The organism is SAR202 cluster bacterium (assembly GCA_009392515.1).
Classification (GTDB): Bacteria; Chloroflexota; Dehalococcoidia; order Lucifugimonadales; family UBA6952; genus UBA6952.
Genome location: VFGE01000049.1, coordinates 1 through 44,048 on the forward strand (window position 1 = coordinate 1; position 44,048 = coordinate 44,048).

Genomic DNA, 44,048 nt, shown 5'->3' on the forward strand with positions numbered 1-44,048 from the left:
TTTTTATTTGAAATGAACCTTATTATATCTTCATTCAGTCCTTTGGTGCAGTTTCAGATTCTATATCTGTAATAAAACCATATTGATAATTTTTTGCAATAGAATCTTTTACTTCTACATTCGTACCATCATCAAATTCGCTTTCGCTTGTAGGATTTTTTGTTGCCATTTGATTCCTTTTATTAATTTTGATTCCTTTTGTTATTCTGTTTGTTTTATTGCATACTAAATAGGTATCAATATTTACCAATTATGCATTGTATTTGTTAGATAGAGATTGACCCGTACACATTGTAGCTATTATGCTACCGTGTGTAAGTTATTATACCATAATTTATGATTAATTGAAGAGTTTTATTCTTGCTTGGAAAGGTAATAATTAATGAATTTAGATTTGCATAGTCACTCTGTATCTTCTGATGACTCGAGAGCAACTGTTGAGCAATATCTTAAATGGATTGTATCTTTAAGAAAAAAAGGATATGTCGTAGATGGCATTGTCCTTACCGAGCATAGAAAGTTTGATATAGACATAGATTACACTCAGTTGTCTGAAAAATATGATGTTTTAGTTCTTAAAGGATCTGAGCTTGATACAAGACATGGCCACTTTTTAGTTTACGGCGTTACAAAACAAATGCTAGATAAAATAGATTTTGGGAATGTTAAGATGGACTCAATTGAATTAATGAGGATTGCTCAACAATCTGGGGCTATAGCATTTCCAGCTCATCCGGGTAGATTTGGTATTGGTTTTTGTGAATATTCCGATACTGGTCTTGATTTTAATCAAGTTGGTATAGTCGAACACCTTAATGGGAGCTATCGTGCGGGTGAATTAGAAAGAACAGAGAAATTAATTTCTGAAAAGGGATATTTGGGAACAGGTGGTAGTGATGCTCATTTTGTTAGTGCAATAGCTACATGCTTGACTGAATTCCGAGAGAGTATTCATAATGAAAAAGATTTAGTAGAAGCTTTAAATGAAAAAACATTCAAAGCAATTACCCTGGAAGAAACAAAAATTCCAGGTTAAATGAATTGAGGTAAAAATGTCAGAAGATTTGAATAAAGATCAAATTGATTATGATAAAAGTCAACTTGGTAAAGAATATCCTGCTGGTTCTTTTTTAGTAACAGAAGAAGAAGTATCCATGTATTGTAATTCGATTGGAGAACAATCTGAAATATGCCATGATAAATCAAAAGCATTAGAAGCTGGATATCGTGATATTGTTGCTCCTCCCACATTTTGCGCTCTTTTTGTGAGAGGATTTGATAGGCCTAATATAAATTTAAATTTTGGGAAATCTGGGTTTCACGCTGGTGAAGCAATTGATGTTTTAGAACCAATATGTGTTGGAGATACACTTAATGCTTCGATACAATTAAGTGATGTATATGTTAAAACAGGCAGATCAGGTCAAATGGTATTTATAGTATGGGAACATATATTTAGAAATCAAAATGGAAATATCGCCGCAAAAGTAAGAGAATCTCATGTGAGGAGAGAGTGATGAAATATATTGAAGATGTAGACTTGGGAGATGAATTTGGTCCGATACAAATTGAGGTTAAGCCTGATGATGTAATCGATTTTTGCAAAACATGGATTCGCGAAGAGGAAAATAGCAAGAATATATTTAATGCTGCTCCTACAAGATTTACTGATGAAGAATTTGCCAAAAGTGAAGGTCTTCCTGGAGCTATTGTTCCAGGAATTATGAGTATGGCTTATCTCGCTAGATTATTAAACACTGCTTGGCCAAACGGGACTATAACCCAACTAGATGTTGTTTTTCGACAATTGGTTCTTCACAATCAAATAATTAATTTAGTAGGGGTGGTAACTGATACCGTTTCTGAAGACACGGAAAATTATATTGAATGTGACGTTTATATTGAAAATAACGAAGGTTCTAGACTTGTTGGTGGGAAAGCGCGTTTAAACATGCCAACAAAAAAGTAAATATTTATAGACTATTCCCAATAATCTTTTCCTCCCACATTTCATTGATTTCTTGTTGTTTGATTCCTAGTATAGACCCTAGTATTTCTTCATTATTTTCTCCATATATATTTGCACGCTTAAATAGAGGGTCTTTAATATACTGAAATTCCCAAATGTTTTTTGGGTAACTATGTTCACCAGCAATGGGGTGATCGATTTTAATGAAATAATCTCTGGTATTTAAATGCTCGTTGTCAACGATCTCGCGTTCATTCATTATCGCCGCAGAAGGGATAAAGTTTTTTTGTAGTAAATGCATTAATTGAAATTTATCATATTGTGAAGTCAATTTATTTAGGGTTTTATCAATGTCATCATGATACTTTATTCTTGCTAAAGCATTTTTATATAGCGAATTATTTAAAAGATCATTAGATTTAAATAGGCTACATAAATTTTCCCAGTCCATATCATTTCTTATTGATATCGCTATCCATTGATTATCTCCCTCACATTTATAAACACCTTGAGGTGCTCTTGTGGGGTGCCTGTTTCCTATCTGCTTTGGGTTTTGATTATTCATACTATATCCCATTAAGTATTTTGTAAGATGAGGAATAAATGTTTCAGCCTGTGAAAGATCTATACTTTGTCCAGTTCCATTTATATTTCTATGAAATAGTGCCATGCAAACAGATATTACTAAGTTTAGTGCTGCTATAGCATCAGTATGGTATATAGACATAGTTTCAGTGGGTTCAGTATCGGGTGGGGTTCGAAGTAACCAATGCCCTGTAAATGCATCGAGGCCACTACCTAATGTTACATATTTCTGATAGGGTCCATCAACTCCCCATCCGGGCATAGATACCATAATTAAGTCTGGTCGGTATTGTTTCAGTATATTATATGATATTCCTAGGTTTTCCATAGTTCCAGCAGAGTATCCCTCGATTACTACATCACTACATTTTACTAATTCAAATAAGGTTTTTTTTCCAATTTCAGTTTTTAAGTCTATAGATAATCCTTTTTTATTTCGATTTGCCATATTGTGGCTAGCGTATCCGTCCCATGGACGCTCTTGGCTTAATTTATTTTCAACTAACCCTCTGCGCGCAGAAACTACATCATGTGGTCTTGTTATTGGAGCTCTGGGGTACGATTCAATTTTAATTATTTCTGCGCCTAAATCCCCCATAAGGGAGTTTCCCATAGGGCCTGCCCAAACTTCGGTCAATTCCAATATGCGTATATTTTTTAAAGGATAATTATTTAAATGCATTAAATTGTTCCATTAGACTTCAATATGGATAAATTTTTTACAGGAACACCAAGAAATTTGATTAAAATTTCTTTAGTGTGTTGGCTTAATTTAGGAGCAGGGGTATTTATTCCCCATTCAAGTTTAGAAAAACGAAATGGGGCTCCTGTGTATGTAATTTCACCTGCTAATTCGTGTTCAGACTTAAAGAAATAAGATCTATGAACTAATTGGGGGTCTAAGAAGAGATCTCCAATTTGGTTTATTGGGGTACACATTACTCCGTATTCTTGGCATATTTCAAAGACTTCCTGTTTTCGTCTTGGAAGTAACCATTCAAGTAGATATGTTTCAAATTCTTCTTGTTTGGATTCTCTTTTTGCTGGTATTGACCAATTAGGATCCTTTAACAAATCTTCTTTTCCAATTGCACTGCATAGTCGTCTAAAAAACCTGTCCTCTCCTGAACCAAATACTATATACCCATCTTGACATGGGTAGCATCCAGTAGGGTATCTAAGGTCTATTGACCCTCTTTGTAGTAATCTTTTGGTATATTGATCAAATACTGTACGTGTATCAACATTGCCAATTTGGGCTTCCATACCAGATATCTTAATTAGATGACCCTTAGAATTGCTATTTAAAGCAAATATAGCCGCCATAGAGGCAGCTGCTGCAGTCGTCCCTATCTGATATAGAATGACATCAGACCCATACTGTAACGGAGGGCCTTCTGCTATTCCATGCGGTGACATTCTATTGGTTAAGGCAAATGAAATAAAATCGTTTGTTTCATATTCTGAATATGGTCCATAATCACCAAATGGAGTAATATGGGTAATAATTAAACTTGAATTTAATTCTTGCAGTATATTTAGCGATAATCCTAGTTTTGTTAAAAAGCTTGACGGTTTATCAATAACTAGAAGGTCGCACTTTTTAATCAATTCAATAAATATAGCTTTTCCATCCATTGTATTTAAATTTAAAGTGATACTTTTTTTGTTAGTATTTAAATTAAGATACAATCCACTTGTTTCACAATTAGGTATGTTTTTTGGAAAAGGTCCAGACTTTCTACTTGAATCACCTTGTAAAGGTTCAATTTTTATTACATTTGCCCCATAATCGGCAAATAATTTTGTGCAATAAGGTGCAGATATATAATCTCCAATTTCTAATATTATTAGATCTTCAAAATTTGTTGTGTTGTTAGATTCTCTCATTACTACTGTATTTTTATATTTTGATATCATTAGAAAATTCTAATTGTTATCGGTCAAGTACATAAATTAGCATAAAATGCCAATTATCTAGATAGTATGACTTATTATTCATAAACTAACTCCTTTTTGATAAGTGTGGTATATTTTACGTAATTTATTGGAGGTAAAATGAATATTGATTTACTGACGAAAATTTCTATAACAGAAGCTATTACTGCTTTGGTAATACTTTTTCTGGGTTTCATAATTGCACTCATAACATATTTTGTATTTAGAAGGATACGAAATAACTTAAAAGAAAATAACCAACATCAACTTGCTTCAGTAATATCCGATTTTGACACAATAGTCATACTAACTATTGTATTTGTCTTTATTTATTTAGGATTGCTTTCAATTAATGAATTGCGTGACGGCATTTCACAATTCAACCAAGTATTTACGATTCTTCTCGTCCTCCTTGTTTCCTATTCACTTATTAAAGCGAAAAACCATTTATTAGAATGGTATTCAGAGAAAATTAATTATGACAACTCTCCACAGACTAAAGTTGTTAAAACTTTAATTCCTACTGCTCATTGGCTATTTACTTTAATAATAGTTTCGTTAGCAATTCTTATAAATCTAGACATAATAGGAATTTCTATAGCACCTCTTATTGCAGGTTTGGGTATAGGAGGTTTAGCAGTAGCATTAGCTTTACAAGGAACTCTTAGTAATTTTTTTGCAGGAGTTAATGTTTTGACTGATGGGAGTATACGAGTTGGTGATTATGTGGAACTCTCAGAGGGTTTTTCAGGAATTGTTACCGGCATAGGTTGGAGAACTACTCGAATTAGAACACTGGGCAACAATACAGTAATTTTGCCTAACAATCGGTTAGCAGATACTATCGCTACAAACTATAGTTTTCCATATGATGAGATGTCTGTCTATTTAAGAATAGGTGTTGGCTATTTTGAAGATTTAGCATATGTAGAAAACGTTGTTGTAGAGGTTGCCAAAGAAGTTTTGTTAAATACTGAAGGGGCAGTTTCTAATTATAATCCCACAGTTTGGTATGAAGAATTCGGTGATGATAATATAAATTTCTGGGCAGTTTTGCGAGCAAAAGGATATTTCGAATCATGGGCTGTAAAACATGAATTTATCAAAGCAATATCCGAAAGATTTAAAAAAGAAAACATCGAGATATCTTTCCATAACACTAATATTTTTATGAGAGACAAATCATAAATTGAATTATGTTACTTCCTCAAATTTTTTATGGTTAATTAAAAATACTATTACATTAGTTTATGGTGGTTGGTTTATATACATAGGTATACAACATTTTGTAGACCCTGAATGGTTTGAGCCTATTGTGCCAGTTTTCCTAGGATACCCAAAATTCTGGGTTTTATTCAGTGGATTAATTGAGATCCTATTAGGGGCGTTTTTAATAATTCCTTTCACACGAAAAATTTCAGGAGTTTGTTTAGTAATATTTTTAATAGTTATATATATCGCTAATATTAATATGTGGATATTTGATATACCTATTGACGGGAATAAACTTACGACACAGGGACACATAATACGTGGGTTTGCACAAATTTTGTTAATTACTATTGCTTTATATATAGTTGAATTTAATCCAATAAATTATTTACGTTTAAAACTTAGAATAAGACAAATTCTTAGATAAATAGAAATAGTAGTGAAAATATACTCATATTTAATTCTCTATAGACATTTGGGGTTTTTCCTATTGACAATATACTCACTCAACTGTATCGTTTGTTGTTAATGTGATAAGAACATAGGTTAACATGCAATAGGTATGTTCAGCCTTTATTTAGCATTTATTATTTATGTGTGTTATTAATGGGAGGTTTTGTTATGACAAACAAGTTTACCAAACTTATGACCCTTGGTTGTATGGTTCTCTTGGTATCAGGCTTGTCAATCTCTTGTGGTGGAGATGATGATTCATCTTCAACTGCAAGTACATCGACAGCAAGTACCAGTACGAGTACTGCAAGCACTAGTACTGCAAGTACCGCAACAACTACTGAGGCATCGACAGCAACTAACGTTGTTACAGGTATCGCTGCTTACAGCGAAGGTCAAAAAGGTGAAGTAGCAAAAGCAACACCAGTAACTGTGGATAAAAGTTTATTTACATCAATCAAACGTGGTGGAATTTTGAACCAAGCTCACAGAAGAAGCCCTCGATACTTTAGACAGGACCTTTCTACTGCTAGTGATGAAACTGCAGCTTCTATGCCTATATTTAACGGATTATTATGGACTGCACCACCAACTCATACCCAGGTTACAGGCGACATCGCTAAAGACTGGACTATTATGAATGCTGGTAAGACATATATCTTCGATCTTCATGAAAATATTGTTAACCACAATGGTAACAAATTTGATTCTGAGGACGTTAAATTTACACTTGAATGGCTTGGTGCTGAATCAGATAACCGACCTCCACACTCAAGCGTATCAACAGGTGGGGAATCTATTTTTAAAGATATAAGAACAAACGGTCCAAATCAGGTAATTATTGATTTGGTAGAAGCAGATTCTGTTTTCTTCCCACAATTAGGTCAACGTTACATGAATATGCAGACTCAGGCTGACTTCGATGAAGAAGGCTCTAAAGATGCACCAGTTGGAACTGGTCCTTATGCTATGACTAGCCATGTACCTGGTGAAAAGATTGAATATAGGAAACACAGTGACTACTTTAAAGCTGGTCTTCCATATCTTGACGGAATAGATACATTCATTATTCGTGACCCAACCCCTCGATTTGCTGCATTCGAAGCAAAACGACTTGATATTATCTTGATGGGTAGTAGTCATGGTTTGTATTCAGATATTGCGACTGCTATGGAAAAACGACATCAAGGTGAAGTTACTTGGTATGAAGGTCTTCATACTGTAGGTAGAGGTGTCCACTTCAACCACAGAAAAGAAGGTCCTTGGTCAGATAAGAGAGTTAGACAAGCTGTTAACTTAGCTATTGATAGAGATGCAATCTGTCAGGCAATCCCAGCTTGTTTCCCTGGCTATCAATTACCATCAGCAACCTATGGTATTACAGACCGAGCTGCATTGAACGACAAACCTGGTTGGGCTCCTGCAGGTCCTGGTAAGGATGCAGAAATTGCAGCAGCTAAGAAACTTATGGCTGAAGCTGGATATCCAGATGGATTTGAAGTTGACGCTTTGTGTAGAGACTCAGTTGACTATGCAGAGAGACTTTGTCCAGTTGCTGAATTCTTATTACGAGAAACCTTAAATATCCGAGCTACTCTCGATGTTAAAGAAACTGGTGCTTGGAATGAAGCACAACAGCAAACAGGTGAATGGATGATGGAATTTGGTTCTGCTAACTCAGCAAACGTTGACCATCCATACAACTGGTTAGAGTACTGGGGATTCTGTGGAGAGGGATTGTTTGAAAACATCCGTGGTTGGTGTAATGAAGATTATGATCAACTTCTCCGAGACATGAGAAAAGCAACTGAAACAGCTGAACTTAAAGATTTAGCAACTCAGGCTATAGCAATTCTTGATGAAGAAGTTCCTTCAGCTCATTTATTCTGGCCATCCAGATTCTCTATCCGATGGAATTATGTAATGAATCCTGCTGATGAGAAAAATGCTGGTCAGTATTCTGCAGCAAGAAGATTTGAAAATCAGTGGCTCAATAAATAATTGAGTAAATAGAAACTGAATTTAATGAAGAGCGCGATTATTAATCGCGCTCTTCTCTTTTGTTAACAATCTTGGAGAATTTTATATGGTAAAATCTTGGTCCTATCTAATCGCTTTATCTACCGGACATATGGTAAAACATTTTTACCAACAAGGTATATTGTTATTAATACCTTTTGTTAAGGCATCACTCGGTTTAACAGATGTTCAGGTAGGACTATTAGGAACTTCTCGTACAATCTTCTCATCGGCTATGAATATACCTGCTGGTATAATGGCTGATGTTTGGAGAGATAAAATTTCTATCATGTTGACAGCTAGTTTACTCTCCTTGGCTATTGGTTACTTTCTGTTGGGTGTAGCTCCCAACTTTATTGTTGTGTTTTTAGGAATTGCTATTACTGGTATGGGCACATCTTTGTGGCATGCACCTGCGTTTGGTTCTCTGGCCGTCGTCTATCCAGACAGAAAGGCAACAGCTATGGCTGGTCATAGAATGGGAGGCTCAATAGGTGATACATTAGCCCCTTTTATCATAGGAGCGATTCTTGGAGGAATAAGTCTTTCATTTCTTACAACCGATTCTATTCAATGGGAATCCCTATCATTATTCATGAGTATACCTGTAGCTTTATGTGCAATTTTAGTTGCAATATTTTTTAGAAATAAATCAAGTATTGCAGGTGATTCATTAAATATTAACGAATACTTTGTTGCTGTTATTCCTTTACTAAAAAACAAAGCCGTTCTTAGTATGGTGCTATTATCTGGTATACGCGGGATGTCACACAATTCATTGTCTATATTTCTCATGATCTATATGGTCGAAGACCTAGGTTTTGGTTCGTTTACAGCAGGTTTCCACTTATCTCTTCTTACTTTATTTGGCGTTATATCAGCTCCAATCATGGGTATGATATCTGATAGAAAAGGAAGAAGATCTATAATCTTTTTTGCTATTGCCTCCACCGCTATTTTAGTATTTTTATTGATACCTTTTGGTACAGGATTAATGTTGACCATAATTTTGGCTCTTTTGGGTGCTGTCCTATATACTGTCAATCCTATTATGTTAGCTACTGCTCTTGATTCTGCAAATAAAGGTACAGAAGGATCGGCTACATCACTTATGTTTACAGGAGCTGCAATATTTTCTGCCTTTGGCCCTGTATTTGCCGGATATCTTAAACAAACTTATGGAACTATGGATGCAGTTTTTTGGTTTGTTGGAATTATGATGACAATTAGTGCAATTGCAACCCTCATAGTACCAATGAAGACAAATCAATAGTAATATAACTATATGAGCTTCATTGAAATAGATAACTATTCTTTTCATTATCATCATTATAAAGGTGATGGTCCTGATATTGTATTACTTCATGGCCTAGCTTCCAATTTGAATATATGGAATTTAGTTGCACCAATATTATCACAAAGCTTTAATGTGTACACAGTTGATCAAAGGGGGCATGGCCTTTCTTCTAAGCCAGATAATGGTTATGACTTCGAGTCTATCACTAGCGACCTTACTTCTATTTGTAAAAATCTAGATTTAAATACTCCAATAATTGTTGGGCATAGTTGGGGTGCTAATGTTGTCATTGAATCCCTTGCCAAAGATACGAGTCATTATTTCAAAGGAGGGGTGTTAGTTGATGGCGGAGTGTTAAATATATCAAAAGAGAATCGTTCTACTTGGTCTGAAATCGAAACTCGTTTGGCTCCTCCAGTTTTAACACACCTAACATTAAATCAATTACTACAAAGAGTCCGGGAAAATCGAAAAGAAGACTGGAATGTAGCTTTTGAAGATGTTTTAACGAATTCTTTTGAAGTTATTAACGGTTTAATTAAGCCTAGATTATCTAGAGAAAATCATATGAAGATACTATATGAAATCTGGAATGAAAACATATTATTTCAATTGGAGTCTATTGACTCTCCAGTACTTATATTGCCTGTATCATCTGATAATAATGAATCTGTTAGCCCTAATATGCATGGAGTAAGTAAAAAGGAAGCTGTAAATATCGCGAGTTCCAAACTACATAACTCTGAAGTTATATGGCTAAAAAAATCCATTCACGATGTACCTATTCAAAATCCAAAGCTTGTAACTGATGCTATTTTTAAATCGAAAGATACTCTTTTTGGTTGATTTGATTTTTATTAATTTCTATTGGACAATAATAATAGAGTATTTAAAAATAGGTATCTTCACATTTGAATAATTCTACTCCTAATCTAAATTATGGCTCCATTTTATTTCTCGGCTCAGGTGAAACTGCATCAGCTGGGCGTATATTACATGAGCAACTATTCAAAAAGCTTTCCAAGAAAAAAGTTAATGTTGCAATTCTCGAAACACCTGCAGGTTTTGAACCTAATTCCAGACAAGTTGCTTTAGAAGTTTCTGATTTTTTTATTGAAAAACTTCAAAATTATCACCCTGATGTAAAAATAATCCCTGCTAGAAGGCGCGATGGTGACTTTAGTACCAATTCAGAAGAAATAATTAGTGATATCAAAACTGCTGATCATATATACCTAGGTGCTGGTAGCCCTACGTATTTAGTTAAACATCTAGAAAATACACTCGCTTTAGAAAATCTTCATAACCAACATCAAAATGGTTCATCGATTTGTTTGACTAGCGCTTCTTCAATAGCTTTTGGGAAATGGTCTTTACCTGTTTATGAAATTTTCAAAGTTGGTTTGGATTTGTACTGGCAACAAGGTTTAGATTTTTTTTCTAGATTTAACCTGGATTTATCAATAATCCCTCATTGGAACAATAATGATGGTGGCAAAAAAATTGATACTAGCAGATGTTATTTAGGTAAAGAAAGAGTGGATAAACTTTTAAATATGCTTCCTATAGAATCAGTTGTGCTAGGGATTGATGAGCATACTGGTTTACTTTTAGACTTTTCTAAACAAACTGTCAATGTAGTTGGAAAAGGATCTGTTCATCTTCTACAAGCTGGAAATGAAAAAATATATAGAAATGGCGATGAATTTCAATTACAAGATTTAGGTAATTTTATTATGCCTGAAAACAAATCCTCTGTAATAAACAATCACCTAGTAAAGGAAATTCCACAAAATATTATTGAATTAGCAGAAATGCGATTACAATCAAGGAAAAATAAAGAATGGGATCAAGCCGATAGATTAAGAATAAAACTTTCTGAGCTTGGGTATCAAATAGAAGATAATAATGATGGATACAGTGTATCAAAAATATGAGATATATATATAAAATGTGGTATTTATTTAATGGATTTTCATTTTTGTGGGCATTGACGATAGCTATATTATTCTTTGGGGTAATTTTTTATAGATATATACCTCGTCCACAATTTGTCATATTATTTACTGTATTAATTGCCAGTGTTTTTATTCTTTCACAATTTTTATATGCCTCACGACAAACGGCTGGAATAAATTCATATGCAAATGCTATTGAGGAAATACAAACCAAAGATTTTAACTTGGTATTTTTATATTCAAATTACTGAATTGGTTGCAAAACTGCAAAGCCGATCGTGGATCGGCTAGAGAAAGATTTAGAGAATGAAATTAATGTAATTAGACTAGATGTGATGACTGAAGCAGGCCGAGATTTCAGAGAGGAATTCTCTGTTCGTGTCACACCTGGATTTGTCTTAGTTAATAATGAAAATAAAGAGTTATGGCAGTTTATTGGAATTCCAAATTCTAAAACATTTATAGAACGAATCAAGAAAGAAATAAAGGATACAAATGGATAGATTAACTACACTTCTTTCATCGAATAAAATAACAAGAGTGTTTCTTCTATTCACTATACTATTAATAGCCATTATTGGTTGTGGAGAAGACCAAAATTCAGATATTGCATTAGATGAATCAGAGTATGACGTTAAATATGATAACAAAGATTTATTGGTAAAATCTAACGTTGAAGAAACCGCTACTAGCAAAAATAATACAAAAGAATCGGAACCTACAAATAATCCTAAAGAATTTATTAATACTGAACTTCAAGAATCGTTAAACTCTAATAACTATTCAAAAGAAAATGAAGAAAAAGATGTAGATACTGTCTATAATTTAAGTTTAGTTTATCTATATTCAGACTACTGAATTGGTTGCAAAAATGCAAAGCCGATCGTGGATCAGCTAGAGATTGAACTAGACCCTCAGATTGATATCAAAAGGATTGATATTCTTACTGAATATGGTAATGAATTTAGTAACGAATACTCATTGAGTACACCCGGGTTTATATTACTGAATAATTCAAATAAAGAATTATTTAGATTTATAGGGGTGCCCAATAAGTCAAAATTTGCAGAGCAATTAAAGGAATATATCTAAATTCATAATTAATTTGCAGGTATTTCCATTATTTCAATCCTGCTACCGTCTGGTGTTCCTATAAACGCTATAGACATACCAGTGGCGGGATTAACATTTGGTCCCTCTAATACTGTTGCTCCAAGAGTTTCTAGTCTAGTTAATTCTTTGCTCATATTATCAACTTCAATACCAAAATGTTCGATACCAAGATGTACTCCAGAACCTAATTCTGGTAGAGATTCATCAGTTCTGGCACCTGATATATTTATTGCAACTCCATCCTTTGTTTTGCAACGTACAAATTGGTCACCCGAATCTCGCATGACACTACTTAGTATTTCAAACTCAAATGCTTGAACATACCAATTTGCGACTATTTCAGGGTTGTCAGCCTTAATGTGTACATGATTAAATTTGTATGCCATTACATTCTCCTATTCATTAACTACTTTATTTGTAAGTACTCCTATATTTTCCACTTCAACTTCAACAATATCCCCGTGACTCATATTTTCAGGATGACCAGAAGTCCCAGACCATATCATATCTCCAGGAGATAACGTTATTGCTTGGCTTATAAAGCTTATTAATTTGCCAAAATTAAAAAACATATCAGAAGTATATGCTTTTTGAACTTCTTCACCATTGACTCTTACTATCATTGCGTTTTGTTCTCTTGGATCAAAAGACGTTTCTATCCATGGCCCAATCGGAGCAAAAGTATCAGACCCTTTTGCTCTCCAAAATTCTCTGTCATCACGTTGCCATGTTCTTTCGGATATATCATTTCCACATGTGTAACCCAATATATTATCCCATGCGGTATTTTCATCAACGCGTCTTGTGGTTTTACCAATAATTGCAATACATTCTCCTTCATATTGAATACCGCTAGGTGAGTCCTTAGGGATAATTATATTTTCTCCTTCACCAATAATTGAAGTTATAGATTTAAACCATGGATCAGGTTGCTCAATAGTAGTTGCATTTGTCCCGAGTGCTTCATTTGCCATTTGTAGATGATCTAAGAAGTTTAAACCTGGACCATACATTTGTTTAGGCGTGCAGGGTGGTAATAATTTCACACTTTTAAGTTCAAATTTTTTATCAGTTTGTTGAAATTCTCCAAAAATATCTCCATCAATTTTATAGATTATATTTGACTCAAAAACGATCCCATAACTTTCTTGATTATTATTTGCTTTGAATCTGCAGATCTTCATGACAACCTCCTGGGGTGCTATTGCATTATATTGAGTTTATCGGCTAATTGTTTGTTTGATGGTTCTACTAAAACCGAATTATCAGGGAAGATTATTGTAGGGATAATTTGTTTACCATTATTAGTTTTAATTACAAAATTTTTGGCATTTTCATCTTGATCAATATTAATCTTTTGATAAGAGATGCCATACCTATCTAAAAAGCGCTCTGCTCTTATACAGTCACCACACCAATCAGCTCCATACATGATAATTTGTTTAGACATTAATTCTCCAGTTCTTATAAATTTATTATTATTCGTAATATAATAGAGAGTACAAGTTAGTTCAATCATTAAATTAATACAAGTATTGGAGAGGATATGATAATAGATAGTCATTGCCATGCAGGACTCAATTGGTTTGAACCAATTGAATTGCTTCAGTATCAAATGGAAATAAATAATGTATCTAAAGCAATACTAATACAACATGGAGGCAATTACGATAATTCCTACATTATTCAATGTGCAGAAAATCAACCAGAGAAGTTTTCAGCAGTTGTTTGTGTAGATAATAATGATATTAATTCTCCAGAGATATTAAAAAATTTAGCTAATAATCCAAATGTCGTGGGAGTAAGATTGAGACCAAACGAACGATTTAAATATGGAGATCCTCTAACTTTATGGAAAATAGCTGAGTCTGAAGGTTTGGTTGTAAGTTGCTTTGCTATTAACGCCAATTTATGCGCTACTCATGAATTCCAAGAACTTGTAAGTACTATTTCAGATACCAAAATTATACTAGAGCATTTGGGCGGAGTTTATATTTCTAGAACACCAGAAGTTACCAAATCTCCTTTCACCTCATTCAAAAAAGTTCTTGAATTAGCACAATATAACCATACATATATGAAATTTGGTGGATTAGGAGAATTTTGTGAACGACCAAATACATTAACTGCAGATATCGGGTTCAAAGATATACCTCCATTAATCGAATTGGCTGTAGATGCTTTTGGCTTTCAAAGATTAATGTGGGGAAGTGATTACACTCCAGTTAGTCAACGTGAAGGATATGCTAATGCTCTAAACTATCCTTTAAACCTAGATATCTTCAATTCGAAAGACGCTAAAAACCATGTCTTATCAAAAACGGCTATAGAATGCTGGGGTCTTTAACACAGAATGAAAGGAATATCTATGAATACACGATTATCATTGTTTGCTATAAACGGGTTGTTAGGAACAACTGTATTACTTAGTTATATTTGGGGAATCTATTCAGCTGAAGATCCTATGGCACTATGGGGGGAAATGCCTGAAATATATATATCCTATATTACGGGATCAATGTTCATAGCAGCTTTGGGGTATATTGTTTACACTCTTTATATTGCATATGGACGAGATATTATTATTACTGATGATTCATTTTATCCGTATAATCTAACGTACATTATTATCTTAGTTTCAGCTTCGATATGGATGCCTTTAACTGTTTGGTATGTGGATACCTCTTCTTTGTTTTATTGGATTCTAATTGTTGGTAGCTTGTATATTGTAGGATTTATGTCATGTTTTATGACCTATTTATTGGTAAAAAGTACTCCTAAAGTCAATCTATGGAAAAATATAGCAATTGGTGGTTCTATATGGTTTACCTTTCACACTCTTATTCTTGATGCTATTGTGTGGGTTATCTGTTTCCATTAAATTCTATATTATCTTTCAATAAATAATTGACAACAGTTTTTTTATCAATTAATATACAACGGCTCACTAATTAACCGGAGAGACTTAATAGATGAATTTTACTGCAATGCAAAATATGCGCTTTATGATGATGTACATGATGATGTGCACTATGCTTAGTGCTATGTTTTCTGGTTGCCAGAAAAGAGAGGTTTTGCGCATATAATTGATTGTAGAAAAAATTTCACAAATTGTAATAGACCTCGTAACGAGGTCTTTTTTTTTACTCTCAGTTAAATGACGGTAATAGATCAAATTAAGAATTAAAGGTATTTATATATATAAGGATTTTGGAGGAAGAGAATGAGTGATTATAGATTTGAAACATTACAACTGCACGGTGGTCAAGAACCAGATCCGGCTACGAATGCTAGAGCTGTGCCAATATATCAAACAACTTCGTTTGTATTTAATAGTCAAGAGCACGGCTCAAATTTATTTACCTTAAAAGAGTTAGGTAATATATATACCCGAATAATGAATCCAACCACTGATGTATTTGAAAAACGAGTAGCTGCTTTGGAAGGTGGATTATTAGGACTGGCAACAGCATCAGGTCAAGCAGCTCAATTTACAGCAATAGCTAATATTTTACAGGCTGGTGATAATCTTGTTTCAACTTCTTATCTCTATGGAGGTACGTATAATCAATTTAAGGCACAATTCCCACGACTTGGAATAAATGTTAAATTTGCTGATGGAGATAATGTGTCTAGTTTTGAGTCTAATATTGATGAGAATACAAAAGCTTTATACATAGAATCTTTAGGTAACCCACAAATAAATGTCCCAGATTTTGAAGCAATAGCAAATTTAGCCCATTCGTATAATATTCCTTTGATTGTAGATAATACACTTGGTGCGGCAGGAGCATTAATTCGCCCCATAGATCATGGAGCAGATGTAGTGGTTCATAGCGCTACAAAATGGATAGGTGGACATGGAACAAGTATAGGTGGGGTTATTGTGGATGCTGGTACATTTGATTGGGGTAATGGAAAATTCCCATTGTATACAGAACCAAGTGAATCATACCATGGATTAGTACATTGGAACGTATCTGGATTTGGTAGTGATTTGTGTAATGCATTAGGTGTACCTAGTAATAGGAATATAGCTTTCGGTATTAGGGCTCGTTTTGAGGTTTTAAGAGATTACGGTGCAGCACTAAGTCCATTTAATTCCTTTTTATTCTTACAAGGTTTAGAGACTTTATCACTAAGAGTCGAACGTATTTGTGATAACGCATTAGCTTTAGCTCAGTTTTTAGAAACTCATCCAAAAGTCGATTCTGTTAACTATTTAGGATTATCTTCAAACCCAAGTAAATCTGCAGCTGAAAAGTATTTACATAGAGGATATGGCCCAGTTTTGACATTTACTGTTAAAGGGGGTTTTGAAGGTGCTGCTACAACTATAGATAATTTAAAACTTGCTAGTAACTTAGCAAATGTTGGAGACTCTAAAACTTTAGTAATACACCCAGCTTCCACTACTCATGAACAATTATCTCCTGATGAACAAGTTTCTGCTGGTGTTACTCCATCTACTATACGTGTTTCGGTTGGTACTGAAAATATTGATGATATCAAAGAAGATTTTGCACAAGCATTTGACGCAATAAAGTAGATGATTATAATTAACTGTGATGAGGATATTCCTCATCACAGTTTTTAATATAGAGAGAAATATGTCATTACTACTTCCTACTAACTATCACGCTATTCCTCATATTGAACATAATGATATTGTTCAATGGACGCCACTTGGCCAAAATAACAACTCTTCTAATCATCTTAGGATAGGTATACTTAATATTATGCCACTAGGCCACGAATATGAATTAAATATATTAAATTCGCTTGGTTTTACAACTTATGAAGTAGAACCAATTTGGATTAAATTGAAATCTCATACCTACAAAACATGGCCTGAAGGATATGTTGATAGAGAATATATAACTTATGAACAGGCTAAAGACCAAGGTCGCCTTGATGGATTAATTATTACAGGTGCCCCTGTAGAGCATTTAAGATTTGAAGAAGTTACCTATTGGAGAGAAATAGTTAATATAATTAATGATTCCCGGGATTATTGTCCTAGTACTTTAGGTTTATGCTGGGCTGGCATGGCAATGGCACATTTGGTTGGTGTTAAAAAAAATGTTTTCGAAAAAAAACTATTCGGTGTATTTGAGCTTGAGAATCAAATATCTAACCATGTGATTATGGGTGCAAGTGATGACAAATTTGTATGTCCTCAAAGCCGAAATGCTGGCATGGATGATATAGACATGCAAAGAGCTGAATCTAGAGGTGACTTAAATTTGTTGGCTTATGGAGAAGAGGCTGGTTATACAATATATGAAACCCCTGATCATAAACAATTGATTCACATAGGTCATCCTGAATACAATTCAGGTAGATTGGCATATGAAGCTAGAAGAGATTCAACAGATCCAGCTGTACCTCCAATTAGTAACTTTGATTTTGAAAACCCAGCAAATGTTTGGAAAATGCATCGCCATACCTTTTATCAACAATGGTTGAATTATTGCCATAGAACTCTACAAAATACAATCTAAAGATTGGCATTCATTCCTTTAGAGCCTCAGCCACTAATGTGTATGAATTAATACGATCTTCAAAATAATAGCAATTTGACACAATATTAATCTGGTCTGTTTGATAACTTTCTGAACTAGCAAGTATTTTTTCTTTTACTTGTTCTTTCGTTCCTAATATTTGATTACTATTTACTTGTGCAAGGTGCTGTATTTCACTTGGGTTTAGAGTTATAGCACTAGCTTCTTCTGGAGAAATCATTGGCTCTCTTATTCCACGTATAGAATTGATTCTCGAAATATTTCTACTTGTCGTAATAAAGTGGGCTTTCTCTTCAGTTTCAGCACACATTACATTTAAAGCAACACTTAATTTAGGCTCATTTAAGTATCCTGAAGGTTTAAAAGATTTTCGATAAAGCTCTGCGATCTGAGGGCCATGAGCAGCAGTTGTTCCAAAAAAATCAGCAAAAGAAAAAGGTAAACCCAGCTCTGCGGCAAGCCTAGCACTGTAATCACTAGACCCTAATAACCATATATCAGGAATGTGGTTCGGAGTTAATCCTGGTTGTACTTTGATATTCACAAAAGGATGTTCTTGGTCCAAGGTTTCAGATAAGTGTCCAATTAAGTCGACAACTTGTTGAGGAAATTGTTGAATATCCATTGGGTACTTTGGATAGGATAGGGCAGCAGCTGTAAGTTGATCACTCCCAGGAGCTCTTCCAATTCCAATTTCAATTCTTTCAGGGAAAAATGTATCTAATAATCGAAAAACTTCGGCTACTTTAAAAGCCGAATAATGGGAAAGCATAACTCCACCACTACCAACTTTTATTGTATTTGTTTGTGTAGCAATTTGTCCTATAAGTATTTCAGGAGCTGTTCCTGCATAACCGCCAGAATTATGATGTTCTGCAACCCAGTATCTTTCATAACCAAGTTTTTCAGCTACTTGTGCTAAGGAAACACTTTCAGTAAGTGCTTGACGAGCTGTCCCACCCTTACGTATAGGGGATTGATCAACAACTCCTAAATGTATTTCTTTCATTTAAAGTATGAAATTACTCAGATATATATTTGTCAGGATTGGCCATAAAAAGAGATCTACATTCCATGCTGCTAAAATAATACCATTTACCATCGTGGAATCTTCTTGTACCTTCTGTTGGATCTACTTCATTAGCCCCGTGAGCTGTTTGACCCGTTACTTCTCTTTGGCCTTCTTCACTTGTAGTTTTTCCACAAACCATACACATAAAAATTTCTCCTTAGATTTACAAAATAATTATCGTGAGATCAATATTACAATACCACGTGTATCATTTCAATAAATTATGTACACATTTAATCACGAGCTTTTGTTGTATCCTAATTTTCTACTCCAGACATCTAATCTTTGGTCTTTGCCATTAAATATAATTTCACCTTCACCATCTAAAAAGCGCTCTAATCGATAATTTTCTAGATAATCAACTTTTTGTTCGTCAAGTATTTCCATTGCAGCATAAGTTCCTAGTATTGGAGATAAAGTTACACCACTATGAGTAACTGCTATATACATATTGGGTACTTGGTCGGAGAATCCTACAATTGGTAATCCATCTGCAGGCATTGGTCTATACCCAATTCCCATTGGTGCTACGTCTACATTAGGAATTGCGAGATAATGTCGAGCTCTATCCAACAGGTTCAATGCGTGTTCGTTACTATCATCATTGGATACACTTTCTTGTGAGCCTTCCCCAATCATTAAACTACCATCAGAAAATTGTCTGACATGAAGTTGCCCATTATTTTTATCAATTGCAGGTAGGTGAATAAGAGCAGCTGTATTTAGTAATGGAGGTATAGTCAAAGTCCTAGCGCCAGAGCCTGGGCTTTCCACAAGGGGGATATTGACTCCTGCTAAACTTGCTAAGGAGGGCGTCCCTATCCCAGCTGCGATAACAAACGTATCGCATTGAATAATACCCTTGGAGGTATTTAATCCTGTTACAACACCATTTTCTAAAATCAATTCATCTATCCGTGTGTTTGGCAGAAATGTTCCGCCATTATCACGAATTTTTCCCAAGCATGCATCAATAACTTTTAATGGTTCTACATGAGCATCATTAGCACCGTAATAACCAACTTCAAATTCATCAATTTGTAAATTTGGTTCAAGTGCCTGTAATTCATCTTTATCGATTAAATTACATTTATACCCGAGTGATTGCATTTTTTTTGTTTTAGTAATTAAATCTTCAGCGTCTTTTTTTGTTTTAACCCAACGTATATCTCCACCAACAACAAGACCGACATCATTACCTAGTTCTGATGCAAATCTATGCCACATATCCATAGACATCTTATTTAAATGCCAATAGTGCTCAGGCATTTTATAATACGAATTTAACCAAGCAAATGAATGTTTTGAGGCTCCTTGTCCAGGAATATCAATGTCAATTATTGTCAAGTTGATATTAGATCTTTGTGATAAATTAAATCCAATAGACGCACCAACTATACCTGCACCGGCAATAACTATATTTTTGTTTGTTTTTGTATTACTAATAGTCATGGAATATTAGTATCATAGAGAAAAATAAATAGCAATAAACTTTTCTGGTAGTCAATGGAGGGAATAATGAGAAGAAATATATTACGTGAAAAATTAAACAATAATGAGTCCACAATTAGCACTCATATTCATTCAGTATGGCCATCTGTTGTCGAAGCTATAGGACATGCTCACATTTATGACTATGTTGAATTTGTTGCCGAATATGGACCATCAGATTTACATGATTTGGACAACTTAGCTAGAGCTGCTGATATTTATGACTTAGGTATGATGTTGAAAGTTGATCAGAGTAATCAAGCATATCTGGCACAAAGAGGTATTGGATCTGGATTTGGTAGTATTTTGTTCACAGATGCTCGAAATGTAGATGATGTGAAAGAATGTATAAGAATTGCTACTCCAGACACTCCTGAAGATGGTGGATTGTACGGAGTCTCAACAAGAAGAAATAGCTATATGGGTTATGGTGGATCCGAAGATTATATTAAATCTGTTAGGGATGTTGTAATTGCTATTATGATTGAAAAACAAGGAGCTGTAGATCATTTAGAAGAAATTTTATCTTTACCGAATGTTGATATGATTCAATGGGGACCTTCTGATTATTCTATGAATACTGGAAAAGGTGGTCAAAGAAACCATCCTGATGTAATCAAAACTAGAAATTTTGTATTTAAGAAAGCTCTTGAAATGGGCGTTGCTCCTCGAGCTGAAATTAATTCTGTAGATGAAGCTAAAGAATATCTAGATATGGGAGTAAAACACTTCTCGATTGGTACTGATATAAATATTCTACATAATTGGTGGAAACAAAATGGAGAAGCATTAGCTAAAGCTATCGATGAATCATAAAAAAAGAGGCGGTAAGACCGCCTCTTTTTTGAATCTACATTTTAGCTTAATTAACTGAGGTCTACCGATCCAGTTTCACCATTAATGGAGATTTTTGTTCCATACTTGGAAGACATTTGCTGCATATTATCTAATACAGATTTTGCAACTTCACCCGTAGCTAATGTAGGTCTGCCTCTAGTTCCTCTAGATCTTCTAAATCCTAAGTCCAGCGGTAATAAAGTGATTTCACTTAATTTTTTACCTTTAAATTTAACTTGGGCCATTGTGCTTTCCCATTGTCTAAAATCGGCAGGCATTCCTTTAGTATCATTATTTACATGATCTTCACTATATTTAGTGCCTGATCGTGTGTCATAAAAATCAGCTGGAACTGCATCCCATCCAAGACCTTCCATAAGATATCGATCGTGGGGTGTTCTCAAAACTGTATCATTTTGCATAAAAAAGTCACCAAGTGAATAAAAGATTGGTTTCCCTTTATATATCTCTATTCCTCTGTCTCTGTGTGGGCCGTGGCCGGTATACACATCTGCTCCAGCATCTAAAGCGGCTTTAGCAAATGTTACAAGATGGTCACCTGGGTCAGTAATTGTTGCCCCCCCTTGATGGTTATGCATAGTTACTAATACCCAGTCAGCCATTCTTTTTGCATCACTTACACGATCTAAAATTTGCTCCATGTCATATTCATTAGGAATACGGGTTTGTCCAAATTTGCCATCTTTACTCAATACGAATTTCAATGTGGGTACTGGTGAATACATTGGCTGTCCAAAAAGATGAAATTCAGTACTACTGTCTTCAGTAAACTCACGAGCCTTTTTCTGATCTTCAAATCCAAGGCCTTGGCTTATCTTTTTTAGGGCATCAAGACTTTCTTGATCTACATAATAAATTGCCGTTGATCGTAACCAACTTACACCTGGCCTGCCTTGCATATCACGTCGTTGTTCACCAGCTCTACCTTCTGCTGGTCCAGAATCAGTAAGTGATATTAAAGCTACTCGACCAGCATCAGTGTCAATATACCCTGGTTCTCGGGCGTCAGCTAAGTTTTTACCACTTCCAGCATGTGCTAGACCATATTTATCAAGATTTTCAATATTCTTTAAAATACCACCTTCTCCAAAGTCGTATGCATGATTGTTTGAGCATGCGACAAGATTTATTCCCATCCACTGTAATTCTTTGATGTTTTGAGGCGATGATCGCATATAAGTTCCCAATTGATGTGGGTTATTAGGACTCTCATAGTCGTGAAAAATCATTTCTGCATTAGTAAAAGTGACATCACCTGCACGCATAATTTCTACCATTTTTAGGTAGTTTTCTTCAGTGAACATTGAGGTTCCTCGAGTTATGAGAGATTCCCCAGTGAGCACCATGGTTATATCACCTGATTCCGAATTATAGGTTGCCATAGACTCCTCCTTTAATTTAGACACATAATCGTTGTATGTATGATGGATTTTATGTAAAAAAATCGAAATTAGATACCAAAAAAATCCTGTTTTATTAATTCCAATACACCTTTTTTCCTTAATCAACTCTTTTTAATGTTATACTGATTTGAAAGATAGTAAAATTTGAAAGTTATTTACTATGAAATCTTCAAATAATTTAAATTTCTTAGATAGAATAAGAAAAGATCTTAAAGTTTTTGTTGAGCGGGGAATAATAACCAATATCCAAGAAGATTCTATTCTTGAATATTATGGTGTAACTAAAGATATTCTCGATAAAGGCAATAGTTACTCTAGACTTATAATAATTCTAAGTACATTGGGTGCAGTCTTAGTTGGTTTAGGGGTTGTGTTACTTATTGCAGCTAACTGGAACTCTATTCCTCCCATCGTAAAAATTACCATGAGTGTTATTAGTGTAATAACGGCAAATGTTATTGGGTACTGGCTTAGGTATAAAACTATTTATAAACGTATAGGGGCATCTATATTTTTTCTTGCAGCATTTCTATTCAGTGGTAGTGTCTTTTTAATTGGCCAAATGTATCATATAAGATCTGATAATTTCGATATATTATTGTGGATACTTTTGGGAGTTTTACCAGTTGCATATATAATTTATTCTAAAGCTTTATTTAGGTTAAGTATGGGAATAATAATATTCTGGCCTGGATGGAAACTCGCAACTTTATTTACAGAGGATGCCTCTCAATTTATTTTTTCATTCTATGTTTTATATGGTGTTTTAATATATCTTATTGGTTTCTTACATTCCAAAACTGCCAATTTTAACATATTTACAAATACTTTAATTTTCATTGGGAGTTCTGTATCATTAGCAGTTTCTTATATTTTAACAATGGATGGGATTTGGAATGAATGGGAAACGGATATTAACTACTTCCCCAATATAATTCCCATCATACTTTTAACAACTATAGTTCTACTTATTCAATTAAGTAAATATTATTTAAGAAATTTTGAATTTTCACCTAAACTTTTAATTCTCGAATCCTTTGTACTTTCGTATCTCATATTATTATCCTGGTTTTTATTCTTTACACCTAAAATTACTGATAAATATCTTCTATTTTTTATCATGGTTGTTTTCAATATTATATTTTTAGGATTAAGTTTATTGATTACTTACGTTGGTATTAGGCTTAAAAGGTATTCGTTGGTCAACTTAGGCCTTTTTGCAGCCATTTTATTTATTTTTACAAAATATTTTGACCTCTTTATAGGAATGATTGATACTGGATTGTTTTTTGCAATTACAGGTATTTTATTACTACTGGGAGGAGTGTCTTTTGAACGTATTAGACGACGTTTATTAGATAGATTTCATTTGGATGAGGGCTAACTATGTCTAGAACAAAAAAAATATATTTGTCCCTGATTGTTGCTCTTCAGGTTATATCTATCATTGTATTTGTAGTAATTCAAGAAATTAGATTTTCAGAATCTAAGATAATAACACTACAAACTCAGCCAGTAGATCCTAGAGATATATTTCGAGGCGATTATGTCATTTTAGATTATGAAATTTCACATTTGAATGAAAATCCAACAAAACGTAATAGTTCTGACAAAACCACTTGCTGTTATTATGAATTTTGGGAAGAAACTGATAAAGATGTATATGTGTTTTTGAAGCCAGCCGGTGATATATGGCACGCATTTGGAATTTCATCCTCATATGATGGAGGGGATTTAATTACAGATAATAATTCTAATATTTCTGAATTTATTCGAATCAAAGGAAAACTTTCAACAGTCGATGATATCGAACGCCTTGATACAGAAGAAAGATTCCGTGAACTTAATATCACTTATGGTATTGAAAATTATTTTGTTCAGGTTGATACAGGAAAAATAATTGAAACAGCAGATGACGTGAAAGTAAATGTAAAGGTGAATAAGCATGGTGGTTCTCAGATAGAATCGTTACTTGTTGATGGTATAAAGTGGCCTTAATTAAATTATTTACTCTGTATTCGCTAATTCAAAAACAATTTGGTTAAATGATTTTGATAACCTAGCTATTTTTTTTACATCTACCGATACAGGCCATCTGTCTTTTTGAAGATGGAACAAAGCATTAGTCCCTTGGAGAACAACAACGTTTGCACCTAAATTCGCAACAAATGCAGATTCTCTTCCGAGTATTACTCCTAAATCAATTGCAATAGCATCATTTATATTTTCTTTTATTAATGCATTACTTGTAATTTGTCTTAATTGTGTGTTTGAGGAACAGAATCTTGTACCAGGCATAACTGCAGCACCAATATTTGCGCCAAAATGAACCCAATTTGATACTTTTTTGATGAAATCAGGTCTTTTATCTAAGAAGGATTGAATACCATAAGCACCTAATTCATGCGCACTAGTAGCGACAAAAATAACATTTCTAGAAACTTTTTTTGAAATGATATATTGCATCACTTCAAGCCAGCAGGCTATACCACCACCACGTTCAGATGCACAATTCCACCATCCACTTCGAGGAGTCATAACTACTATTGGATTTAGATCATTATTGCTTCCCTTAATTTCAGTAATAATATTATATGATTCCGATTGTTCAAAATCTGCATGTACCATTATATGTACATTTTTATGTGATGAAATTGCACGTGTAATTTCTTCTTTATATTCACCTGAGATTTGTAATACTGGAACACCATAGTGTTGGCCAAACTCAGGTGTGTTAATAGCCATTAATCCAGGTGTTTCTCCAACAGTCAAAACAATTACTGCTTTATATTCTCCAGATTGTCTTGCATAGAGTAAATTTTCAGAGTAGTTAATATTTCCATGATTCATTTCAAAAACTGGTATATCAACATTATCACCATATAATCCAATAGTTCCTTTAATACCATTTTCATCTGTATATAGGCAATCAAACATTGGTAAACCTTCAATTATAGAATCATTGATTTTTATATGTGAGGTAATTGGGTTTACTCGATTTAGGGAGAATGACTCTTTCATTGCTGAAAGGCCTATCGACCTGATTTTGTCTATTAACCAATTTGCAGAGAGATGATCTGTAACCGTTCCTGTTCGGTGATATCCCTGAGAATCATACTCTTGTATGATTGTAGAAATACGTTGAGATTGCATAATTTAGCAACAATTTTTTTCAATATTATTATTTGACGTAATGTTTACTGGATCTGGGCAACATTCTAATTCTAGATTACCAGATGTGTTTGTATTTAATATGAGATTGATTGTTTTGTCATTTTTGACAACACCGGTATCTGGTGAATAGGATGCTACTGGGACAGCGTCAGGATAAAAACCTTCAGGGTATGTAGGACATACGGCTGTATATCCTTTTGTTCGTTGAAGTACTTGGCCTTCAAATGACCTAGAGATCATAAACTCCAATGCATCTTCAACACTTTCAAATGGCTTTGAACATTTTGTATAATTCCATTCACTCATAATTTACTCCTAAATTATATTTGTGATACTACCATACATTCATATTAATATAAATAAAATCACATAGATAAACACTTTTAATAATATTCTATGGGCATTTTTATGTTTAAATTAATGGACCGGGGGACGGGACTCGAACCCGCAACATTCACCTTGGAAGGGTGACGCACTACCAATTGTGCTACCCCCGGATTGGAGTTATACATTACCATATAATGCTATTTTTTTCCAAATTTCAATTTAATCTATTTATTCAAAGTAATTCTGTTATTCAATATTCAATTTAAATGCGTTATCATATACCCGATATTCAGATAGAGAGGTGATTATGGCTATTATTAATAGTGTGTTGGGGCCACTGGATACAGCAAACTTAGGCTTTACATTATCCCACGAGCATATCCTAACAACATCAGCTGGTATACAACAGGTGTTTCCAGAATTAATTCAGAGAGATCGTTTAGTTGAAAGGGCAGTTGAAACCTTTACTAAAATTAAATCTGAAGGAGTGGATACAATCGTTGATGTCAGTACTCTTGATCTAGGACGAGATATAAGGTTAATTGAAGAAGTATCTAAAAGATCTGGTGTAAATGTAATTTGCGCAACAGGAACTTGGCGTGATATACCTCGAGTTTTTTGGACAGCATCCCCAGATACAATTGCAGATTTATATATCCGTGAAATTGAAGTTGGTATTGAAGGTACTGGTATTAAACCAGGAATTATAAAAGTTGCTAATGATATGGGCGGCGTAACCCCTGAAGGCGAAATAATACTAAGAGCTGCTTCACGAGCAAGTAAGGCTACAAAGACTCCCATATCTACCCATACATGGGCTCCTGAACGTGTAGGAGAACAACAAATTTCCATATTTGAAGACGAAGGTGTAGATCCAAATACTGTTTATGTTGGACATAGCAATGATTCAACTGATATTAATTATCTTCGAGGATTACTATCCAAAGGTGTCTGGTTAGGATTAGATCGATTACCAGGTGGACATCATCCAGGAACTCCTGAATGGGAACAACGAGCTGTTATTACTAAAGAGCTTATTGATGAAGGTTTTGATAATCGAATTATGTTGGGACATGATTGGTCAGTTGATTCGTTCGTTAATTCTGAAGAAATGAGAGTAATGAGGCACGAAAGAAATCCAGATGGCTATTTATTTATTAAAAACAAATTCTTACCGAGACTAAAAGAATTAGGTGTTTCTGATCAATCAATCAACCAAATGATGATTGAAAATCCTAAAACTTTTTTTTCAATAAATCATTAGACAGGGGGAGTGATGGAGGAATTAATTAAAGGTCTCAGAGTGTTAGATTCTACTACTATGGTAGCTATGCCAACTGCAACTCACATTCTAGCTGATATGGGTGCTGAAGTTATCAAAATAGAAAACCATACTGCTCCACGTTCAGAAGGCGGTGGCATTTTCCCCGATAATAAACCTGGGAATAATTTTTGGAATAGAGATGGATTATTTCATGCCTTACAAAGAAGTAAGTTGGATATTACTCTAAATTTAAGAACTGAAGAAGGCCAAGATGCTTTTAAAGATCTAGCATCATTAAGTGATGTTATTATTGAAAATAATCGTGCAGGAAGTATGGAGAGACTTGGGTTAGATTATGAAGAAATCAAAAAAATAAAACCTGACATAATCTATATATCAAATACTGGATTTGGTTATACTGGCCCTTGGAGACAATACGCAGGTATTGGTCGAATGTTCGAACTTACCTGTGGCTTAAGCCAATTCACTGGATACACTGACGAAGGACCTAGAAGAGTTGGTGCTGCTTTTTACGATGTTCCTGTGGGCTGGACAGCAGTATTTGCTATCATGTCAGCATTACTCCATAGGCAACAAACTGGACAAGGTCAATGGATTGATTTTGCTATGTATCAAATTGGTGTATCGACAATTGGCGACAAACTTCTTGATTTTGTTGCGAATAAACGAAACGGTCAAGTTATGGGAAATGCTCATGAATACTATGCACCCCATAATGTATATCCTTCAAAAGGTGAAGATCGATGGATTGCTATAGGTACTGAAAATGATTCCCAATGGCATGCTCTTTGTGAAGTTATGGGAAACCCTGATTGGTGTTTGCTTGATGAATATTCTGATTCATTTTCAAGACTCAAAAATAGAGAATCTCTCGATTCTTTAATTTCTGACTGGACTTCATCTTATGACAATAATGAATTAACGGATACATTACAATCTAAAGGTATTCCTGCAGGTCCTGTTATGAATAGTAAAGATTTATTATTAGATCAGCACTTGAAAGATAGGGGTTTTTATGAAGTGATAACCCATAATTCTTCAGATAATATTGGGAAACAAATCTATTCTGGTCGTGGTTGGCAAATGTCAAATGCACAAGTAAAAATTCGTCGCCCAGGACCTGGCTTAGGCGAACATAATGAACAAGTATTATCGGATCTTCTGGGGTATGATTCAGATACAATCGATGACTTTTACGACTTAGGAATAATTGCTGACGAACCGATAAATCAACGATCTTCTGCAAATCCTCCATCATTAGAAAAACTAAAAGAAGATGGCACTATTACAGATTTTGATACAGATTATAAAATAAACTTGGGATTGGGATAGCAATGAGTGAGAAGGCATTAGGAAATATAAGAGTTCTTGATATGAGTGACGATATAAGTGGGGCATATTGCACAAAATATCTTGCAGATTATGGTGCAGATGTTATAAAAATAGAAAAACCCAACAAAGGTAACTTAACTCGTCATATTGGTCCATTTTTTCATGACGATCCTGATAAAGAAAAAAGTTTGCTATATTTTTATCTTAATTGCAATAAACGCAGTATAACTTTAGATATTAACCAAAGCTCTGGTAAAAAGATATTAATTGAATTATTAAGTAATGTAGACGTGTTGGTAGAAAATTTTCAACCAGGATATTTAGAAAAAATAGAGCTTAGTTATGAAGAGTTAAAACATAAATTTCCTAAATTAATTATTATGTCCCTTACACCATTTGGACAATATGGACCACGTAGTGATTTCAAAGGTAATGATTTGATCTACTATGCAATGAGTGGAATAATGCATATAAGTGGAGCATATGGGAAGCCTCCATTAAAGCATGGCCATCCACAGAGCTATTATATGGCCGGAATGACAGCTGCTTACACTATAACTTCTGCATTGTTTTCAAGGTCTATGAGTAATACAGGGCAACACATTGATGTTTCATTGCAAGAAGTTGTAGCTTCTCATCATTACAATGGACCAACGAGATATTCCTACACGGGCGGTATAGAAGCTCGTGCGACAAAGGTAGAAGGTAGTTCTTTTAAAGGAATTAAATTTGAAGGAATTGTTAAAGCTAAAGATGGCTATATAGGGGCATCTTCTCAACAAGGACGACAACGTCCACTATTTAGTACCTATGCTGAAATGCTAGATATCCCTGAATTGAGTGACAAAAAATTTTCTAGCGCTACAGATCGAATTGAAAACGCAGATGAGTTAGACGAAATACTTTTACCGAAATTAGAGGAATGGAATAAATATGATTATTTCGATAAAACTATGAGTGAAGGCTGGGTTACCGGAGTAGTTCAAACTCCTGAAGATTTACTAAAGTGTCCGCAATTAGCAGATAGAGGATATTTTATAGAGGTCGAGCACGCTAAAATTGGAAAAATCAATATTCCTGGAGAAACTTTTAGGCTTCCTAATTGCCCATGGCAGTTTACTCGACCTGCACCATTATTGGGAGAACACAATACTGAAATATATTGTGAAGAATTAGAATATTCTAAGAATGATGTGATTATGCTTAAACAAGGAGGCATAATTTAGGATGATACTTAGTAACTATTTGTTATAATAGATGAGATCAAATTCCAAATAAGTTTGATACAAAATGATGCAATGGAGGTTATGAATTATGATTGCACCTGGAGCTTTAGAAGACATTAAGGTACTTGATATTAGTCAAGGAATAGCAGGGCCATTTGCAGCCAAAATTCTTGGTGATTTTGGTGCAGATGTGATAAAAGTTGAACCGTTAACAGGAGATTATGGTAGAACTATGGCTCCTTTTCATAAAGATGACCCAGATATAGAAAAAAGCTTATTTTTTCTACTCTTAAACTTAAATAAAAGAGGTATTACCTTAAATCTGGAAACATCTACTGGGCAAAAAATATTTAAAGAACTTGTAGCTGAATGCGATGTGGTTGTTGAATCTTTTGAACCAGGATATCTTGATTCACTTGGGTTAGGATACACTGAATTAGAAAAGATAAATCCTAAGATTGTTTTAACTTCTATTACATGGTTTGGACAAACCGGGCCATATAGTAAATATAAAGGCGAAGAAATTGTTGCATATGCAATGAGTGGAATTATGAGTATTAGTGGCACTGCTGATCGTGAACCCTTGAAGCATGGTGGGTTTCAGTCTCAGTATGAATCGGGTATTAATGGCGCTTTATCAACAGCTTTTACTTTGCTCATGAGGGATTTTACAAATGAAGGACAACATGTTGATGTTTCTATACAAGAAGTAGTCAATTCGACTCTTGTTGTAAATCAACCTTTTTATAGCTGGACTGGTGCTGTACAAGGTAGAAGAAGGTCAGAAGGCGCTGGTTTTGGTAACGTTATGCCTTGTGCTGATGGATACTTTATCAGTCAGCCAGGTGGCGGTGCTACATGGGACGATATTGTTGATTTTTATGGCAATGAAGTTCTCAGAGAAGAAAAATTTGCAAATGCTGAATTGCGTGTTCAAAACGGTGTTGAATTTGACGAAGTTCTTACTGAAGCTACAAAAGATCGTAAAATGCACGAAATGTTTAAGACAGCCTCAGAAGATTACAGAATGTTATTTGGAATAGTCCAAACGCCTGAAGATTTAGCAAACTGCCCTCAATTAGAAGCTAGAAACTTTTATGAAGAAGTCGATCATCCTGTTATTGGCAAGATCAAGGTACCATTCAGATTGTTTAATATGAGTGAAACTCCAAGTCAATATAGAATTCCTTCACCAACCCTGGGACAACATAATGTTGAGGTTTACACTGAGACTTTAAATTATTCTAAAGAAGACTTAGTTAAATTACGAGAGTTAGAAATTATCTAATTTACTGGAGTATGTGATGACTAAATCACCCTTTGAAAATTTGAGAATTATTGATTCAACTTATGTCTTTGCTATGCCCTACGCAGGAGGAATATTAGGAGATATGGGGGCAGAAGTTATTAAAATAGAAGGACCAGGCCACCTTGACATTGTGAGAGGCGGACAATTTTCTGGTGGATTTCCTGATAATAATCCTGGAGAGGACTACTGGAATCGATCCGCTAGTTTTAATTTATTGAACAGGAATAAAAAATCACTCACCTTAGATTTGAGTAAAGAGGAATGCCGTGAATACCTTAAAGAGTTAATTTCTATAAGTGATGTAATGATGGAAAATTATACTCCAAGGGTAATGAAACGATGGGGGTTAGATTACGAAAATATAAAAAAAATTAAACCTGATTTAATTTTGATTTCAAATACAGGATATGGTCATGGAGAAGGCCCTTTTTCTGCTTATCCTGCCCAAGCCACCACACAAGAGGCTACACATGGCCATTGTTACATAACTGGCTACAATAATGATATACCTTCCAAGGCAGGAGCTTCTTATGTGGATTTTCTTGCATGTTGGTCAGGTTTATTTGCAGTAGCTTCAGCCTTAAGATATAGAAATAAAACTGGCAAAGGTCAGTGGATTGATATTGGGATGTACCAACTTGGAGTTATGGGTACAGCCGAATATATTATGGACTGGCAATCTAATCAAAACAAATCAGGACGATTCGGGAATAGACATCCATGGAGAACACCTCAAGGCACATACCCTTGTAATGGAATAGATCAATGGGTTGTATTATCAATAGGCGAAGATTCTCAATGGGCACAGCTTTGTGAAATTATGGGAAAGCCAGAACTTGCTTCTGATGAAAAATTTGCAACCTTATTGAATAGAAGACGATATCATGACGAAATAGATCAAATTATTTCAGAATGGACAAAGACTAAAAACAAATATGAAATTATGGAATTACTACAAAACCAAAATATTCCATGCGGTCCGGTATTCGATTCTGCTGATTGTAATTTAAATCCACATTATCAAGAACGTGGTTTTATTGAACGTGTAGAATATCCAGAATTTAGAAATATTGGAACGAGAAAAATAATGGGACGCCCATGGAAGGGTAGTAAACTAGATGCTCGCGTTAGAGCCCCAATTGAACCCTTGGGGTCAAGTAACAGCCGTATTTTGCAAGAATTAATAGGTATGAGCGATAAGGATTATAAAGATTTTATTTCAAAAGGATTTATTGCCGAAAAACCTGCTGAAATACGAGAAGTACCTACTTCGTCATTAGAAGAACAAGTACAATCAGGCAGACTCGCATATTTTGATGCAGATTATAAAAGTAAATTAGGAATATAACGGAGACTATAACTATGAAAGCGCCACTTGAAGGAATACGAGTAATTGAATCTACATATGTATTTGCATTTCCATATGCAGCAGGTATTTTATCTGATTTAGGTGCTGAAGTTATTAAAATTGAAGGACCTGGGAGGCCAGATACAACTCGTAATGGAGCATTTGCTGGAGCATATCCTGATAATATTGTGGGTGATGATTCATGGAATAGAACTGCTTCTTATAATCAAATAAACCGTGGGAAAAAATCACTGACTCTTGACTTGAGTAAAGATGAAGGTAGAGAAATATTAGTCGATATGCTTAAACAGTCAGATATATTTATGGAAAATTTTACACCACGCGTGATGAAAAGGTGGGGTCTTGATTATCCAAACCTCAAAAAGATTAAACCAGATATTATTATGGTTTCTAATACAGGATATGGTCATGGTGAAGGCCCTTGGTCATCTTATCCTGCCCAGGCCACTACTCAGGAAGCAACACACGGACATTGCCATATCACAGGCTACGATAATGATATACCTTCTAAAGCAGGCCAATCCTTTATTGATTTCTTATCGTGTTGGTCTGGCTTAATGGGTATTGCTAATGCTTTACGACATAGAAATAAAACTGGAGAAGGTCAATGGGTTGATGTAGGTATGTATCAGTTAGGAGCCTATTTAACGTCTGAATATATACTTGATTGGATGTCTAACTCCTTTAAAGGAGAAAGAATTGGTAATCGACATAGATGGCGTTCTATTCAAGGGGTTTATCGATGTGCTGGTGCTGATGAATGGATTTCAATTTCCATTGGTTCAGATACAGAATGGGAAAACCTTTGTAAAGCTTTGAATGCTAAAGAATTACAAGAGAATCCAAAATATCAAACTGAATTAGGCCGAAGAGAACATTATAAAGAAATTGATCAAATTATTAATAAATATACGCAATCTTATGATAAGCATACCCTTACAACTGATTTGCAAAATTTAGGCATTCCTGCTGGTTCAGTTTATGATGCGAGTGATTCGAATACAAATCCTCATTATTGGGAACGTGGATTTTTAGAGACAATTCAATTCCCTGAAGAGAGAAAAATGGGCAAGCGTGTATTAATGGGCCGACCTTGGAAAGCTAATAAATCTGATCTTAAAATACATCGACCTGCTCCACCTTTTGGAGACTCTAACCATGATTTTATTGTCGATTTACTCGGACATACTGAACAAAAATACAATAATCTCGTTGAAACTAATATTACAACCACAGTGCCTGTAAACTTACGTCCTACACCCACAATGAGTCTTGAAGAATTAGTTGCTGCAGGACGTTTGAAATCCTTTGACCCTGATTTCAAAAAGAAACTAGATATTTTATAAATAAAATAGCAAGGATTAACATCTATGAAGTTACCTTTGGAAGGTGTGCGAGTTTTAGATTCAACTTACGTTGTTGCAATGCCTTATACTTGTGGTATTTTGGCTGATTTAGGTGCAGATGTTATTAAAATTGAAGGACCTGCACATTTAGATGGTACTCGTGGTTTGGCACTTCCTGAAGGCCCAGATCAAGATAGCTCAGGGGATTATTGGAATAAAAAGGCAGGATTTACCACAATGAATCGCGGGAAAAGATCGCTTACATTGGATATGGGCAGACAAGAAGGTCGTGATTTATTTATTGAAATGCTTAAAGTAAGTGATGTTGTAGTTGAGAATTTTACTCCGAGGGTAATGAAAAAATGGAATCTTACCTACGATGATATAAAAAAAATCAAACCTGATATTATTATGGTTTCTAATACTGGTTATGGGCATAGTGATGGACCATATGCATCTTATCCCGGGCAAGCTACAACGATGGAAGCCACTCATGGAACAGCCTCAGTCACTGGTTACCCAGGTGAGCTACCAGACAAAGCTGGCCGGTCATATGTAGATTTTTTAGCATCCTGGCACGCTTTGTTTGCAATCGCTTCAGCATTACGATATAGAAATCGTACAGGGAAAGGCCAATGGGTTGATATAGGCATGTACCAACTGGGCGTTTCTTTTATTAGTGAGTATTTAATGGACTGGATTTCTAATACACGTTTACCATCACGTATTGGCAATCGACACCCACAATATGCCCCGCAAGGTTGTTATCCAACTAATGAAGATGATAGATGGATAACAATTTCAGCAATTAATCAAAAACAATGGGAAAATCTATGTGACTTTATGAACCGTAAAGATTTATTAGATGACCCCAGATTTCTTAATAACGAGCTACGAATAACAAATCATGATGAAATTGATAAAATCATATCTGAATTTACAAAAAACTTTGAAAGATTTGAATTAACTGAACACCTTCAAAAATTAGAAATCCCTTCTGGCCCCGTATTAGATGTTCGCGACTCTTCCATTTCAAAACATCATTGGGATAGAGGTTTTCTTGAACGAGTAGATGGTCCTAAAGAAAGGGGTATTGGCCCACGAGTTTTGATCGCTAGACCATGGCACTTAAACAAATCAAATATTAAAATCAAAGGTTATGGTCCTGCATTAGGAGACGGAAATGATGATATACTTAATAACTTACTAGCTAAAAGTAAATCCTTTATACAAACTATGCATGATATGGATATAGTTAATGAAATTCCTACCAGAATACGACAAGGTCAAATATCTACTGGTCGAGAAGGAGGTACTCAAACATTAGGAAACGGTTGGTTTGATAAAGAATACAAGAAAAATTTAGGAATTGAGTAAATAAAATGAAATTACCTTTAGAAGGAGTTAGAATCCTAGACTCTACATATGTTGTAGCTATGCCATATGGTGGTGGGGTAATGACTGATCTTGGTGCTGAAGTGATTAAAATTGAAGGCCCATCCCATGTCGATATTTCTAGGAGATTAACTGCGCCACAAGGTCCTGATGGAGAAAATGGTGGAGACTATTGGAACAAAGCTGCTGGCTTTAATAATATGAACAGGGGTAAAAGATCTTTAACATTGGATATGTCTCGACAAGAAGGTCGAGACTTGTTTATAGAATTAATAAAAATTTCAGACATCATAATGGAAAATTTCACCCCACGTGTTATGAAACGCTGGAATCTTACATATGCAGACATAAAGAAAATCAAACCAGATATTATTATGCTATCAAATACAGGATATGGCCATAGTGAAGGACCATATGCATCATATCCGGGACAAGCTACTACAATGGAAGCAACTCATGGTACAGCATCAGTTACTGGGTATCTCAATGATATTCCATCTAAAGCAGGAATGTCTTACGTTGACTTTTTAGCATCCTGGAGTGGCCTATTTTCAGTTGCATCAGCGTTAAGATATAGAAATCGAACTGGGAAAGGGCAATGGATTGATATAGGTATGTATCAATTAGGATGTTATTTTCTTGGTGAATATATATTAGACTGGGTAGATAATAAACGACTACCATCTCGTATTGGCAATCGACATCCACAATATGCCCCACAAGGTTGTTATCCTACAAACAAAGAGCAAGATCAATGGATAGTAATTTCTGCTTTAACTCAACAACATTGGGAATCTTTGTGTATAGCTATGGAAAAACCAGACTTAAAATCAAATCCCAAATTTGTCGATAATTCAGCACGTCTGAAAAATCATGATGAAATTGACGAAATAATTGCGAATTTTACAAAAAATTATGAACGATTTGAATTGATGGAATTATTACAAGAATTGGGTATACCATCAGGCCCTGTTTTTGATTCAAAAGACTATTTTACTAATACACATTATCATCAACGTGGATTCATCGAGAAAGTGACTGCTCCACCAGAAAGAAACCTAGGTACTCGAGCCCTTATTTCACGTCCATGGAATCTAAATAAATCTCATATAAAAATTAAAGGTTTCGCTCCTGCATTTGGAGAAGCTAATAAATATGTTTTAAACGAACTTATGGGGAAAGATAATAGATTAATTGAAAACTTAATTGAACAAGATATTATTAATGAAATTCCCACAGCATATCGGAATAAGGCTATAGATTATTCAGCTGCTTCTATACCAACCACAGGTGGTGTGAAATATATTGACCCAGATTATCAAAAAAATTTAGGCATAGAATAACTTAGTTCAGTTGCAAAATACTCATAAATCAGATACGATTCGTACCTAGTGAATTATTTTCAAGGGCCCGTAGCTCAGTGGTAGAGCGGTCGACTCATAATCGATTGGTCGTAGGTTCGATCCCTTCCGGGCCCATTTTATTTCCAGAATAGCTTTCGATCTACTTACCTGCTAGAATTGTCTATATACGTATAGATCAAAGAAATAAAGTAAATGATTCGATTCCATAATATACACATTAATCAATTCATAATACAAAGTCCTTTTTCTATCCACTATCCTTTATGTCAAAAAGAGTTAGTTTTCCATGAAAAAATATAACCTCTCTTTATCTGCAATAAGTTGGATATCATTTGATGCAGGGAGTACAGTATTTTATTCTGGTATTACAGGTTATTTCTTTCCCATATGGTTAGTAAGTATAAAAGGGGCAAATGATTCGGATTTTGCATTAACTATCACCATAGCAACAGCTATTACATTATTAGCAGGACCAACCTTAGGTAAAATAATGGATATTTATTTTACAAAAAGATATTTTGTGTTTGGATTCACACTCATTACTTGTCTGTTCATACTTTGCTATGGTCTTTTTTCTAATATATTCGTGATACTTTTATTATTTGCATGCTCTTTAGTGTTTTTAAATTTTGCTGAAATTGCCTATAACTCAATGTTGATTGATGTATCTACACCACAAAATAGGGGGCTTATTGGTGGGTTAGGTATAGGTGTAGGATATGCTGGATCTTTTTTTGTCGTAATTATAGGTTTATTTATCAACTCTCAATATGGAACATATGAATTGGCATTTCTTATAATCTCACTAATTTTGGCTCTTTTTGCAATTCAATTGCTATTCTTTACTTCTACAAATTCAAGTTTAATTCTATCAACTTCTAATAAACTAAAAAGTGTTATAACAAATCCGATTCAATATTTATTCGAGGCAAAATATACTCGAATCAGAAAATTCCTTCTTGTTAAATTCTGGTATATGTCGGCTATAAATGCAGGTATAACTTTTATTTCATTATTTGCAGTAGAAACTGTGGGCATCCCTCCAAATAAAATACCGTGGTTTTTATTTGTTGGAATAATTTTTTCAATACCAGGTGCACTATTTTGGGGGCTTTTTACAGATAAATATGGAGCACGTCATTGTCTTATTCTTGTAATCAGTTGCTGGATTCTTGGATTTCTAGGAATTGTTCTTATCCCATTATTTAACCTAGATCAAAACATTTGGTGGATTGTAATATCTTTTACAGGACTATTATTAGGTGGTGTTTGGGTTGCTGATCGTCCAATACTTATTCAATATTCAGATGATAATGATATCAATGAATCATTTGGTTTATATAATGTAGCTGGTAGGGCAGCCTATCTATTTGGTTCATTTCTATGGTGGGTTTTTACTGCATTTACACCATATGGGCAGATTGGGGCACTTTCTTCTTTAGTTATTTGTTTATGTATTGCCCTAATACTATTAGTCCCTTTTAGAATGCTCTCTGACGCTAATTAACTAACTTTATCGACCTCGAGCCATTTGAGCTACTGTTCCTAGTAAGGTGATAAATATACCAAAGATAGCAATCACGGTAGGGTCTAGAAGCTGGTTTACATCGTTGAGGCCCATGTTTTGAGCCCATTCAGGTACTTCATCCACATTGAATAGGAAACCTCTACTACTACCTTCTTCTTCATAATAAAAGGAAGAACTGTTATTAGAGGTAGTGTTATTAGAAGAATTATTAAAACCTGAGTTGTTTTGTGAAGATTGTTGATTCGTGCCAATGTTCCCATTATATTCAACTTCAACACCTCTATTTATCAATTCTTCTATCTTATAAGATTGGGATATTGGATTGTCATTTATGTCCAAAAATCGAAGGTTTATTAAATCATCAGTAAAATCTAGTCCAGAAATACAAGAATTTGAGATATATAACTCGACGATTCTTAATCCTCTGAGATTGTCCCAAGGGTTATAGGTACTTTGACATAATTGATTGTTAGATAAATCCAGAACCATTAGTGATCTTAAATTACCTAACGGTTCAATATTAGTAATTCTATTGTCGGCAATTTGAAGTTCTTCAAGATTCCTAAGTGTTTCTATACCATTAAGATTAATTATATTTTGGAAGTTTGCCTCTAGAAAAGTTATTTTTTCTAATGCATCTCTGTCAATTGAGAGGTCTTGAGGGTTACTACAAAAGCTTAATCCTTGAGTCTTCATTTGATTTATGATAGAAGTCCATAAAGAATTGTCTTGAAAGCGTGTAAAACCACTTACACTATCACAATAATCACCTGTGTTTTGTTGGTTTTGGCTTGATGACGGTTGAGTTCGACTAGCATTGACTAAAGATCGAGGATCTCCTCCCCATAAAATATCAGCTAATTGTTGTTGTGAAACATTTGGTAAATTTGCGATATTAATATCATATTTATCTTGTAAGACTTTATTTAAAGGAAAGGTGTTAACATCAGTTTGTACTCCATTACGTTGTAGGAGTGTTAGAGGGTTTTCTTGAGGAGGATATCTAGGATCTTGGTCTGGAACAACAAGCATATTGTCTCTCATATCCAGGGTTCTTAAATTTGTAAGACTTAATAACAAGTCGATATCGCTTATTTCGTTATTATTCAATCGCAGTGCTATTAAGTTTGTGGCGTATTCTATTCCTTCTAAGGAAGTTATTCCTTTATTTGAAAGATCAACTTTTGTTAATTCCAATACAGAAGTAAGGGTTAGTGATGTGTCATCACAATCGTTTCCAGAGGCGCTGTAAGCTATCCCTTGGTTGTTAAATTCGTCTATAAGTGCTTCCACAAGCCTCTCGTCATAAAATATTACTCTTGGCTCCCCTCTGCACTGGTATCCAGTGTCCACCATAGGAGATGAATATTGATTCGTGTTAGATGTGTTTGGCATTCCCATGCCTCCACTCATCATTCCACCCATCATGTTGCCCATCATACTGCCCATATTCATATTATTACTAATACTTACTGACTGAACGTTTCCTGAAACCCATCCACCCATCCATGGCCATTCAGCATAAGTGATGTCGTTGTATAAACGTGTTTCACCATTAATATTTGTACCAGGAGGTGAAGGCTGCAAAACCCAATCGCCATAATACACAAAAATGTAGCAACGGCCATCGCGAATTGTTTGTTCTGCTATACAGTTATTTTTGACCCAATATGGGAAACCCATGAACATGCCTTCCATAACATAGGTCCCTGTGTAATTTTTTGATACCTCTGGTCTTTCAGGATCATTATGTATGACATCTAATGCCATAGGCATAGTCATATCATTCATCATTCCACCCATCATGTTGCCCATCATACTACCCATATCGCCCATATTACCCATATTGCCCATGGATCCCATATTGCCCATGGAGCCCATATCTCCCATATTGCCCATAGAGTTGCCCATATTGTTACCAGATTGGCTTGCAGCATCGTGTTCAGCATATATAGTCGAAGCGGATAAAGAGTATAACAACATCGTTAGAGTCGTTAAAGTAATTATGAATAAAATACTTTTTAATTTAGAATTAATACCTAAGCTTATTTGTTTCAAACCTATTACCTGTCCTTTGATATTAGTGATATATTCCTAAATCAAGTTGTCAACTCCAACAATATAGCAATAATCATATCATCTAGTAAAGTAGTAAAGGCTTTTATCAGACCAAGAAAGTTATATATTGAGTATAAGGGGGTATAAGTTTTATCTGCCTCGAACCATCTGTGCTACAGTTCCAAGAAGTGTGAGAAATATACCGAAGATTGCAATTACAGTAGGGTCAAGTAATGTGTTAAAGTCATTAAGACCTATGTTCTGCGCCCATTCTGGTACTTCATCTACATTAAATAAGAAACCTCGTGTATTTTGTTCATCTTGAATAAAAAATTCATTATTGTTTCTGGTATTAATATTATTATTATTGCTGTTGTTGAACGACGATCCATCAGATTGGATAGTTATACGGACACTCTGAACATTGCCTCCCCATACTCCATTCCAAGGATCCATACCATTCAATACGTCATTAGCTAACCATGTATTACCATCAACTGCTGCGCCAGGTGGGAAAGGCTGTAAAACCCATTCACGCTCTGAAACTTTGAATATATAACAAGTTCCTTTTCCACCAGCGTTACAGTTATCTTTCATATAAACTGGCGCACTAGAATATTCATATGGTTCAATATTGTAAATTCCGCTATAAGCAGAATTATTATTATGGATTAATTCTATTTGTTGTACATCGCTTCCTTCACCAGGGTTAAGGTATCTATAATCAGATGTATCAACAATTACATTTGAACTCATATTTTGGTTACTTGAGCCACTTTGGTCAATACCTTCAAAATTTACGCCCATGTTATCTAGATGACGATATATATCATCATCTATACCATCAGGTACATTTGAATTCGTTAAATTGACAGTCGCATTAGGCTGATAATTTAAATTAAGTAACGCGGAATAATCATCTACGTACCTCATATCGCTGAGATTGAGATATGCTATTGCGCCCATTGCACTTAAAGGCCACAAATCATTTACATCACTATCAGCAATTGAAAGCCCAGCTAAATTTGGAAGATTATATAGGAAATTGATATCTGTTATACATTGATCCTTTTGCTGATAGCCAATATCTAAAAAGCGGAGATTATAATTACCTCTTAATGAGTCAAACGGATTAAATCCTTCTTGACATATAACATTATCGGCAAGAAAAAGGTCTCTTAAGTTATATAGGTTCTCAATTCCTTGTAAAGTAACTAAGTTGTTGTCATTTAATTTTAATACTTCGAGATTATTTAGTGCCATCATATTGAATATCGGTGATGCATCAAAAATTTCACTTTCTCCAAGTTCGAGTACCTTAAGATTATATAAAGCGTCCAAAGGCCAGAATTCTGCAATCTGGTTCCCACTGAGATTTAAAGTACTTAGGTTTGATGCTGCTTCTAATCCGTCGAGATACCTAATCCCTTTATAAGAAGCATCAAGTTCTGTTAATTGTTCTAGGGGTAAACGAGTTATTTTTGTGCTATTATAATCACTACAATACTCTATACCAGCTTCCTGCAAAGCTTCAATTAAAGTACCAAATAGTCCTCTGTCAGCAAATTCAACCCATTCTCCAGGATTATCGCATGTTCCATCAACATTAGAACTATACCCTGAATTAGATGTATTAGTACTAGTTGTTTGTGGACGTTGATTATCATAATTGACTTTTACCCCTCTCTCAATGAGAGATTGAATAGGGTTATCAAATTCAGATTCATCTATCATATTATTATTAAGACTTACAGATGAATCTTTCCCCAAGCCTTCAATTCCTAATAGGGGGGTAATATCAGTAATATTATTATTGTTGAGATTTAAGAATTTCAAATTAAGAAAACCGTGTTCTGCTGAGAATAAATCGTTTACATTCTCATCATTTAATCCTAGTCCTCCGATTTGCAAAGTAAGTATTCTTTCTGTTGTAAATTTTGCCCAATCAATATTTTGCGCGTTTATAGGATTATTCCCGATACCAATACAACATAATTGTTTTATTAAATTCCCCTCAGAAGGCAATAATGGACCGATGTCGGAAATATTATTCCCATCTAGAAATAGTCCCGATAGATTTGGCAAACTAGCAGGTGTTAAAGAAGATATATCAGAAATTTGGTTATTATATAACGTTAACGTTCGCAAACTCTTTAATTGGGCTAACCGTTGGATATTTACAAGATTATTCCCCGACAAATTTAGTTGTTCTAGTTTTTGTAGATTTCCAATACCTTCAAGATCGTATATTCCACCAGCACGTAATTTTAATTTAGTCAGGTTGGTAAAATGTTTTATATCCCTGATATGACCAAATTGAACATTTTCCAGATCAATATCTGTGATTTTAGATACATCTTCTCTTAATACATATCCTGTATCCTTACCAATCATTTCTCGTATTTTTGATTCAAATTCAAGATTTTCAAAAATTACGGCATTAGCAGGTGGAGTAGGAGTAGGAGTAGGTGGAACTGGCGTCGGAGTAGGAGTAGGCATACCAAAAGCTGGAGCCTCGACATTCATACCTCTTGCTCGTAAATTAGATACCATATCTACAGATTCTTGGCTTAGTGGGTTCCCATTTAAAACAATCTCGATATCAGGAATTAAATTTCCATTTTGTACAAGGGGTGTTATATCTATAATTCTATTATTATCTAAGAATATACCTTCCAGATACTGAAGTTTTCTTAATGGCTCTATATTTGTTATTCGGTTGTTGTCTAACCGGATTTCTTCTAAGAAGGTCATGGATTCTAGAAATGAAATATCAGTCAAGTTAGAATCATAAAATTGAAGATTTTTTAAATATTGTAGACTTCTTAGGGAGTCTAGGTTTGTAATGTTATTACGGGAAATGTTTAAATGTTCTAAATACTGCAAATTAGCTAAAGGAGTTATATCGGTAATTTTATTATCATTTATATATAAATATTGCAAAAAAGGAGCATTGGATAGAGGAGTTATATCTGTTAGGTTATTACCAGCTATACTAAGGTTATTTAAATTTGGCATATTAGTGACAAAAGATATATCTCTGATATTGTTGTATCCAAGGCCAATATATTCTAGTTTAGTTAAGTTTGCTAATGGAGTTGCGTCAATAATTCTATTTGAATCAAAACTCACATTACGTAAATTTGAAGACTGAACATTCTTTAATGAAGATAAATCCGATATATTATTACTAGAAAAATATGCATTCCTTAACGGGATGATTGCTGTCAGTGGGCTAATATCGGTAATCCTATTACTGTAAGCATTAATATAGCTTAAACTAGGTAATCCCACTAATGGAGAGATATCACTAACTAAGTTATTCCCTATCTCTAAATCACGTAATCGTGGCAGATTTTTTAATGGGGATAGATCTGTAATTCTATTATCACGAACATATACCCTTGTTAGATTTGTTACATTTTCTAACCCTGCCAAACTA

Annotated in this window: 41 protein-coding genes and 2 tRNA genes; 29 read left to right on the top strand and 14 right to left on the bottom strand. The window is 34.5% G+C overall.

The features are described from left to right. Nucleotides 1-382: 382 nt before the first annotated feature. From FI695_07050 to FI695_07060, 3 genes are read left to right on the top strand one after another with little or no spacing between them, the layout of a single operon-like run. Nucleotides 383-1,036, top strand: coding sequence for a hypothetical protein (locus tag FI695_07050; protein ID MQG51713.1), 654 nt, complete (start codon nucleotides 383-385; stop codon nucleotides 1,034-1,036). Between the two features lie 16 nt (nucleotides 1,037-1,052). Then, nucleotides 1,053-1,517, top strand: a complete 465-nt coding sequence (locus tag FI695_07055) for a MaoC family dehydratase (GenBank protein MQG51714.1) — start codon at nucleotides 1,053-1,055, stop codon at nucleotides 1,515-1,517. Beyond that, entirely contained in the window at nucleotides 1,517-1,969 is a 453-nt protein-coding gene (locus FI695_07060) for a hypothetical protein (GenBank protein ID MQG51715.1), read from the top strand. Before FI695_07055 ends, FI695_07060 begins: the two co-directional genes overlap by 1 nt. Before the next feature lie 4 nt (nucleotides 1,970-1,973). Here FI695_07060 and FI695_07065 read toward each other — a convergent pair whose 3' ends face one another. Further along, entirely contained in the window at nucleotides 1,974-3,236 is a 1,263-nt protein-coding gene (locus FI695_07065; GenBank protein ID MQG51716.1) for a CoA transferase, read from the bottom strand. Then, a complete protein-coding gene (locus tag FI695_07070) occupies nucleotides 3,236-4,474 on the bottom strand; it encodes a hypothetical protein (protein MQG51717.1) in 1,239 nt (412 codons plus the stop codon). The genes FI695_07065 and FI695_07070 overlap by 1 nt, the downstream gene beginning before the upstream one ends. A gap of 138 nt (nucleotides 4,475-4,612) precedes the next feature. On the opposite strand from FI695_07070, the gene FI695_07075 reads away from it, so the two are divergent. The 9 genes from FI695_07075 to FI695_07115 all read left to right on the top strand — a co-directional run bounded on the left by FI695_07075 (nucleotide 4,613) and on the right by FI695_07115 (nucleotide 12,523). After that, the gene (locus tag FI695_07075; GenBank protein MQG51718.1) at nucleotides 4,613-5,680 is read left to right on the top strand and encodes a mechanosensitive ion channel family protein; all 1,068 of its coding nucleotides are present in this window, start codon (nucleotides 4,613-4,615) and stop codon (nucleotides 5,678-5,680) included. Nucleotide 5,681: 1 nt separating this feature from the next. Continuing rightward, complete coding sequence (locus FI695_07080) at nucleotides 5,682-6,131, top strand: DoxX family membrane protein (GenBank protein ID MQG51719.1); 450 nt, start codon at nucleotides 5,682-5,684, stop codon at nucleotides 6,129-6,131. 179 nt (nucleotides 6,132-6,310) lie between these two features. Beyond that, entirely contained in the window at nucleotides 6,311-8,158 is a 1,848-nt protein-coding gene (locus tag FI695_07085; protein MQG51720.1) for an ABC transporter substrate-binding protein, read from the top strand. A gap of 85 nt (nucleotides 8,159-8,243) precedes the next feature. Next, entirely contained in the window at nucleotides 8,244-9,449 is a 1,206-nt protein-coding gene (locus FI695_07090) for an MFS transporter (protein ID MQG51721.1), read from the top strand. Between the two features lie 12 nt (nucleotides 9,450-9,461). Further along, complete coding sequence (locus FI695_07095; GenBank protein ID MQG51722.1) at nucleotides 9,462-10,319, top strand: alpha/beta hydrolase; 858 nt, start codon at nucleotides 9,462-9,464, stop codon at nucleotides 10,317-10,319. A gap of 65 nt (nucleotides 10,320-10,384) precedes the next feature. Beyond that, nucleotides 10,385-11,410: a cysteinyl-tRNA synthetase gene (locus tag FI695_07100; GenBank protein ID MQG51723.1), complete on the top strand. Its 1,026-nt coding sequence runs from the start codon at nucleotides 10,385-10,387 to the stop codon at nucleotides 11,408-11,410. 272 nt (nucleotides 11,411-11,682) lie between these two features. Next, a complete protein-coding gene (locus tag FI695_07105; GenBank protein ID MQG51724.1) occupies nucleotides 11,683-11,934 on the top strand; it encodes a thioredoxin family protein in 252 nt (83 codons plus the stop codon). Then, the gene (locus FI695_07110) at nucleotides 11,927-12,289 is read left to right on the top strand and encodes a hypothetical protein (GenBank protein MQG51725.1); all 363 of its coding nucleotides are present in this window, start codon (nucleotides 11,927-11,929) and stop codon (nucleotides 12,287-12,289) included. Before FI695_07105 ends, FI695_07110 begins: the two co-directional genes overlap by 8 nt. A 27-nt stretch (nucleotides 12,290-12,316) precedes the next feature. Then, complete coding sequence (locus FI695_07115) at nucleotides 12,317-12,523, top strand: hypothetical protein (GenBank protein ID MQG51726.1); 207 nt, start codon at nucleotides 12,317-12,319, stop codon at nucleotides 12,521-12,523. Nucleotides 12,524-12,531: 8 nt separating this feature from the next. Here the strand turns inward: FI695_07115 and FI695_07120 are convergent, their stop codons facing one another. From FI695_07120 to FI695_07130, 3 genes are read right to left on the bottom strand one after another with little or no spacing between them, the layout of a single operon-like run. Continuing rightward, complete coding sequence (locus FI695_07120) at nucleotides 12,532-12,930, bottom strand: VOC family protein (GenBank protein ID MQG51727.1); 399 nt, start codon at nucleotides 12,928-12,930, stop codon at nucleotides 12,532-12,534. Nucleotides 12,931-12,939: 9 nt separating this feature from the next. After that, complete coding sequence (locus tag FI695_07125; GenBank protein ID MQG51728.1) at nucleotides 12,940-13,728, bottom strand: DUF2437 domain-containing protein; 789 nt, start codon at nucleotides 13,726-13,728, stop codon at nucleotides 12,940-12,942. A gap of 17 nt (nucleotides 13,729-13,745) precedes the next feature. Beyond that, nucleotides 13,746-13,994 carry an NrdH-redoxin gene (locus FI695_07130; protein ID MQG51729.1) on the bottom strand — a complete coding sequence of 83 codons (249 nt, stop codon included), beginning with the start codon at nucleotides 13,992-13,994 and terminating at the stop codon, nucleotides 13,746-13,748. A 96-nt stretch (nucleotides 13,995-14,090) separates the two neighbouring features. Here FI695_07130 and FI695_07135 point away from each other — a divergent pair, with 96 nt between their 5' ends. From FI695_07135 to FI695_07150, 4 genes are all read left to right on the top strand, one after another. Then, complete coding sequence (locus FI695_07135) at nucleotides 14,091-14,891, top strand: amidohydrolase (GenBank protein MQG51730.1); 801 nt, start codon at nucleotides 14,091-14,093, stop codon at nucleotides 14,889-14,891. A 21-nt stretch (nucleotides 14,892-14,912) separates the two neighbouring features. After that, entirely contained in the window at nucleotides 14,913-15,425 is a 513-nt protein-coding gene (locus tag FI695_07140) for a hypothetical protein (GenBank protein ID MQG51731.1), read from the top strand. A gap of 342 nt (nucleotides 15,426-15,767) precedes the next feature. Then, a complete protein-coding gene (locus FI695_07145; GenBank protein ID MQG51732.1) occupies nucleotides 15,768-17,093 on the top strand; it encodes an O-acetylhomoserine aminocarboxypropyltransferase/cysteine synthase in 1,326 nt (441 codons plus the stop codon). A gap of 61 nt (nucleotides 17,094-17,154) precedes the next feature. Then, nucleotides 17,155-18,048 (top strand): homoserine O-succinyltransferase, encoded by an 894-nt coding sequence (locus FI695_07150; GenBank protein MQG51733.1) that lies wholly within the window; start codon nucleotides 17,155-17,157, stop codon nucleotides 18,046-18,048. A 10-nt stretch (nucleotides 18,049-18,058) separates the two neighbouring features. Here the strand turns inward: FI695_07150 and FI695_07155 are convergent, their stop codons facing one another. From FI695_07155 to FI695_07165, 3 genes are all read right to left on the bottom strand, one after another. Beyond that, nucleotides 18,059-19,078: an LLM class flavin-dependent oxidoreductase gene (locus FI695_07155; protein MQG51734.1), complete on the bottom strand. Its 1,020-nt coding sequence runs from the start codon at nucleotides 19,076-19,078 to the stop codon at nucleotides 18,059-18,061. 13 nt (nucleotides 19,079-19,091) lie between these two features. Further along, nucleotides 19,092-19,286: a YHS domain-containing protein gene (locus tag FI695_07160; GenBank protein MQG51735.1), complete on the bottom strand. Its 195-nt coding sequence runs from the start codon at nucleotides 19,284-19,286 to the stop codon at nucleotides 19,092-19,094. A gap of 92 nt (nucleotides 19,287-19,378) precedes the next feature. Next, nucleotides 19,379-20,593 carry an FAD-binding oxidoreductase gene (locus FI695_07165; GenBank protein MQG51736.1) on the bottom strand — a complete coding sequence of 405 codons (1,215 nt, stop codon included), beginning with the start codon at nucleotides 20,591-20,593 and terminating at the stop codon, nucleotides 19,379-19,381. Between the two features lie 54 nt (nucleotides 20,594-20,647). Here FI695_07165 and FI695_07170 point away from each other — a divergent pair, with 54 nt between their 5' ends. Beyond that, nucleotides 20,648-21,448: a 2,4-dihydroxyhept-2-ene-1,7-dioic acid aldolase gene (locus tag FI695_07170; protein MQG51737.1), complete on the top strand. Its 801-nt coding sequence runs from the start codon at nucleotides 20,648-20,650 to the stop codon at nucleotides 21,446-21,448. A 50-nt stretch (nucleotides 21,449-21,498) separates the two neighbouring features. Here FI695_07170 and FI695_07175 read toward each other — a convergent pair whose 3' ends face one another. Further along, nucleotides 21,499-22,872, bottom strand: coding sequence for a CapA family protein (locus tag FI695_07175; GenBank protein MQG51738.1), 1,374 nt, complete (start codon nucleotides 22,870-22,872; stop codon nucleotides 21,499-21,501). Between the two features lie 181 nt (nucleotides 22,873-23,053). Between FI695_07175 and FI695_07180 the strand changes: the two genes are divergently transcribed. Beyond that, on the top strand, nucleotides 23,054-24,277 hold the full coding sequence (locus FI695_07180) for a DUF2157 domain-containing protein (protein MQG51739.1): 1,224 nt from the start codon (nucleotides 23,054-23,056) through the stop codon (nucleotides 24,275-24,277). Between the two features lie 2 nt (nucleotides 24,278-24,279). Next, on the top strand, nucleotides 24,280-24,891 hold the full coding sequence (locus FI695_07185; protein ID MQG51740.1) for a GDYXXLXY domain-containing protein: 612 nt from the start codon (nucleotides 24,280-24,282) through the stop codon (nucleotides 24,889-24,891). Between the two features lie 9 nt (nucleotides 24,892-24,900). Here FI695_07185 and FI695_07190 read toward each other — a convergent pair whose 3' ends face one another. From FI695_07190 to FI695_07200, 3 genes are all read right to left on the bottom strand, one after another. Then, nucleotides 24,901-26,046 (bottom strand): hypothetical protein, encoded by a 1,146-nt coding sequence (locus tag FI695_07190; GenBank protein ID MQG51741.1) that lies wholly within the window; start codon nucleotides 26,044-26,046, stop codon nucleotides 24,901-24,903. 3 nt (nucleotides 26,047-26,049) lie between these two features. Next, entirely contained in the window at nucleotides 26,050-26,373 is a 324-nt protein-coding gene (locus FI695_07195; GenBank protein MQG51742.1) for a hypothetical protein, read from the bottom strand. A 115-nt stretch (nucleotides 26,374-26,488) separates the two neighbouring features. Then, nucleotides 26,489-26,564 (bottom strand) — tRNA-Gly (locus FI695_07200). A gap of 137 nt (nucleotides 26,565-26,701) precedes the next feature. On the opposite strand from FI695_07200, the gene FI695_07205 reads away from it, so the two are divergent. The 10 genes from FI695_07205 (at nucleotide 26,702) to FI695_07250 (ending at nucleotide 38,527) form a co-directional block, all read left to right on the top strand. Further along, nucleotides 26,702-27,658, top strand: a complete 957-nt coding sequence (locus FI695_07205) for a hypothetical protein (GenBank protein MQG51743.1) — start codon at nucleotides 26,702-26,704, stop codon at nucleotides 27,656-27,658. A 12-nt stretch (nucleotides 27,659-27,670) separates the two neighbouring features. Further along, nucleotides 27,671-29,011 (top strand): CoA transferase, encoded by a 1,341-nt coding sequence (locus tag FI695_07210; GenBank protein MQG51744.1) that lies wholly within the window; start codon nucleotides 27,671-27,673, stop codon nucleotides 29,009-29,011. Nucleotides 29,012-29,013: 2 nt separating this feature from the next. Further along, a complete protein-coding gene (locus tag FI695_07215; protein ID MQG51745.1) occupies nucleotides 29,014-30,237 on the top strand; it encodes a CoA transferase in 1,224 nt (407 codons plus the stop codon). A gap of 88 nt (nucleotides 30,238-30,325) precedes the next feature. Next, nucleotides 30,326-31,525, top strand: coding sequence for a CoA transferase (locus FI695_07220; GenBank protein ID MQG51746.1), 1,200 nt, complete (start codon nucleotides 30,326-30,328; stop codon nucleotides 31,523-31,525). 16 nt (nucleotides 31,526-31,541) lie between these two features. Then, on the top strand, nucleotides 31,542-32,894 hold the full coding sequence (locus FI695_07225) for a CoA transferase (GenBank protein MQG51747.1): 1,353 nt from the start codon (nucleotides 31,542-31,544) through the stop codon (nucleotides 32,892-32,894). Between the two features lie 14 nt (nucleotides 32,895-32,908). Then, on the top strand, nucleotides 32,909-34,261 hold the full coding sequence (locus FI695_07230; GenBank protein ID MQG51748.1) for a CoA transferase: 1,353 nt from the start codon (nucleotides 32,909-32,911) through the stop codon (nucleotides 34,259-34,261). A gap of 24 nt (nucleotides 34,262-34,285) precedes the next feature. Continuing rightward, complete coding sequence (locus tag FI695_07235; GenBank protein ID MQG51749.1) at nucleotides 34,286-35,638, top strand: CoA transferase; 1,353 nt, start codon at nucleotides 34,286-34,288, stop codon at nucleotides 35,636-35,638. 5 nt (nucleotides 35,639-35,643) lie between these two features. Further along, entirely contained in the window at nucleotides 35,644-36,999 is a 1,356-nt protein-coding gene (locus FI695_07240; GenBank protein ID MQG51750.1) for a CoA transferase, read from the top strand. Between the two features lie 63 nt (nucleotides 37,000-37,062). Further along, nucleotides 37,063-37,134 (top strand) — tRNA-Met (locus tag FI695_07245). Nucleotides 37,135-37,306: 172 nt separating this feature from the next. After that, the gene (locus FI695_07250; GenBank protein ID MQG51751.1) at nucleotides 37,307-38,527 is read left to right on the top strand and encodes an MFS transporter; all 1,221 of its coding nucleotides are present in this window, start codon (nucleotides 37,307-37,309) and stop codon (nucleotides 38,525-38,527) included. Between the two features lie 6 nt (nucleotides 38,528-38,533). Here FI695_07250 and FI695_07255 read toward each other — a convergent pair whose 3' ends face one another. Together FI695_07255 and FI695_07260 are read right to left on the bottom strand one after the other, a co-directional pair. Beyond that, nucleotides 38,534-40,606: a leucine-rich repeat domain-containing protein gene (locus tag FI695_07255; GenBank protein ID MQG51752.1), complete on the bottom strand. Its 2,073-nt coding sequence runs from the start codon at nucleotides 40,604-40,606 to the stop codon at nucleotides 38,534-38,536. 150 nt (nucleotides 40,607-40,756) lie between these two features. Next, nucleotides 40,757-44,048, bottom strand: a 3,292-nt coding sequence (locus FI695_07260) for a hypothetical protein (GenBank protein MQG51753.1), incomplete at its 5' end; no start/stop codon positions are given.

What these genes read in the sequence shown, in the direction of transcription:
- FI695_07185 (MQG51740.1), top strand. Translation starts at nt 24,280, where the DNA reads ATGTCTAGAACAAAAAAAATATATTTGTCCCTGATTGTTGCTCTTCAG.
- FI695_07130 (MQG51729.1), bottom strand. Translation starts at nt 13,994, where the DNA reads ATGTCTAAACAAATTATCATGTATGGAGCTGATTGGTGTGGTGACTGT.
- FI695_07235 (MQG51749.1), top strand. Translation starts at nt 34,286, where the DNA reads ATGAAGTTACCTTTGGAAGGTGTGCGAGTTTTAGATTCAACTTACGTT.
- FI695_07120 (MQG51727.1), bottom strand. Translation starts at nt 12,930, where the DNA reads ATGGCATACAAATTTAATCATGTACACATTAAGGCTGACAACCCTGAA.
- FI695_07215 (MQG51745.1), top strand. Translation starts at nt 29,014, where the DNA reads ATGAGTGAGAAGGCATTAGGAAATATAAGAGTTCTTGATATGAGTGAC.
- FI695_07155 (MQG51734.1), bottom strand. Translation starts at nt 19,078, where the DNA reads ATGAAAGAAATACATTTAGGAGTTGTTGATCAATCCCCTATACGTAAG.
- FI695_07160 (MQG51735.1), bottom strand. Translation starts at nt 19,286, where the DNA reads ATGTGTATGGTTTGTGGAAAAACTACAAGTGAAGAAGGCCAAAGAGAA.
- FI695_07210 (MQG51744.1), top strand. Translation starts at nt 27,671, where the DNA reads ATGGAGGAATTAATTAAAGGTCTCAGAGTGTTAGATTCTACTACTATG.
- FI695_07110 (MQG51725.1), top strand. Translation starts at nt 11,927, where the DNA reads ATGGATAGATTAACTACACTTCTTTCATCGAATAAAATAACAAGAGTG.
- FI695_07090 (MQG51721.1), top strand. Translation starts at nt 8,244, where the DNA reads ATGGTAAAATCTTGGTCCTATCTAATCGCTTTATCTACCGGACATATG.
- FI695_07230 (MQG51748.1), top strand. Translation starts at nt 32,909, where the DNA reads ATGAAAGCGCCACTTGAAGGAATACGAGTAATTGAATCTACATATGTA.
- FI695_07220 (MQG51746.1), top strand. Translation starts at nt 30,326, where the DNA reads ATGATTGCACCTGGAGCTTTAGAAGACATTAAGGTACTTGATATTAGT.
- FI695_07225 (MQG51747.1), top strand. Translation starts at nt 31,542, where the DNA reads ATGACTAAATCACCCTTTGAAAATTTGAGAATTATTGATTCAACTTAT.
- FI695_07140 (MQG51731.1), top strand. Translation starts at nt 14,913, where the DNA reads ATGAATACACGATTATCATTGTTTGCTATAAACGGGTTGTTAGGAACA.
- FI695_07165 (MQG51736.1), bottom strand. Translation starts at nt 20,593, where the DNA reads ATGACTATTAGTAATACAAAAACAAACAAAAATATAGTTATTGCCGGT.
- FI695_07070 (MQG51717.1), bottom strand. Translation starts at nt 4,474, where the DNA reads ATGATATCAAAATATAAAAATACAGTAGTAATGAGAGAATCTAACAAC.
- FI695_07135 (MQG51730.1), top strand. Translation starts at nt 14,091, where the DNA reads ATGATAATAGATAGTCATTGCCATGCAGGACTCAATTGGTTTGAACCA.
- FI695_07085 (MQG51720.1), top strand. Translation starts at nt 6,311, where the DNA reads ATGGGAGGTTTTGTTATGACAAACAAGTTTACCAAACTTATGACCCTT.
- FI695_07095 (MQG51722.1), top strand. Translation starts at nt 9,462, where the DNA reads ATGAGCTTCATTGAAATAGATAACTATTCTTTTCATTATCATCATTAT.
- FI695_07190 (MQG51741.1), bottom strand. Translation starts at nt 26,046, where the DNA reads ATGCAATCTCAACGTATTTCTACAATCATACAAGAGTATGATTCTCAG.
- FI695_07250 (MQG51751.1), top strand. Translation starts at nt 37,307, where the DNA reads ATGAAAAAATATAACCTCTCTTTATCTGCAATAAGTTGGATATCATTT.
- FI695_07240 (MQG51750.1), top strand. Translation starts at nt 35,644, where the DNA reads ATGAAATTACCTTTAGAAGGAGTTAGAATCCTAGACTCTACATATGTT.
- FI695_07145 (MQG51732.1), top strand. Translation starts at nt 15,768, where the DNA reads ATGAGTGATTATAGATTTGAAACATTACAACTGCACGGTGGTCAAGAA.
- FI695_07150 (MQG51733.1), top strand. Translation starts at nt 17,155, where the DNA reads ATGTCATTACTACTTCCTACTAACTATCACGCTATTCCTCATATTGAA.
- FI695_07055 (MQG51714.1), top strand. Translation starts at nt 1,053, where the DNA reads ATGTCAGAAGATTTGAATAAAGATCAAATTGATTATGATAAAAGTCAA.
- FI695_07050 (MQG51713.1), top strand. Translation starts at nt 383, where the DNA reads ATGAATTTAGATTTGCATAGTCACTCTGTATCTTCTGATGACTCGAGA.
- FI695_07060 (MQG51715.1), top strand. Translation starts at nt 1,517, where the DNA reads ATGAAATATATTGAAGATGTAGACTTGGGAGATGAATTTGGTCCGATA.
- FI695_07125 (MQG51728.1), bottom strand. Translation starts at nt 13,728, where the DNA reads ATGAAGATCTGCAGATTCAAAGCAAATAATAATCAAGAAAGTTATGGG.
- FI695_07075 (MQG51718.1), top strand. Translation starts at nt 4,613, where the DNA reads ATGAATATTGATTTACTGACGAAAATTTCTATAACAGAAGCTATTACT.
- FI695_07065 (MQG51716.1), bottom strand. Translation starts at nt 3,236, where the DNA reads ATGCATTTAAATAATTATCCTTTAAAAAATATACGCATATTGGAATTG.
- FI695_07205 (MQG51743.1), top strand. Translation starts at nt 26,702, where the DNA reads ATGGCTATTATTAATAGTGTGTTGGGGCCACTGGATACAGCAAACTTA.
- FI695_07195 (MQG51742.1), bottom strand. Translation starts at nt 26,373, where the DNA reads ATGAGTGAATGGAATTATACAAAATGTTCAAAGCCATTTGAAAGTGTT.
- FI695_07175 (MQG51738.1), bottom strand. Translation starts at nt 22,872, where the DNA reads ATGGCAACCTATAATTCGGAATCAGGTGATATAACCATGGTGCTCACT.
- FI695_07170 (MQG51737.1), top strand. Translation starts at nt 20,648, where the DNA reads ATGGAGGGAATAATGAGAAGAAATATATTACGTGAAAAATTAAACAAT.
- FI695_07180 (MQG51739.1), top strand. Translation starts at nt 23,054, where the DNA reads ATGAAATCTTCAAATAATTTAAATTTCTTAGATAGAATAAGAAAAGAT.